General features: G+C 70.6%; 51 protein-coding genes (1 of these 51 only partly in view). 29 read left to right on the top strand and 22 right to left on the bottom strand.

The window, feature by feature from the left end; translation table 11 throughout:
* Positions 1–286 carry the 3' portion of an ATP-binding protein gene (locus MBA17_RS33715; RefSeq protein ID WP_238501269.1) on the top strand. The gene continues 128 nt to the left of window position 1, outside the view, so 286 of the gene's 414 nt are visible here — the last part of the coding sequence; its start codon lies off the left edge, out of view; it ends in the stop codon at positions 284–286.
* Between the two features lie 222 nt (positions 287–508).
* Here the strand turns inward: MBA17_RS33715 and MBA17_RS33710 are convergent, their stop codons facing one another.
* From MBA17_RS33710 to MBA17_RS33685, 6 genes are all read right to left on the bottom strand, one after another.
* Positions 509–964: a GNAT family N-acetyltransferase gene (locus tag MBA17_RS33710; protein ID WP_238501267.1), complete on the bottom strand. Its 456-nt coding sequence runs from the start codon at positions 962–964 to the stop codon at positions 509–511.
* A gap of 160 nt (positions 965–1,124) precedes the next feature.
* Entirely contained in the window at positions 1,125–2,282 is a 1,158-nt protein-coding gene (locus tag MBA17_RS33705; RefSeq protein ID WP_238501265.1) for an MFS transporter, read from the bottom strand.
* A gap of 398 nt (positions 2,283–2,680) precedes the next feature.
* Positions 2,681–2,983, bottom strand: a complete 303-nt coding sequence (locus MBA17_RS33700; RefSeq protein WP_238501263.1) for a hypothetical protein — start codon at positions 2,981–2,983, stop codon at positions 2,681–2,683.
* 7 nt (positions 2,984–2,990) lie between these two features.
* Positions 2,991–3,593, bottom strand: a complete 603-nt coding sequence (locus MBA17_RS33695) for a hypothetical protein (protein ID WP_238501261.1) — start codon at positions 3,591–3,593, stop codon at positions 2,991–2,993.
* Between the two features lie 2 nt (positions 3,594–3,595).
* On the bottom strand, positions 3,596–5,503 hold the full coding sequence (locus MBA17_RS33690) for a hypothetical protein (RefSeq protein WP_238501259.1): 1,908 nt from the start codon (positions 5,501–5,503) through the stop codon (positions 3,596–3,598).
* A gap of 519 nt (positions 5,504–6,022) precedes the next feature.
* Positions 6,023–6,826 carry a phytanoyl-CoA dioxygenase family protein gene (locus MBA17_RS33685; RefSeq protein ID WP_238501257.1) on the bottom strand — a complete coding sequence of 268 codons (804 nt, stop codon included), beginning with the start codon at positions 6,824–6,826 and terminating at the stop codon, positions 6,023–6,025.
* A 54-nt stretch (positions 6,827–6,880) separates the two neighbouring features.
* Between MBA17_RS33685 and MBA17_RS33680 the strand changes: the two genes are divergently transcribed.
* Positions 6,881–7,774, top strand: a complete 894-nt coding sequence (locus MBA17_RS33680) for a helix-turn-helix domain-containing protein (RefSeq protein WP_238501255.1) — start codon at positions 6,881–6,883, stop codon at positions 7,772–7,774.
* 138 nt (positions 7,775–7,912) lie between these two features.
* Entirely contained in the window at positions 7,913–8,197 is a 285-nt protein-coding gene (locus MBA17_RS33675; RefSeq protein WP_238501253.1) for a DUF2087 domain-containing protein, read from the top strand.
* Between the two features lie 130 nt (positions 8,198–8,327).
* Here MBA17_RS33675 and MBA17_RS33670 read toward each other — a convergent pair whose 3' ends face one another.
* On the bottom strand, positions 8,328–9,818 hold the full coding sequence (locus MBA17_RS33670; protein WP_238501251.1) for a protein kinase domain-containing protein: 1,491 nt from the start codon (positions 9,816–9,818) through the stop codon (positions 8,328–8,330).
* Between the two features lie 294 nt (positions 9,819–10,112).
* A complete protein-coding gene (locus MBA17_RS33665) occupies positions 10,113–12,608 on the bottom strand; it encodes a DEAD/DEAH box helicase (RefSeq protein ID WP_238501250.1) in 2,496 nt (831 codons plus the stop codon).
* A 218-nt stretch (positions 12,609–12,826) separates the two neighbouring features.
* Between MBA17_RS33665 and MBA17_RS33660 the strand changes: the two genes are divergently transcribed.
* From MBA17_RS33660 to MBA17_RS33640, 5 genes are all read left to right on the top strand, one after another.
* Positions 12,827–13,540: a coiled-coil domain-containing protein gene (locus MBA17_RS33660; RefSeq protein ID WP_238501247.1), complete on the top strand. Its 714-nt coding sequence runs from the start codon at positions 12,827–12,829 to the stop codon at positions 13,538–13,540.
* Between the two features lie 234 nt (positions 13,541–13,774).
* The gene (locus tag MBA17_RS33655) at positions 13,775–14,302 is read left to right on the top strand and encodes a PadR family transcriptional regulator (protein WP_238501245.1); all 528 of its coding nucleotides are present in this window, start codon (positions 13,775–13,777) and stop codon (positions 14,300–14,302) included.
* Entirely contained in the window at positions 14,299–14,991 is a 693-nt protein-coding gene (locus MBA17_RS33650) for an ABC transporter ATP-binding protein (protein WP_238501243.1), read from the top strand. The genes MBA17_RS33655 and MBA17_RS33650 overlap by 4 nt, the downstream gene beginning before the upstream one ends.
* Positions 14,988–17,207, top strand: a complete 2,220-nt coding sequence (locus MBA17_RS33645; RefSeq protein WP_238501241.1) for an FtsX-like permease family protein — start codon at positions 14,988–14,990, stop codon at positions 17,205–17,207. Before MBA17_RS33650 ends, MBA17_RS33645 begins: the two co-directional genes overlap by 4 nt.
* 7 nt (positions 17,208–17,214) lie before the next feature.
* Positions 17,215–19,536, top strand: coding sequence for a penicillin acylase family protein (locus tag MBA17_RS33640; RefSeq protein ID WP_238501240.1), 2,322 nt, complete (start codon positions 17,215–17,217; stop codon positions 19,534–19,536).
* A gap of 225 nt (positions 19,537–19,761) precedes the next feature.
* On the opposite strand, the gene MBA17_RS33635 is transcribed toward MBA17_RS33640, so the two are convergent.
* Positions 19,762–21,270, bottom strand: a complete 1,509-nt coding sequence (locus MBA17_RS33635) for a serine/threonine-protein kinase (RefSeq protein ID WP_238501238.1) — start codon at positions 21,268–21,270, stop codon at positions 19,762–19,764.
* Positions 21,271–21,314: 44 nt separating this feature from the next.
* Positions 21,315–21,755, bottom strand: a complete 441-nt coding sequence (locus tag MBA17_RS50650) for a zinc ribbon domain-containing protein (protein WP_455432910.1) — start codon at positions 21,753–21,755, stop codon at positions 21,315–21,317.
* 127 nt (positions 21,756–21,882) lie between these two features.
* Here MBA17_RS50650 and MBA17_RS33630 point away from each other — a divergent pair, with 127 nt between their 5' ends.
* Positions 21,883–22,893, top strand: a complete 1,011-nt coding sequence (locus tag MBA17_RS33630; protein WP_238501236.1) for a WD40 repeat domain-containing protein — start codon at positions 21,883–21,885, stop codon at positions 22,891–22,893.
* A gap of 117 nt (positions 22,894–23,010) precedes the next feature.
* On the opposite strand, the gene MBA17_RS33625 is transcribed toward MBA17_RS33630, so the two are convergent.
* On the bottom strand, positions 23,011–24,279 hold the full coding sequence (locus MBA17_RS33625; RefSeq protein ID WP_238501233.1) for an acyltransferase family protein: 1,269 nt from the start codon (positions 24,277–24,279) through the stop codon (positions 23,011–23,013).
* A 227-nt stretch (positions 24,280–24,506) separates the two neighbouring features.
* Here MBA17_RS33625 and MBA17_RS33620 point away from each other — a divergent pair, with 227 nt between their 5' ends.
* Positions 24,507–25,808: a sensor histidine kinase gene (locus MBA17_RS33620; protein WP_238501231.1), complete on the top strand. Its 1,302-nt coding sequence runs from the start codon at positions 24,507–24,509 to the stop codon at positions 25,806–25,808.
* Positions 25,747–26,394, top strand: coding sequence for a response regulator transcription factor (locus tag MBA17_RS33615; protein ID WP_238501229.1), 648 nt, complete (start codon positions 25,747–25,749; stop codon positions 26,392–26,394). The genes MBA17_RS33620 and MBA17_RS33615 overlap by 62 nt, the downstream gene beginning before the upstream one ends.
* Positions 26,395–26,404: 10 nt before the next feature.
* Here the strand turns inward: MBA17_RS33615 and mihF are convergent, their stop codons facing one another.
* Entirely contained in the window at positions 26,405–26,710 is a 306-nt protein-coding gene (gene mihF, locus MBA17_RS33610) for an integration host factor, actinobacterial type (protein WP_238501226.1), read from the bottom strand.
* A gap of 111 nt (positions 26,711–26,821) precedes the next feature.
* Positions 26,822–27,226 carry a GlcG/HbpS family heme-binding protein gene (locus MBA17_RS33605; RefSeq protein WP_238501224.1) on the bottom strand — a complete coding sequence of 135 codons (405 nt, stop codon included), beginning with the start codon at positions 27,224–27,226 and terminating at the stop codon, positions 26,822–26,824.
* A gap of 130 nt (positions 27,227–27,356) precedes the next feature.
* Between MBA17_RS33605 and MBA17_RS33600 the strand changes: the two genes are divergently transcribed.
* The 11 genes from MBA17_RS33600 (at position 27,357) to MBA17_RS33550 (ending at position 39,498) form a co-directional block, all read left to right on the top strand.
* On the top strand, positions 27,357–28,367 hold the full coding sequence (locus MBA17_RS33600; RefSeq protein ID WP_238501222.1) for a phosphotransferase enzyme family protein: 1,011 nt from the start codon (positions 27,357–27,359) through the stop codon (positions 28,365–28,367).
* Positions 28,368–28,585: 218 nt separating this feature from the next.
* Positions 28,586–29,617, top strand: a complete 1,032-nt coding sequence (locus tag MBA17_RS33595) for a LacI family DNA-binding transcriptional regulator (protein ID WP_238501219.1) — start codon at positions 28,586–28,588, stop codon at positions 29,615–29,617.
* Positions 29,614–30,546, top strand: a complete 933-nt coding sequence (locus tag MBA17_RS33590; RefSeq protein WP_238501217.1) for a carbohydrate ABC transporter permease — start codon at positions 29,614–29,616, stop codon at positions 30,544–30,546. The genes MBA17_RS33595 and MBA17_RS33590 overlap by 4 nt, the downstream gene beginning before the upstream one ends.
* A gap of 2 nt (positions 30,547–30,548) precedes the next feature.
* Complete coding sequence (locus tag MBA17_RS33585) at positions 30,549–31,376, top strand: carbohydrate ABC transporter permease (RefSeq protein ID WP_238501215.1); 828 nt, start codon at positions 30,549–30,551, stop codon at positions 31,374–31,376.
* 18 nt (positions 31,377–31,394) lie between these two features.
* A complete protein-coding gene (locus MBA17_RS33580) occupies positions 31,395–32,714 on the top strand; it encodes an ABC transporter substrate-binding protein (RefSeq protein ID WP_238501213.1) in 1,320 nt (439 codons plus the stop codon).
* 189 nt (positions 32,715–32,903) lie between these two features.
* Positions 32,904–33,965 (top strand): ADP-ribosylglycohydrolase family protein, encoded by a 1,062-nt coding sequence (locus tag MBA17_RS33575; RefSeq protein WP_238501211.1) that lies wholly within the window; start codon positions 32,904–32,906, stop codon positions 33,963–33,965.
* 6 nt (positions 33,966–33,971) lie between these two features.
* Complete coding sequence (locus MBA17_RS33570) at positions 33,972–34,970, top strand: ADP-ribosylglycohydrolase family protein (protein WP_238501206.1); 999 nt, start codon at positions 33,972–33,974, stop codon at positions 34,968–34,970.
* Positions 34,957–36,093: an ADP-ribosylglycohydrolase family protein gene (locus tag MBA17_RS33565; RefSeq protein WP_238501205.1), complete on the top strand. Its 1,137-nt coding sequence runs from the start codon at positions 34,957–34,959 to the stop codon at positions 36,091–36,093. Before MBA17_RS33570 ends, MBA17_RS33565 begins: the two co-directional genes overlap by 14 nt.
* Entirely contained in the window at positions 36,090–37,409 is a 1,320-nt protein-coding gene (locus MBA17_RS33560) for an ADP-ribosylglycohydrolase family protein (RefSeq protein ID WP_238501204.1), read from the top strand. Before MBA17_RS33565 ends, MBA17_RS33560 begins: the two co-directional genes overlap by 4 nt.
* The gene (locus MBA17_RS33555; protein ID WP_238501203.1) at positions 37,406–38,284 is read left to right on the top strand and encodes a ribokinase; all 879 of its coding nucleotides are present in this window, start codon (positions 37,406–37,408) and stop codon (positions 38,282–38,284) included. The genes MBA17_RS33560 and MBA17_RS33555 overlap by 4 nt, the downstream gene beginning before the upstream one ends.
* A 164-nt stretch (positions 38,285–38,448) precedes the next feature.
* Positions 38,449–39,498, top strand: coding sequence for an NAD(P)-binding domain-containing protein (locus MBA17_RS33550; protein ID WP_455432909.1), 1,050 nt, complete (start codon positions 38,449–38,451; stop codon positions 39,496–39,498).
* A 16-nt stretch (positions 39,499–39,514) separates the two neighbouring features.
* On the opposite strand, the gene MBA17_RS33545 is transcribed toward MBA17_RS33550, so the two are convergent.
* Positions 39,515–41,317, bottom strand: coding sequence for a tetratricopeptide repeat protein (locus MBA17_RS33545; RefSeq protein WP_238501201.1), 1,803 nt, complete (start codon positions 41,315–41,317; stop codon positions 39,515–39,517).
* A 300-nt stretch (positions 41,318–41,617) separates the two neighbouring features.
* Between MBA17_RS33545 and MBA17_RS33540 the strand changes: the two genes are divergently transcribed.
* Entirely contained in the window at positions 41,618–41,980 is a 363-nt protein-coding gene (locus MBA17_RS33540) for a DUF2203 domain-containing protein (protein WP_238501198.1), read from the top strand.
* A 92-nt stretch (positions 41,981–42,072) separates the two neighbouring features.
* Here MBA17_RS33540 and MBA17_RS33535 read toward each other — a convergent pair whose 3' ends face one another.
* Positions 42,073–44,025 (bottom strand): glycosyl hydrolase family 18 protein, encoded by a 1,953-nt coding sequence (locus tag MBA17_RS33535; RefSeq protein ID WP_238501196.1) that lies wholly within the window; start codon positions 44,023–44,025, stop codon positions 42,073–42,075.
* Positions 44,026–44,386: 361 nt separating this feature from the next.
* Between MBA17_RS33535 and MBA17_RS33530 the strand changes: the two genes are divergently transcribed.
* The 6 genes from MBA17_RS33530 to MBA17_RS33505 all read left to right on the top strand — a co-directional run bounded on the left by MBA17_RS33530 (position 44,387) and on the right by MBA17_RS33505 (position 50,797).
* A complete protein-coding gene (locus MBA17_RS33530) occupies positions 44,387–45,328 on the top strand; it encodes a formylglycine-generating enzyme family protein (protein WP_455432908.1) in 942 nt (313 codons plus the stop codon).
* Positions 45,329–45,392: 64 nt separating this feature from the next.
* Complete coding sequence (locus MBA17_RS33525; protein WP_238501193.1) at positions 45,393–46,394, top strand: LacI family DNA-binding transcriptional regulator; 1,002 nt, start codon at positions 45,393–45,395, stop codon at positions 46,392–46,394.
* A 24-nt stretch (positions 46,395–46,418) separates the two neighbouring features.
* Complete coding sequence (locus MBA17_RS33520; RefSeq protein WP_238501191.1) at positions 46,419–47,678, top strand: ABC transporter substrate-binding protein; 1,260 nt, start codon at positions 46,419–46,421, stop codon at positions 47,676–47,678.
* A 3-nt stretch (positions 47,679–47,681) separates the two neighbouring features.
* Positions 47,682–48,563, top strand: coding sequence for a carbohydrate ABC transporter permease (locus MBA17_RS33515; protein WP_238501189.1), 882 nt, complete (start codon positions 47,682–47,684; stop codon positions 48,561–48,563).
* 10 nt (positions 48,564–48,573) lie between these two features.
* A complete protein-coding gene (locus MBA17_RS33510; RefSeq protein ID WP_238501187.1) occupies positions 48,574–49,380 on the top strand; it encodes a carbohydrate ABC transporter permease in 807 nt (268 codons plus the stop codon).
* Positions 49,381–49,399: 19 nt separating this feature from the next.
* Positions 49,400–50,797, top strand: a complete 1,398-nt coding sequence (locus MBA17_RS33505) for a sulfatase family protein (protein WP_238501185.1) — start codon at positions 49,400–49,402, stop codon at positions 50,795–50,797.
* 65 nt (positions 50,798–50,862) lie between these two features.
* On the opposite strand, the gene MBA17_RS33500 is transcribed toward MBA17_RS33505, so the two are convergent.
* The 7 genes from MBA17_RS33500 to MBA17_RS33470 all read right to left on the bottom strand — a co-directional run bounded on the left by MBA17_RS33500 (position 50,863) and on the right by MBA17_RS33470 (position 56,786).
* Entirely contained in the window at positions 50,863–51,546 is a 684-nt protein-coding gene (locus MBA17_RS33500) for a nucleotidyltransferase domain-containing protein (RefSeq protein WP_238501182.1), read from the bottom strand.
* Positions 51,547–51,612: 66 nt separating this feature from the next.
* Positions 51,613–52,566 carry a hypothetical protein gene (locus tag MBA17_RS33495; protein WP_238501176.1) on the bottom strand — a complete coding sequence of 318 codons (954 nt, stop codon included), beginning with the start codon at positions 52,564–52,566 and terminating at the stop codon, positions 51,613–51,615.
* Positions 52,554–53,456, bottom strand: a complete 903-nt coding sequence (locus tag MBA17_RS33490) for an ABC transporter ATP-binding protein (RefSeq protein ID WP_238501175.1) — start codon at positions 53,454–53,456, stop codon at positions 52,554–52,556. Before MBA17_RS33490 ends, MBA17_RS33495 begins: the two co-directional genes overlap by 13 nt.
* Positions 53,453–53,845: a GntR family transcriptional regulator gene (locus MBA17_RS33485; RefSeq protein WP_238501174.1), complete on the bottom strand. Its 393-nt coding sequence runs from the start codon at positions 53,843–53,845 to the stop codon at positions 53,453–53,455. The genes MBA17_RS33490 and MBA17_RS33485 overlap by 4 nt, the downstream gene beginning before the upstream one ends.
* A gap of 58 nt (positions 53,846–53,903) precedes the next feature.
* On the bottom strand, positions 53,904–54,560 hold the full coding sequence (locus MBA17_RS33480) for a hypothetical protein (RefSeq protein WP_238501166.1): 657 nt from the start codon (positions 54,558–54,560) through the stop codon (positions 53,904–53,906).
* A gap of 83 nt (positions 54,561–54,643) precedes the next feature.
* Positions 54,644–56,317 (bottom strand): sulfatase-like hydrolase/transferase, encoded by a 1,674-nt coding sequence (locus MBA17_RS33475; protein ID WP_238501164.1) that lies wholly within the window; start codon positions 56,315–56,317, stop codon positions 54,644–54,646.
* Positions 56,318–56,531: 214 nt separating this feature from the next.
* Positions 56,532–56,786, bottom strand: a complete 255-nt coding sequence (locus MBA17_RS33470; RefSeq protein WP_238501162.1) for a DUF1876 domain-containing protein — start codon at positions 56,784–56,786, stop codon at positions 56,532–56,534.
* Positions 56,787–56,925: the final 139 nt, after the last annotated feature.

The raw sequence follows: 56,925 nt of genomic DNA, 5'->3' as shown, positions 1-56,925 counted from the left end.
GCTGGTCAGCGAGCTGTTCACGAACGCCGTACGCCACTCCGACTCGGGCCGCCGCCCCGGCGGCCAGGTGACCATCGCCGTCGCCGGCCTCGGCCCCACCCTGCACATCGACGTCATCGACGCCGGTTCCGCCGACCGCCTCCCCATGCTCTGCCCCCACGTGAACGTCGCGAGCAGCGGCGGACGTGGCCTCTGGCTCGTCGAAACCCTCGCCACCACCTGGGGCTGGTACGACACCCCCACCGGCCGCGTCGTCTGGTTCCAACTCCGGCACCCCGCCGCGTGAGCGGGGCAAGCCGGTCCGCCCTGGGCAGGCGAGATCATTCGCGCTCGCGTGGCGCTCGGTCCGGGCTCGCCACCGTCCTTGATCTTGGCGAATCGGGGGAGCGCGGGCCATGCGCGTGCGGGTGCCGACGGCCCAGCGTCGCGTGCCACGTGATCACGGCCAGTGCTCGCGCCGCCTGCGGCATGGGCGACGCGAGCAATCGTCAGAGCCGGGATCGAATCTTTAGAGTGCCCTCGTCATGAACGCGCTGTACGGGTCGGGCCGGTAGTCGGCGAACGGCTCGCAGTAGTCGAACCCGAACTTCTCGTACAGCTTCCTAGCGGGCAGGAAGAACTCGGTCGCGCCGGTTTCAAGGCTCAGCCGGGTGAATCCCATGCGCTTGGCCTCGGTGATGATGTGGTCCAGCAGCAGCGATGCGATCCCGCTCTGCTTGCGCTTTGCGGTGGTCCGCATGGCCTTCACCTCGGCGTGGTCCGCGTCCAGCCTTTTGATGGCACCGCAGCCCACCACGGTGTCATCATCCATGACGGACCAGAACGTGATCTCGGGTTTGCGGAGCCCGTCGAGATCGAGCGCGTGCTTGCTCTCCAGAGGAGTGGTGGACCGCATCTCCTGGACGTGCTCGTCGAGGAACTCGGCGATCTGCGGCCCGGAGAGGTCATCGACTACGATCTGCACTTTGCTCGCCTTTCTTCGGGACTTCTGGTCCCGTGGGTGCCACGTCACTCTACTTCGCCGGGACGTTCGACGAACTCCGCAGCCTGCTGGACCGCACCGGCCACTCCAGAGCGACGATGCGAACCTCCTGCTCAGCAAACCGGCCGCCGGCGTCGTTCACTCACCGGCGGACGAGGGAGTGTTCCGGGGCGGTTGTGACGGACCAGCGGGTACGGTTCACCGCTGCCGCCGCGGACAGCAGAGCGGGGACCGCCGCCAGCACGAAGCACACAGCCAGCGGAAGATTCCCGATCAGCAGACCGGCCGCCGCCGTCCCTCCGGAAGATCCGGCGTTGACCGCGGTGTTGACCCACGCACCGGCCTGGGTACGGGTGCCGGGGGCGGCGGACTCATCCGCGATCAGATAGGCGGTGGTCAGCGCGGGGGCGACGAACAACCCGGCGAGTCCGACCAGCGCGACGAGCACGTACAGATTCGGCGCAAACCCGGACGCGGTCAGAGACACCCCCAGGGCCGCGGCGAGCAAGCGCAGGCGCAACCGGTCGGAGACTCGCCATGAGATGGCGCCGTAGACCAGTCCGCCGAGCGCGCTGCCGGCGGAGAGGGCGGCGAGCACCCACGCCACCGCCTCAGGCTGGTGACGTTGTTCGGCGAAGGCCACCACGAGCAGGTCCAGTGACCCCAGACACAGGCCCACCCCGGCCGACACCACGATCGCCTGACGCAGACCGGCTCCCACTCGCAGACGCGTCCCGCGCGTTGGGACGGGCGTCGGATCCGTCGTGTCGGCTGAGGCCCGGAACGAGCCGCCCGCCGGGTGGACGGCCGGAGACGAGACGAGGGCCAATGTGCCGGTCATCACGAGCGCGGCGCTGACCGCCACGCCTGCGGCGGGTTCGGTGAACGTCACCAGCAGGCCCACCAGCAGCGGTCCGGTGACGAAGAGCAACTCCTCGGCGACGGCATCGAGACTGTAGGCGCGCTGGAGCAGTCGCCGGTCGGGGACCAGTCTGCTCCATAGTGTTCGCATCACGGGTCCGAGCGGCGGAGTGCAGGCCCCGGCCGTCACGGCCAGGACCGCCAGCAGGACCACTGAGGCGCTCCGTCCCCAGGTGGCCCAGGCCAGCGTCCCCAGCAGCACCGCGTAGGCGGCGGCCATCGGGGGCAGAATCCGGCGCGGGCCGTGCCGGTCGACCAGGGCCGCGCGGGCCGGCGAGAGAAAGACACTGGTCAACCCGAACAGGGCCATGACGGCACCCGCTGCGGCGTAGGACCCGGTGGCGTCCTTGACCGCCAGCATCACGGACAGAGAGATCATTCCGTACGAAAGCCGGCCCAGCAGGGCCGCACCGAACGTGCGAGAGGCGTGGCGAGTACGCAGGACAGAGAAATACGAGGAAGGTGGCGAAGGCATGAATATGTCCTCGAAAGGGCAGCGCGCGGACGTGCGGCGCTGCGGTGTGTGCATGGACACCGGAATGCCGCGCCTGTGGGCGCGGTCGACACGGGTCCTACGCACGGGGGAGGAACATGCTCGTCAAGATAGCAGGGCCGACCGTCATCCTGCGCCCGTCCGCCTACGGCCAGTCCCTACGGCCCCGGCGCGAGATCGCCCCCGTCGCACGTCACCGCTGATGGCACCCTCACCGCCACGCGCCGCGCGGTATCTGCTGCGACGTCGGAACGGCTGAGTGAACCCTGGCCGGCCTCACCCCGTCAGGCCAGGCCGTACCTGCGTATGATCATCTTGGCTTCTTCCTCGGTCACCTCACGCGGCGTCCGAGCCAGCGCTTGACGCAGTTCGGTGACGACTCTTTCCCCGGAGCCACGGACGAGCGTCCGATAGCGGGTGAACTGCCCCTCGAAGCGTTTGGCAGCGGGCCCCGTCCACACGTTTCCGGAGTAGAAGGCCTGGTAAGGCGCTTCGACACCTTTCTCGATCTGCTGAACCAACGGCTCTACCGACCGCAGGGCATCCCCTAATGCCGTGTAGAGGGGGTTGGGCACCATCTCGGCCATGCCGTGATCAGTCCTCCTTCGGGGAGGGGGACGCGGCTTTCGCGGATGGGGTCGCCGAGGGAGCACTGGCATCGGTGATCAGCTTCGGCGCAATCAACTTCATCAGCGCCAGCACATCGGCGGCGTTGTCCCGCCCCTTGACACCTATTTCCATTTGAATACTGAGTTCTGCTTTGCCTCGAACGAGTAATGCATATGCATCGTTGTCTTTGCTGTCTGTGGGCTTGAAGTAGTAGCCGATGGCACCCGGGACGATTCCATGCATCGGCAACCCGCCGTCTTCGAGCTCCTCTTCGACCGCACCCGGATAACCTCCCGGCGTAAGGTTAACCAGTAGTACCTTCAGGCGATCGCCGTCCCTTTGATAGATTCCGCAAGTCCCCGCGCCCAAGCCGCCGGAAAGCGTGAGGTCGAAGTTGCCGCGAACCAGTGGGTCGCGGACGCCGGTCATCAACTCCACTGCCTTAAGTGGGATGTGGTCGCAGATGTACGGTGGGGCGGCGACCGTTGGCAGCGCGGTGCGGTCGACTTCCACGCCGTTGCTTTGGCAAGCTGTCGATACCACCAGAGTGCAGGCAAGCGCCGTCGTCATGGCGAGCGGTGCCCTCATCATTATCCGTACTGGCCGAAGGCGTCGGAAAATCCCTGTCCCATGGGCCCCTCCACGTTCCGCCAGGGTTTTCCCGACGGTCCCTCATAAAGCCAACGCTCGTAGGCCTCGAGCCGCCGGAACTTGTCGGTGCTGTTGGTCGCCGTCTTGTCGATCATTTCGTCCATGGTCATCAACGTCCGACCATCCTTGAGGAAGTTGTTGGGATTGTCGCGGGGGTCGTCTCCCTTTTCCAGACCTTCCAGCGAGGCCCAGGGGTGGGTTTTTGAGGGAAGATCGGCCGAGCCGAACAGGCCGTGTTTGAGCATGGCCTGGGCAGTGAGGTCGTGTACAAGGCTCCGGCTCTGGTCGACGGCGGCATTGGCGTCGCTGCGGGCCTTGATCTCCGCGTCGCCCTTGGCGCTGTCTTCGATCACGCCCGTCCAGGCTCCCAAGACGCCAGCGCCAATCGGCCATCCTCCTTTTTGTGGGAAGGCGAGCACGGTGTTGGCCGCAGCCATAAGGAGCTTCATGTTGCGCTCATGTGTTTCATCCAACGCTTTGCCTTCCTCGATATTGGCCAGCTCCGCTGCATCGGTGATAATCCCGAACCCGGCCCCGATCTGTTGCCCATTGTTAATGAGGGCGTCGTCGCCACGTCCGGTGGCCATCTGGGCGGCGCCGTGATCGAGAAGTCGGCCGGTGAATGCCGTCTGAGCTGCCAATACGGGAGCGAATGCCTTGGAATTAGCGAACGCTTCCCTCATCACCTGACGCAGCTCCTTCTTGTTGAACTGGGCCCCCCAAGTCTCCTGCCCAGGAACGCTGGGATTGTCGGTTCCCTCGACTCCGGGCGCAGCAATGTTTCGACCTCTTTGAGCAACGCGGTTGATATCGCTGATGTAACCCGCCAAGATTCGGCCGGTGCTTCCGGGATGCACAAATGATTCCGAAGGGTAGCCCTTCTCGATGCGTCCGGCTTCCAGGTGGATGAACTCTGAGGCCAGCTTGGCTGACAGGTAGCCGCGTGATGGGTTCTCCGGTGAGCCGTCGCGGTCGCGGAAGGTGAGCATGACGGCCTCCAGGACTCCGCCGAGTGCCTTGCCGTCATCGGCCATGCGTCCTTCGGCCAGGTAGTACTTCATCGCGGTGTCGTCACCGGCGAAGAAGTCCTGTGCCGCTGAGGGGTCACGGCTGAGGGCCTTCATGAGGTCTCTGGCGACACCTGGTTCCACGGCGATGGGCTTGGCCATCTGGCGATACCACGAGTCCATTTTCTTGGCCGTCCCCAGCAAGAAGCCGCCGGCGAAGGTGCCGTGGCCGAGTGCCAGGGTGACCGCGTGGGCTTCCCGCCAGGAGAGGCCGATGTCAGCGGTCAACTCGTCGCGCCAGGCGTTGCTCAGCCGAGGGCTGGCTGTTCCGAGTGTCTTGCCGAGGGCGGCCTGCAGTCGCTCCACCTTCGGGTCCTTGTCGTTTACTCGGTCCTGGACGGTCCCGGCCATCACCTTGCGGAACTTCGTCGCGCCCATCGCGGCCATCATCGCGGCGGCGAAGGTCGCGTCTCCGGCGCGCTTCTCCAGTTCCTTGAGCGTCTTGGGGTCGACATCGCCGCTTTCGGCGGCTTTGGTCACCTGGACGATCGCGGCATAGAGATCGGGATCGTGGGCGGCTTTGCCGTACAGCGCCTCGTCGAAGGCGGCCAGGCCGCCGGGTGAATTGGGAGAGCTGCCCCATTCGGTCTGTTCTGTGCGGATTGTTTCGTTGCGGCGTCGCAGGTCGGGACGGCTGGTCCTGATCCAGCTTTGTACTTCCCGTAAGACCCCCAGCCCCGAGGTGTCCAAGTCGAGTTTCTCCAAGGTGCGGCGGATCTGTGGCTCGTTTTGGCCGAGTGTGTCCTCTGCCCGGCCGAGCCCCCGCTCGAAGTCGTCCATCAACGCGGGGTTGATCCCCGAATATTCACCGTTTACTCCCCGGGGCGGGGGAGTGGTCGGTTGAGGGTGCGGCGAAGGCGTGGATGTAGGCGCTGGGAGCGGGTCGGTGGGCTGCGGGGTGGGGGACGACTGCGGGCCGGGGGTGGGCGTGGCGGTGGCCGATGATTGCAACTCGCTGGTCTGCGGAGCATGCGGAGACGGCGTGGGCGACGGATGAGCCATAGGACGCTGAACCCCCCGATCGACGAAACGCGATGACCCCGGCGACCAGGTTATTTTCAATTTGACTGTGCGTAAAGATTTCCACCGCATCGATATCAATTATCTCGGCAGGGGCGTTTTTCCCTGATTTTCGCGCGCAAATCGGCCGGCCGCTTCTCCCGCCTGCTGGCGGCGTCCGACCTTGGGGAGGTGAGCTGATCGTGATGGAGACGTCAGACCTGGACGAGTCGCCGCACACGTCGTGTCGGCCGCCGCGCTCGTCTCCGTTGGTCCTCGCGGCGGCCGACAGACCGGGGTTCAGTGCGGGCCGACGGCCTCGGTGCCGCAGGGGCCGCCGCCGACGGCCGGCTCGAAGTGGATCTTCTCGCCGGCCATGGTCAGGGTCGGGTAGTAGGAGGAGATACGGGTGGTGGAGCGGGCGGCGTAGTGGCAGATGTAGCTGCGCCTGAACCGGTCGGACGTGGTGTTCGGCTCCGAACCGTGCACCAGGCTGCCGTTGAAGAACAGCACGTCTCCGGCGGCCATGTCGACGGGCACCCGGTCCAGGCCGGGCGGCGGCGGGACGTACTCCCGGGTGAAGTACAGCTCGGGATCGGCGTCCTCGGGGCAGAACAGATCCATCAGATGGGTGCCGGGGACCACCTCCAGGCCGCCGTTGGCCCGATCGACCTCGTCCAGCGCGATCCACGCCGCCACACAGGTGCCCGGCTCGACCCGCAGGTAGAAGTTGTCCTGGTGGAGCGCCTGCCCGCGTGCCCCCGGCGGCTTGAAGTAGAACATGCTCTGGGCCGCCACCGGCTCCTCACCGAGGATTCGGGCGACGACCGCGCCCAGCCTGGCGTCCAGCAGGTAGCGCAGGGCGGTCTCGTTCACCTGGTGCGGGTGCATGACCCGCGGATAGTCACGCAGCACGTCGTACGGCGTGCCGGGCTCCTGCGGCTGGGGAGTGAAATGGCCTGGTATCGGACCGGCCGCGTGCAGGGCCATGAACTCCTCCCGCAACGTGGCCACCTCCCCGTCGCCGAACAGGCCGCGCACGATCGCGAAGCCGTCCTCATGGAAGGCGTGGACGTCGAATCCCTGCACCTCGACGGTGTGCATACTCTCTCCCTGACTCGGTTTCCTTCACGCTAGGGAACGTGATCGGGGGAAGGTATGTCTGCGACGGCTGAGTACATGTCCGTTCCTGCTGCTGAACTGGTGATCGTCGGTCACTTCGACCGGACACCCGGGTACGCGGTGCGCCGGGCGGGAGGCGCGCCGAGCTGGCTGCTGCTGTGGACCGAGGCGGGGGCGGGGCGGGTCGAGCAGGGGGAGCGGGCCTTCATCACCGGTCCCGGCGACCTGGTGGTACTCGGCTCCCGCGCCGCGCACGCGTACCGGATCGCGCCGGATGCGACCCGGTGGCGGTTCTGGTGGGCGCACTTCCAGCCGCGTCCCGCCTGGCTCTCCTGGCTCGGCCCGTACGCCACGACCGCCCGCTGCCATCTGGTCCCCGGGGTGCCGCCCGCCGCCGGTGACCGGATCGGCCGGGTGTTCCGCAGGGCGAACGCGGACGCCAAGTGGAGCGGTCACGGGGTGCCGCCCGAGCCGTCGACGAGTCCTGACCGGCCGGCCGTCGCCGCCACCTCGGGGGCCCGCGAACTGGTGCTCGGCGCCCTGGAGGAGGTGCTGCTGCTGGCCACCGCCGCGTCCGGGCCCGCCGAGGCGGGCGATCCCCGCATCCGGCACGCCGAGGCGCTCATCGCCGCCGAGCCCGACGCGCCGCACACCGTGGCGTCGCTGGCGCGTTCCGTCGCTCTGTCGCCGTCCCGCTTCGCGCACCTCTTCGCCCTGCAGACCCGCCGCACCCCCATGCGCGCCGTACGGGAGGCGAGAGTACGGCACGCGGCGCGGTTGCTGGAGGTGACCGACATGGACGTCGGCCAGGTCGCCTCCGCCTCGGGCTTCGCCAGCCCGTTCCACTTCAGCCGGGCCTTCAGCCAGGAGTACGGCCTGCCGCCCAGGGAGTACCGCGCGCGGCTGCGCCGACCGGACCCGAAGGTGTGACCGAGCCAAGAAGGCCGGACCCGAAGGTGTGACCGAGCCAAGAAGGCCGGACCCGAAGGTGTGACCGAGCCAAGAAGGAAAGGGCGGCCCGTGAATATGCGTTGCGCGGTGCCCCGGGCGGCTGGGAGGCTTCCGGCCATGGCTGATGATCGATCCGGCGGTTCGCGGGAGGTGGCCGCGCTGTTCTCCAAGGGGCGGCTGACGACGATCCCACGCAGGGCGGCCCGTCGTGAGCAGTTGCTCGTGCACCTCGCGGAGACGATGTTCGCGCGAGACCGGGTCTACGACGAACGTGAGGTCAACGAGGCGCTGCTCACGGTGCACGAGGACTACTCGGCGCTGCGCCGCTACCTGGTCGAGGCGGGCCTGCTGGCGCGGACCAGGGACGGCGCCAGCTACCGGCGGCCCGGCGACGCGCGATAGCCGGTCCTCGCGGGGCCGGCCGCCGTGTACTGCGGGAGCCGCGTGTCGCGCCCTCGGCGAGGGCCGACGTGTGCGGACGATCCGGTAGGGGCCGACATGGGAGGGCTGGTCCCGGGTGGCGTGGTCATCGTCACTCCAGGGGGCAGACGGAGAAGTTGACCGTCCTGCTACTGGAGACCGGCGAGGTGAGCTGGAAGGTCACCGTGTGGTTGCCGGGCTTCAGCAGGTGTCCCTGAGAGGGGACGGTGCCGGTGTAGCCGTCGCCGGCGATGCCCGACGTTCCGCGAGCCACTCTCTTCCCGTCCAGGACCCACGCGTAGGAGAACGACAGGCTGGGCTTGTTCGCCTCCACCGTGGCGGCGAAAGCCAGAAACTCGTCGTAGCAGTCGGAGGTCGCCGTCTTCGGCCATCCCTGCACCTCGGCCGAGATGATTCTGAATGTTCCCTTGGTGGCGGGCTTCTTGGTGGTGCGGGCGGGAGTGGGGGTCGGCTGCTCGGTCGTGCGCCGCGGGGTGGGCGCGGGCTCCTGAGTCCGTGTCCGGGTGGGTTTCGGGGTCGGCTTCCGGGTCGGCTTCGGCGTCGACTTGGGAGGCTTTCTGGTCCGCCGAGGAGGGGGTGTCGCGACCTCGGCGGAGGTGACGGACCCGGGGGAGTTCGTCGCCGTGCCGGACGGAGCGGCCAGGAGTCCCGTTTGGGGCACGAGCCACACCACGCCCGCGACCAGGGCGACCACCCCCGCTACGGCGCCTCCGGCGACCAGCGGGACGTTGACGCGACCGGAGGAGGGGGCGCGTCTCCGTCCCGCCGCCCTCCCCGGCGCCGTGGCCTGCTGCTGCTCCTGCCCGCCGAGGAGGTGCAGGAGCACGTCCCGCATGGCCGGGCGCCGCAGTGGGTCCTTGTCCAGACACCGGTACACGATCGAGCGCAGCGCCTGCCCCGGCAGGTCGCCGAGTTGGGGCTCGTTGTTCAGGATGCGGTTGATGATCGCGGGGAGGGTGTCGTTGCCGAAGGGCGGCGTGCCCGTCGCCGCGAACACGATGACCGACGCCCACGCGAACACGTCGGCGGCCGGGCCGATCTGCTGCCCCCCGAGCTGCTCGGGAGCCATGTAGGCGGGGGTGCCGATGACCGCGCTGGTGACCGTGGCGGCGGCGTCGGTGGTGCGGGCGATGCCGAAGTCGATGACGCGCGGTCCACCGGGGCCGAGCAGGACGTTCGCCGGTTTGAAGTCCCGGTGCACCACACCGGCCTGGTGGATCGCGGCCAGCGCCGTCGCGGTGGCGACGGCGAGCCTTTGCAGGTCCGCCCCGGTGTGCCGGCCCGCCTGCTGCAGCGAGGGTCCCTCGACGTATTCGGTGACGATGTACGGCCTTCCTGTCACCGAGACGTCGAGCACCTGGGCGATGCAGAACGGTTCGACCCGGCGTGCGGCGGCGATCTCCTTCGCGAACCCCGCGTCGCCGGCCAGTCCGTCTTGCAGTACCTTGACCGCGACCAGCCTCCCGTCGGGAGCCTGCCCGAGGTAGACGACGCCCTGACCTCCAGCACCCAGCCGCCCGACGAACCGGTACGGGCCTACCCCCGCCGGGTCACCTGCGCGTAGTGGTTCGGCTTGCGGCATCGGGCGGTGACTCCTGAGGCGGATGGGAGCGGATCTTCTGCACCATAGCGGTATAAGTGGTGATTTGCCTGACGGTTTCCGCCATCCCCGCCCCTGAGATCATGAACTCTCCAGGGTGCCGGATGTCCTCCACACAGGAGATCGTCTGGCGGGACGAGTCGGTGCCGAGCCATGCCGTGATCCGGGCCGCTGATCCTTACCCGCCGCCCCGGCCCCGACTCCGCCCACTTGCTGCGCCGCGCCGCCGGCCCACCCAGAGGCGGGCCGGCGGTCAGCGTCTGACTGGGCCGGCGGTCAGAGGCGGTTCAGGCCGGTCACATGGAGTACGGCGCGGCCCTCCTCGTCGGAGGCGGCCAGATCGACCTGGGCGTCGATTCCCCAGTCGTGATCGTCGGCGGGGTCGTGGATGGTCTGCCTGACCCGCCAGAGCTCCTGCTCCTCCTGGATGCGGAGCAGGGCCGGGCCACGGGCGTCCGGGTCGGTGCGGATCTCCTCGTGGTCCTCGAAGTAGGCGTCCAGGGCCGCCCCCCAGTCGACGTCGGGCGCGAGCTCGGCCAGCGCCGCCTCGCGCTCCAGCGCGGCCAGTTCCACCATGCGGAACATCGCGTTGCGCACGAGCACGCGGAACGCGCGGGGATTGCCGGTGACCGGGCGCGGCTTGGTCTCGATCTCCTGCTCGGCGGCCAGGGCCGCCTCGGGGTTGGCCAGTTTCTCCCACTCGTCGATCAGGCTGGAGTCGACCTGGCGGACCAGCTCGCCGAGCCACTCGATCAGATCGACCAGGTCCTCGGTCTTGAGGTGCTCGGGGATGGTCCGGGACAGGGTCCGGTAGGCGTCCGCCAGGTAGCGCAGCACGGTGCCCTCGGAGCGGGCCAGGTCATAGTGCGCGACGTACTCGGTGAAGGTCATCGCGCGCTCGTACATGTCGCGGATCACCGACTTGGGGCTCACCGTGTAGTCGCCCACCCACGGGTGCCCGCGCCGGTACGTCTCGTACGCGCCGAGCAGCAGGTCGGCCAGCGGCATCGGATACATGACCTCGGCGAGCAGCTCCATCCGCTCCTCGTACTCGATCCCGTCGGCCTTCATCTCCGCGACCGCCTCGCCGCGCGCCTTGTTGAGCTGCGCGGACAGGATCTGGCGAGGATCGTCGAGAATGGACTCGACGATCGAGACCATGTCGAGCGCGTAGGCGGGGCTGTCCTGGGCGAGCAGCTCGAAGGACGCCAGCGCGAAGGTGGACAGCGCCTGGTTGAGCGCGAAGTCGTCCTGCAGGTCGATGGTGAGGCGGGCCATCCGGCCCTGGTCGTCGGGCTCGCGCAGCGTCTGGACCACGCCGCCGGCGAGCAGCGACCGGTAGATCGCGATGGCCTGGCTGATGTGCCGCCGCTGCCACTTGCGGTCCTCGTGGTTGTCGGTGAGCAGGTGCTTCATCGCGGCGAAGCAGTCGCCCGGCCGGTTGATCACCGCGAGCAGCATCGCGTTGCTCACCTTGAACCGGGAGTTCAGCGGCTCGGGCTCGGCGGTCTGCAGCTTCTCGAAGGTCTCCTCGCTCCAGCCGACGAAACCCTCTGGCGGCTTCTTCCTCGTGTAGCCGCGCCGCCGCTTCGGGTCGTCGCCGATCTTGGCCAGCGCCTTCTCGTTCTCCACGACGTGGTCGGGGGCCTGGCAGACGACGTAGCCGATGGTGTCGAAGCCCGCCCGCCCGGCCCGTCCGGCGATCTGGTGGAACTCCCTGGCCCGCAGCCTGCGCACCCGGGTGCCGTCGTACTTCGACAGGGCGGTGAACAGCACCGTGCGGATCGGCACGTTGACCCCGACGCCGAGCGTGTCGGTGCCGCAGATGACCTTCAGCAGCCCTGACTGCGCCAGCCGTTCCACCAGGCGGCGGTACTTGGGCAGCATCCCCGCGTGGTGGACTCCGATGCCGTGTCGTACCAGCCGGGAGAGGGCCTTGCCGAACTTGGTGGTGAACCGGAAGTGGCCGATCATGGCCGAGATCGCTTCCTTCTCGGCCTTGGTCGACATGTTGATGCTCATCAGCGCCTGGGCCCGTTCCATGGCGGCGGCCTGGGTGAAGTGCACCACGTAGACGGGGGCCTGGCCGGTGCTGAGCATCTCCTCCAGGGTCTCGTGCAGGGGGGTCAGCCGATAGGAGTAGATCAGCGGCACCGGCCGCTCGGCGTTCTTGATGACCGAGGTGGGGCGGCCGGTGCGCCGGGTCAGGTCCTCCTCGAACATGGCGACGTCGCCGAGCGTGGCCGACATCAGGATGAACTGCACATTCGGCAGCTCCAGCAGCGGGACCTGCCAGGCCCAGCCCCTGTCGGGCTCGGCGTAGAAGTGGAACTCGTCCATCACGACCTGGCCGATGTCGGCCGCCGCGCCGTCGCGCAGCGCGACGTTGGCAAGGATCTCCGCCGTGCAGCAGATGATGGGCGCGCCGGGGTTGACGCTGGCGTCGCCGGTCATCATGCCGACGTTCTCGGTGCCGAACACGGCGCACAGGTCGAAGAACTTCTCCGACACCAACGCTTTGATCGGCGCGCTGTAGAACGTGCGCACGTCCCTGGTCAGCGCTGTGAAATGAGCTCCCGCCGCCACCAGGCTCTTGCCCGACCCCGTCGGCGTGGACAGGATCACGTTGTTGCCCGAGACGACCTCGATCAGCGCCTCCTCCTGGTGCGGATAGAGGGTGAGCCCGCGCTCGGTGTTCCACGCCACGAAGGCGTCGAAGATCGAATCGGGGTCGGCGTCGATCTCGTCTGGTAGCTGCTCGATGAGGCTCACACTCACATCTTGCCGAAACCCGGGGAGTGGTCCATACCTGACGCGGCCAGTCAAGAATAAGTCGTACATGTCGGGTGGGCTCGGTGAGCGATCCTCATACCTGGGATGAGAACTGTCTCCCCAGGTGGAGGAGGGGTTCGCGGCGTTCTCGGGGAGTCGCCGCAGCCGTTACTGTGTGCTCTCGTTCGGTTACACACCCCCCGGAAGGAACTGCTACCGTGACCATCACCAGCTGTGCCATGGAGCCCCGTGTTCTCGTGCTCGAGGACGACATGAAGGCGGTGAAGGAGTTGGCCGGAATCGCCTACGGGCGCTACCTCGCGGCTACCGAGATGATCGGCTACGTCGGGACCGACGTCACCCGTCTTCGCAACGACGTCCTCAATCTCGCCACCGAGTTCACCGCCTTCAAGACCGAGGTGAAACTTGAGGCGGTTTACGTCAGGGGCGAGCTGTCCACCCTCAAGTCCAACGTTGTGACCCTCACGTCCGACGTGCAGGTCCTCAAGACCGACGTCGCGGGGCTCAAGTCGGACGTGTCTACTCTCAAGTCGGATGTGCAGGTCCTCAAGTCGGATGTCGCGGGGCTCAAGTCCGATGTGTCCGCCCTCACGTCCGACGTGCAGGTCCTCAAGACCGACGTCGCGGGGCTCAAGTCGGACGTGTCTACTCTCAAGTCGGATGTGCAGGTCCTCAAGTCGGATGTCGCGGGGCTCAAGTCCGATGTGTCCGCCCTCAAGACCGACGTGCAGATCCTCAAGACCGACGTGGAGACCCTCAAGTCGGATGTCGCGGAGTTGAAGGTCCGGATGGACAAGGTCGATGAGCGGCTGGATCGGATGGAGGGCCGGATGGAGGGACAGGATGTCGTCCTGAGGTCTCACGGCGAGATGCTCCAGGAGATCCTGCGCCGGTTGCCCGCAGCGGCCTAACACGACGAACGGGGAGTCCGCCGTAAAGGGCTCCCCGTTCACAATCGGTCAGAGGCGCGCCACCGTGGGGTTCATCCGCGTCGAGCCGGCCGCCGTCATGGGCGGATGATCTGCGGCGTGGAGTCCGACACGGCGAACACCCCCGCCTCCTCCACCGCGGCGAGCCGTGGGAAGCGCTCCTTCGGAAGCGGCCTTAGATCCGGCGTATATACTCCCGGTGTATAGTCGCCTCCCATGAGCGTCCCCCTCGCACTGCTCGGCCTGCTGGAACGGGAGCCGAGTCACGGATACGACCTGAAACGCGACTACGACACCTTCTTCGGCAGGGGCAAGCCCCTGCCCTTCGGCCAGGTCTATTCCACGCTCGGCCGGCTGGCCAGAGACGGCAAGGTCACCGCCGGGCAGAGCGAACCGGGCGACGGCCCCGACCGCAAGCGCTATGCCATCACCCCCGTGGGCAAGGACGAGGTCGAGGCGTGGCTGGCCGAGCCGGTCGCGGCCGAGCCGTACCTGCATACGGTGTTGTTCACCAAGGTCGTGCTGGCGCTGATGTTGGGCCGCGACGCGTCGGGTTATCTCGATGCCCAGCGTGCGACGCATATACGGCGCATGCGGGAACTGACCGAGATCAAGCGCTCCGGCAACCTGGTCGACGCGCTCCTGGCCGATCATGGCCTGTTCCGCCTTGAGGCCGACCTGCGGTGGATCGACGTCACCCAGGCCCGGCTGGGGGCGCTGGCGGCGGCGGTGCGCGACCGATGATCGTCAACGCTCTGCTGCGGGCCGAGGGGATCAGCCGCTCCTACGGCAACACGCCCGCGCTGCGGGAGGCCAGCCTGTCGGTGACCGCAGGCGAGGTCCTGGCCGTCATGGGACCCAGCGGTTCCGGCAAGTCAACGCTGTTGCACTGCCTGGCCGGGATCTTCACCCCGGACAGCGGCGAGGTGTGGTTCGACGGGCGGCGGCTGGACACGCTGAACGACGGCCGCCGCAGTGAGTTGCGGCGCGTCGCCTTCGGCTTCGTCTTCCAGTTCGGCCAGCTGGTGCCGGAGCTGACCGTGGCCGACAACGTGGCGTTGCCGCTGCTGCTCGGCCGTACCAGGCGCAAGCATGCCTATGCGCGGGCCGCCTCCTGGCTGGAGCGGCTGGAGCTGGCCGACCTGGGCGGCCGGCGTACCGGGGAGCTGTCCGGCGGGCAGGCGCAGCGGGTGGCCATCGCCAGGGCGCTGGTGACCGGGCCGCGGGTCGTCTTCGCCGACGAGCCGACCGGCGCGCTCGACTCGCTCACCGGTGAACTCGTGATGGAGCTGCTGGTGGGCCTGGCCCGCGAGGAGGGCACCACCGTGATCGTGGTGACCCACGACGCCCGGGTGGCCGCCTGCGCCGACCGGGAGGTCGTCGTGCGCGACGGCCGGGTCACCGACCCGTACGCGAGCGGGGTCGGCCGATGATCCTGCTGGGCCTGCGGCTGTCGCTGAGCGGTGGCCGGGAGGCGGCGGCCAGGCTGGCGCTGATCGTCGTCGGCGTGGCGGTCGGCGTCGCGGTGCTGCTGGCCACGCTGTCGCTCTTCAACGCCTTCCAGGCCACCGGCGACCGCCTGTGCTGGGAGTGCACGCGCGGCACGGCGCCCAGCGGCTGGGCACTCGATGCCACCAATGACGGTGCCTTGTGGAACCGCCACGAGGACTACTACGCGGGCCAGACGATCAAAAGGCTGGACGCCGCCGCGCTCGGCAGCCGGGCACCGGTCATCCCCGGCCTGTCCCGCATGCCCGGCCCAGGCCAGTACTACGCGTCGCCCGCGCTGGCCAGGTTGCTGGACTCGGCGCCGCGCGAGCAACTCGCCGACCGCTTCCCCGGTACTCGCGCCGGGTTGATCGGCCAGGCCGCGCTGTCCGGGCCCGACGACCTGGCCATCGTGGTGGGGCTGACGCTGCAGCAGGTCGCCGCGATGCCCGGTGCCCAGCAGGTCGACATGGTCGCCACCGAGCCCGCGGTCGACGGCAACGCCGACGTCTACCAGTTCGGATTCGTCGTCGCCGCCATCGGGCTGATCGTCCCGCTGCTGGTGCTGGTGGGCACCGCCACCCGGCTGGCGGCCGCGCGGCGCGAGATGCGCCTGGCGGCGATCCGGCTGGTGGGCGCCACCTCCCGGCAGGTCAACGTGCTCGCCGCGGTGGACGCCGCCCTCGGTGCGCTGCTCGGCGCGCTGGCCGGCCTCGCGCTCTTCCAGGTGGTACGGCCCGCGCTGGCCGGGGTGCGGATCACCGAGTTTCGCTTCTTCCCCGAGCTGATCGCCCCGCAGCCCTGGCAGTACGCGGCCGTGCTCGTCTGTGTGCCGGTCGTCGCGGCGTGCGCCGCGCTGTGGTCGCTGCGCCGGGTGCGGATCTCACCGCTCGGCGCGGCCAGGAAGGTCACGCCGCCCCCGCCGCGGGCGTGGCGGCTGATCCCGCTGCTGGCCGGGCTGGGACTGTTCGCGGGCCCGGTGTACCGGAACGGCAAGGAGCCCGACGCCTTGCTGGCCGGCGCGGGGCTCGCCCTGATCATGGGCGGGCTGGTCTTGGCCGGGCCCTGGCTGACGATGCGGGCCGCGCGCCAGGCCGCCCGGCTGACCCGGAGCGCGGCGACGCTGCTGGCCGCGCAGCGGATGGCCGCGGACCCCAAGGCCGCCTTCCGCGCGGTGAGCGGGCTCGTGCTGGCGGTGTTCATCGGCACGGCGATCGCGGGCATCGTCCCCGCGGTGCTCTCCGGCCAGCAGGCCGTGGCCGGCGGCGCGCTGAACCACGTGCTGCGCGCCCAGTTCGCCCGGCCCGGCGTCACGGGGCTGTCCCAGCAGGTGCAGGCGGACCTGCTCGCCCGCCTGCGCGGCTACCCGGGCGTGGAGGTGCTGCCGATCTACGCCAAGACGGACTCGGCGACCATCCCTCTGCCTGCTGACGGTTCACCGCCCGCGACGACCGTCGTCGAATGCGCGAGCCTGGCCCGCTTCCCCGTGCTCGGGCGGTGCCCGGCGTCCGCGCAGGCCGTGGCGGGCGCCTTCTACCGCGTGGTCAACGTCGACAACCCGCTCACCATCGACAAGATCCTCCCCCTCGCGGGACCCGCCAGCCAATCCGTCTCCACCACGACCGGCCTCGACCTGGAGTCGATCCTGATCTCCACGGCCGACACGGCGGCGGTGGAGCGGATCCGCACGCTGCTGGCGGAGCACACCGCTGACGCTCCGATGACCTTCGCCGAGGTCGCCCAGGTCAGAGCGACCCTGTACACCCGGGGCGAGAACATCGCGCTGGCCATGGTCGCGCTGACCCTGCTCGTCGGCGGCTGCAGCCTCGTGGTGGCGGTCGGCGGCGGGCTGGTGGAGCGCAGGCAGCCGTTCACCCTGCTGCGGCTGGCCGGCACCCCCACCCGCACCCTGGCCGGGGTGGTGCTGCTGGAGTCCGCGCTGCCGCTCGTGCTGGCCGCCGTGCTCGCCGCCGGCGCCGGGTTCGGCGTGGCCGAGCCGCTCATCGACCAGCTCGCGATGAAGGGCGCCTCCCTGGCGATGCCCGGACCTGTCTACTTCGCGACCGTCGGCGGCGGACTAGCCGCCTCCCTGCTGGTGATTCTCATGGGCCTGCCGCTGCTCAGGCGCATGACCGCGCCGGACAACGCCCGATTCGAATAGGAGCCCCATGACGCTCAGACCGCGACTGGCCGTGCTGATCGCGCTGGTCCTGCTCGCCTCCACCGTGGTGGTGGTGCGTGCGAACACGCCTGCCGTGGCCGGCGACGAGCGCCACTCCGCCACGATCCGGCGCACCGAGTACGGCATCCCGCACATCTCCGCCAAGGACTACGGCGGCCTCGGATTCGGGTACGGCTACGCCTTCGCGCAGGACAACCTCTGCGTGCTGGCCTCGTGGGTGGTGACGCTGCGGGGTGAGCGATCCCGGCACTTCGGCGCCACGGCCATGTCCGACGACCCGGTCAGCCCGGTCACCAACTTCGCCAGCGACGTCTACTACAAGAGCGTCACGGACTCGGGCGTCGTGCGGCGGCTGCTGGCCCGGCCCGCGCCGGTGGGGCCGAGTGACGAACTGCGCCGCCTGGTCGACGGCTACGTCGCGGGCTACAACGACTACCTCCAGGAAACCGGCGTGGCGAACCTGCCCGACCCCACCTGCCGGGGCAAAGCCTGGGCCGGCCCCATCACGGCCATGGACATGTGGAACAACCTGCTCGACCTCAACCGCATGGCCGGAAGCTCCCAGCTCAAGGAGGCCATCACCGGGGTCGCCGAGCCGCAGGCCGAAGGCCCGGTCAAGAGACAGGCTCCGGGCAGCAACGGCTGGGCGCTGGGCCGCCAGGCGACGCGCGACGGCCACGGCATGCTGCTGGCCGACCCGCACTTCCCATGGAACGGGATCCGCCGCTTCTACCAGGTGCAGCTCACCATCCCCGGCGTGCTCGACGTCTCCGGCGGCAGCCTGTACGGCACGCCGGTCGTCCAGATCGGCCACAACGCGAGCGTGGCCTGGACCCACACCGTCTCGCACGCCCAGCGCTTCACCGTCTACCAGTTGAAGCTCGCGGGCGACCGTACCAGCTACCTGGTGGACGGCCGGGCGGAGCCGCTGGGCCGCCAGGAGGTGGAGGTCACCCTGCAGGACGGCACCACCACGGGCCACACGCTCTACACCTCGCGCTACGGCCCGGTGCTCGCCGCCGGGCACACGGACAAGGTCGCCTACGCGCTGGCCGACGCCAACGCCGCCAATCTGCGCACGGCCGACGAGTGGCTGGCGATGGCCAGAGCGAGGAACCTCGCCCAGCTACGTGCGGCCCAGGTCACCCATCAGGGAATGGCGTTCGTCCACACGCTCGCCACCGACATCGGCGGGACCGCCCACTTCGCCGACGCCTCGGTCGTCCCCCACGTCACCGACGCCCAGGCCCGCCGCTGCGCCAAGCCCTCGCCCATTCCGGGGCTGGAGGCATACGTCTTGGACGGCTCGACCTCCGCGTGCCTGTGGGGGAAGGATCGCGACGCCGTCGTGCCCGGCATCTTCGGGCCGGGCAACCAACCCAAGCTGACCCGCGCCGACTACGTGGCCAACTCCAACAACACCTTCTGGATGACGAACCCGTCGGCGCCGCTGACCGGCTACCAGCGCGCGTGGGGCGAGCCGCGCACCGACGTGGAGCCGCGCCCCCGGGTCAGCCTGGACATGATCGCCCAGCGGCTGTCCGGGGCCGACGGGCTCGGCGCGCCCGGCTTCACCCTTGAAACGCTGCAGGAAACCGCGTACGCCAAGCGCAACTACAGCTTCGAGCTGATGCGCTCGGATCTGCTGAAGCTGTGCCGTACCCACCCCGAACCGACCGCGTCCGACGGCGAGCGGGTGAACGTGCGCGAGGCCTGCGGGACGCTGGAGAACTGGGACGGGCGCGCCACCCTGGACGGCCAGGGGGCCATCCTGTGGCGCGAGTTCTTCACCCGGATGAGGCGTCCCACCAAGCCGGGAGAGCCCGAATTCAGCCCTTGGCGGGTGCCGTTCGATTCCGCGCATCCGCTGACCACCCCGCGGGGGCTCAAGCGCGACGACCCGGCGGTACGGCAGGCACTGGCCGATGCCGTGCTCTTCTTCCAGGCCAACCGCATCCCCCTGACGCTCACCCCGGGCCAGGCGCAGCGCTACTCCTCGATCCCGGTTCCCGGCTGCACCGAGGGGGAGGGCTGCTTCGACAGGGTCCGCATGCGCGGCCCGCTCGGCCCCGACGGGCGCTACTCGGAGGTGGACACCGGCTCCAGCTTCATGATGGCCGTCGAACTCACCCCCGACGGCCCCCGCACTCGTACCATCCTCACCTACTCCCTCTCCGCCAACCCCGCCTCACCCCATCACACCGACCAGACGGTCCTGTTCTCGCGCGGCCAGTGGGTCACCGGGCGCTTCACCGAAGCCGAGATCGCCGCCGACCCGCATCTGCGGACCACCACAGTGCGCGGGTGACGTACACGACGTTGAGCGACCGGAGTTGACCGGCATCGACCGGTCAACTCCGATTACCGCTCGGCGCGCGAGACACCTGGTCGAACAACGCCACGACCTCATCCCGGACCGCCCACACCGGCGCGAACGACGTGGCGGACTGCGGCGCCGGGCAAAGTAACAGCAGGTCAAGCCCATCCGTTAACGGTTGAATGTGACCCGTCGTGCGAGGCCGCGCTTTGGTCGTCAGTCGAAGCCGGGGTCGCAGACCTTCACCGTGACGCTTCTCTGGACGCTGACAGGTGTGATCACACGGAGGACGACCCGGTACACGCCGCCCTTCGGGAAGTCTGGGGGCCCGAGGATGGCCTTGGCCGGAGTGGTGGCGACGACTCTGGGCTTGTCGGCCCCATTGATCACCCACCGGTAGCTGACCTCGGTGCCCTTGCGGGTGCCCGGGATGTGGCCGTACAGCGCCAGGTCGTGGCGCAGGCAGTCGCCCTGTGCGATGGCCTCCTTGGTTATGCTCACCGAACCCACACCGCCGGTCGCCGTGGTGGGTTCGTCGGTCTCCGTCGGCTTGGTGCTCGGGGTCGCCTTCGCGGTCTGCTTCGCCGGTGTGGAGGTGGGGTCTGCCGTCGGCTTCGTGGCGGTCTCGTCTGGTGTGCGAGTGGGTCGGTCGCGCGGTGGTTTCTCGGACTGCTTCGCCTTTTCCTTGGCGGGGGTGCGCTCCTTGCCGGGGGTGGGCTCCTTGGGAGTGAGCGAGCCCACGCCGGAAGGGAGGGCGACCGCGCTGCTGGTGCTGCTCGGCTGGGGCGTGTCCGCCGACCAGACGAGGACGGCCGTGGCGACGGCGGCCGACACACCCAGCGCCCCCGTGGCCGCGAGCACGGCATTGCGGCGGTTCCGGGGCGCGGTCTTCCGCCCGGTACGCGAAGGCGAAGGGGGTGGCGGCGGCGGAGGAGGAGGCGGTGCATGGCCGCCGATGAGTTGGAAGAGCACGTCCTGCATGGCCGGGCGGTGGGCGGGGTCCTTGGCCAGGCAACCGTGCACGATCGAGCGCAGCGGCTCCGGCAGGTCGGCCAGCGGCGGGTTCTCATACAGAACCCTGTTGATCACCGCCGGGATCGAGTCATTGCCGAAGGGCGGGGTGCCGGTCGCGGCGAACACGATGACCAGCGCCCAGGCGAAGACGTCGGTGGGGGGCCCGACGGTCTGTCCCAGGACCTGTTCGGGAGCCATGTAGGAGGGGGTGCCGACGACGCTGCTGGTGACGGTGACCGAGGCGCCGAGGGTGCGGGCGATGCCGAAGTCGATGACCCGCGGCCCGTCCCGGCCGAGCAACACGTTGTCGGGCTTGAAGTCGCGGTGCACGACACCCGCACGGTGGATGGCGGCCAGCGCCGTCGCGGTGGCGACGGCCAGCCGCTGCAGATCCGCCCCGAAGTGCCGGCCCGCCTGCTGCAGCGACGGCCCCTCGACGTACTCGGTCACGATGTACGGCCGGCCGCCGAGCGACGCGTCGAGCACCTGGGCGATGCAGAACGGCTCGACCCTGCGCGCGGCGGCGATCTCCTTGGCGAAGCGGTCGTCGCCGGTCACGTCCTCCCGCAGCACCTTGATCGCGACCGGCCTGCCGTCGGGGGCCTGCCCGAGGTAGACGACGCCTTGGCCGCCCGCGCCCAGCCGCCCGACGAACCGGTAGGGGCCTACCCCCGCCGGGTCACCCGCGCGTAATGGTTCGGCTTGCGGCATCGGGCGGTGACTCCTGAGGCGGATGGGAGTAGATCTTACGCACCTTAGCGGGATTTATGGTGTTTTGTTCGGCGGTTGGGTTCCACGGCTACCGCACCTATTCCTTGCCATGATCTCCCGGTAGGGGCCCATGCCCGGCCGGGAGTTGCCCGCCCGTGATGAGGGGCGCTGTCGAATTCACCCCCGACGCCACGCGTTGCCGGCGCAGAGCCGGGAGCGCCGGGTCTCACCGACCCGCCACTCCCAGCGCTCGGTCGGCCGGCTGCGCTCGCGTACGAACGCTCGCCAGACGGAGCGGGAACTCGCCGCGTGATATCCACATGCCCGCAGGCAGAGCGCTGCTGGAAGGTGTAAGCCGGATCCACCTGAACGAGCGCGATCCCGGCGCGGGCCGCCTTATAGAAGAACCGGCCTGACCAGGAAACCTTCGTCTGTACGTCATGTGGCTTCGCTGAGCACGCCGACGTCAACGCGGCCCGCGACATCGCCTCGCGCGGTGTGGCGGGCTGTGAGTCACGCTGCCGACGACGCGGTCTGAACCGTCGAATCCATCGACGGCGAGGAACTGCAAGCTCGGTCGTTACGGCCGAGAAGCTGACTAGCATGCTCCGCATGGCTGACAGTCGGTTGATCACGAGCAGCATGATTCCGTCCGAGGGGAATCTTTCCGACTTCGCCGTGGCCGATGTAAAGGGGCGGCCACTGGTGGTGTGCGCCGACGGCGGCGACGTGTGGACTTGGGACCTGCTCGGGGATGAGTGGCTGAAGCGACCGCTGACGGATTTCGATAACGGGTCGTACGGAATTCCCGTGTATCCGGACTTCTCACATGTGGCCGTAGACGTGGTCGATGGGCAGGTGCTGTTCGCTGCGGGCGGGGAGCACCAGGGGCCGGGCCTGTGGGATTTGATGAGCGGTGACCTGCTCAATGCCCCGCCGGAGTTTCGCAGCTGTGTTCACGCGATCGACCTGACTCGGGTGGATGGGCGCACGGTTCTCGTGGCGGGCGTGGCGATTCCCGAGGTCTATATATGGGATCCGTCGGATCCCGAAGTGGAAGCGTGGGGTCCTTCGGATGACGAGTTCGCGGAGGAGCAGGAGCCCCGGGAGCTTCCCGGGCATTCGGACGAGATGTGCGGTCTCGTAATAGGGCGGCTCGGTGGGCGGCCGGTCGTGGTGTCGGGCGGCGACAGCAGAGTCCTGATGTCGGATCTTGAATCTGGTGAGCCGGTCCACGAGTGGTCTGCCGGCGACCAGGTCAACGCTGTGGCGCTGTCCGAGGTCGGTGGCCGTCCAGTCGTGCTGGCGGTGGCCGACCCCGGCGAGCTACGAATCTGGGACGCGGTCGGCGGCGGGCTGATCGGGAACCTGCTCACCGGTCACGAGGACCGTGTTTCCACCTTGGCCGCCGCGGTGGTCGGAGCTCGGACACTCGCGGTGACCGGCGGCGACGATGGGACGGCGCGGGTCTGGGATCTTGCCGATGGCGGGCAGATCGGGGCCCCACTGGCCGGACACAGGGGCGAAATCTGGACCGTGGCGCTTACCCCGGTGGCTGGTCGCCACGTCGTACTGACGGCGGGACGAGACGGGATCGTACGTGTCTGGGACCCATCGACCTGATGGCATTGACCGCGTGATCGACATGCCCTCCTGTGGAGGCGTATCGGACCGGACGGAACGCGGCACCAGTCGACGTCGTTCGCGTCGGCGGTGGTGCGCATCGCGGACGGCAGGCCGTTACGCGCGTGCCGCGGGGGCGGTCAGTAGCAGGCCGCCCAGGATGGCGATCAGCGCGAGCACCGGCGCGAAACCGGGCGCGAAACCGGTGACGGTCAGGGTGAGCAGGCCGCCGCCGACCAGCGTTCCCGCGGCCAGCATGGCGGACCAGGACGCCGAGCCGTACGGCAGGGCGGGCGGCTCCTCGAAGCGGGCGAAGCACCGCAGCAGCGGATACATCACCAGGGCCAGCAGGCCCAGCCACAGCGGCCAGCCCGCGAACCACGCCAGGCTGCCGGGGGCGGGGGTGTCGATGCCCAGGCCGACGACGACCAGGCCGGTGACGACGAACAGCGCGGGCATGTGCCAGAGGTAGACGGTCATGATGCGCGGCCCGGCCCAGCCGATCACCTTCTGCCAGCGCAGCCGCATGATCAACGGCCGGAGCAGGACGGCCAGGCCGAGCTGCCCGGCGGCCACGGCCAGCATCGCCAGGGTGGGCGGCGCCATGTTCGAGATCTCCGCGCCGGGCAGGCCGATCATGCTTCCCGGGTACGGGCCGTAGGCCACCAGCAGAGCGGCGAGGCCGAAGCCGCCGACCGCGAGCGGGACCGGCCGGGTGAGGCGGCCCTGCGCGTAGAAGAAGCCGAGCTGGTGCACGGTCATCCAGACGAACACGATGTTGAGGTACCCGGCCCAGTCCAGCCCGCTGGTGAACCTGAGGACGTCGACCAGGACGGCCCCGGCGGCCAGTACGGCGGGCACGCGCAGGCCGTACCTCTCGTGGGCGCGCAGCATCAGCGGTGTGAGGGTGACGGCGATGACGTAGACGGCCAGGAACCACAGCAGCTGGCCGGTCAGCCGGGAGCCCACCTCGACGGGCTGGGCCGGCAGGCCGGCGGCGAGCAGCAGGTGGGGCAGCGGGATCCAGACCGCCGCCAGGGCCAGGACCGGCCAGGCGAGCCGGCGCAGCCGTACGGCCAGCCAGGCGGGAGCGCCGCCCGTGCTGCGGCCGAAGCTGATCGCGTTGGCGGCCCCGCCCGCGAAGAAGACGAGCGGCATCACCTGGCTGATCCAGGTGACGGTCCACACGCCGGGCGTCGCGAGGGCGTTGCCCGTGGTGATGCGGACGCCGTCGTAGGACAGCAGCGGGATGCTCCAGTGCTGGAGCACCACGAGGGCCATGCCGAACAGCCTGAGGACGTCGATGAACAGGTCCCGGCGCGCGGTGGGCGGGCGGTGCGGCGCGGGCGTGGCGCGTGGCGCTGGTCGTTCCAGGAGGACGGTCACGGCGAGCTCGATTCGTCAGCGGGGCGGGCTGGATCGAGCCTGTCCGCTGGACGTCGCGGGCACAGTGACGTGGCCTGGCCTCATCGCCGCAGAGTGCGCACCACCGTCCGCGGTAGGGCCCGCCCTACCGTCGGCGGGCGCTACCGGGGAAGGTAGGGCGGGCCCTACCGTGAGGATGCCTGCCTTCCTTGTCGAGCGAACCGGCGCCGGATCGTACGGTTGAGGCCATGCGCTCCCTCATGAAGCAGATCGGTGTCGACACGCGATACCTGCTGATCAGTTTCCCGCTGGCCCTCATCGGGTTCATCCTGATGGTCGTGGGGTTCTCCCTGGGTGTGGGGCTCACCGTGGTCTGGGTGGGGCTGCCGATCCTTGCGACGACGTTGCTGATCGCCCGGCTGTTCGCCGACGTGGAGCGCCGCTGGTTGCCCGAGGTGCTCGGCCGGCCGGTGGCCAGGCCCCGCTACTCGAAGGCGCCGGAGAAGGCCGGGACCCTCCGCCGGCTGGTCAATCCGATCACCAACGGCCAGTCGTGGCTGGACCTGCTGCACGGCGTGGTGGTGCTGCCCTTCGCGATCCTGGGCTTCGTGGTGACCGTGACGTGGTGGGCGGGCACGCTCACGGGGGTCCTCTATCCCCTGTACGGCTGGATCTTCTTCAACGTCCCGGACTACTCGGGCCTGGGGGAGTTGCTGGGCTTCGGCCGGAACTACGTCGCCGACGCCGCGATCAACTTCGGCATCGGCGCGATCTTCGCGATCACGCTGCCGCTGATGCTGCGCCTGGTCGCGATGTTCCAGGCGGGACTCGGCCGGGCGATGCTGACCGGGGTGGCCGAGCTGCACGAGCGGATCGACGACCTGGCGGAGGGCCGGGCGGCGGCGGTGTCGGCCGAGGCGGCGGCGCTGCGCCGGCTGGAGCGCGACATCCACGACGGGCCGCAGCAACGACTCGTCCACCTCGCGATGGAACTGTCCCGTGCGCAGCGGCAGATGACCAAGGACCCGCACGCCGCGGAGACCACGATCGCCGACGCCATCCTCGCCACCCGCGAGACCCTCGACGAGCTGCGCGCCCTCTCGCGCGGCATCGCCCCGCCGATCCTGGCCGACCGCGGGCTCGCCCCGGCGCTGGCCGCGGTGGCCAGCCGGTGCACCATCCCGGTGGAGATCGACGTCCAGACGGTGGAACGGTACCCCGCCGCGTTGGAGAACACGATTTATTTCGTGGTGGCCGAAACCCTCACCAACGTGGCGAAGCACAGCCACGCGACGATGTGCACGGTCTCCCTTTCCCGCACGGGTGACGTGCTGCTGCTGACCATCGGGGATGATGGTGTCGGCGGCGCTCACGTCGCCAAGGGACACGGCCTGGCCGGTCTGGCCGACCGGTTGCGCGCGGTCGACGGCGAACTCGTCGTCGAGTCGCCGACTGGGGGGCCGACGGTGATCGTCGCGGAGGTGCCGTGTGCGGGTAGTCGTGGCCGACGACGCAGTGCTGATCAGGGAGGGCTTGATCAGGCTCCTTGAGGAGTTCGGCTGCGAGGTCGTCGAAGCGGTCGGCGACGGAGACAGCCTGGTGAAGGCCGTGGCGAGGCATCGTCCCGACGTCTCCGTCGTCGATGTGCGGATGCCGCCGACCTTCAGCGACGAAGGGCTGCGCGCCGCGGTGGAGGCTCGCCGCCAGGTGCCGGGCGCCCCGGTGTTGATCCTGTCCCAGTATGTGGAGGTGTCGTATGCCGACGACCTTCTCGCCGACGCGCGCGGCGCGGTCGGTTACCTGCTCAAGGACCGGGTCGTCGACGTGGAGGAGTTCCTCGGCGGACTGCGCAGGGTCTCGGCGGGGGGAACGGTCTTCGACCCCGAAGTGGTGGCCCAGCTGATGGTACGGCGGCGCCGCGACGATCCACTCGCCTCTCTCACCCCCAGAGAGCGCGAGGTGCTCGGCCTGATGGCGGAGGGCAAGTCGAACCCTGCCATCGGCCGGCAACTCGTCATCAGCGACGGTGCGGTGGAGAAGCACATCCGCAGTATCTTCGCCAAGCTCGGACTGCACGCGGAGGACAGCGACCAGCACCGGCGAGTGCTGGCCGTGCTCACTTACCTCCGTTCGTAGGGCCGGCCGGTCAGGCCAGGGCGTCGACCAGCTTGCGGCGCTGCTGGGCGCCGAGGCCGCCGATCCGCCGGTTGACGTCGACACCCGCCTGCTCCATGAGGGCGGTCGCCTTGGCGGGGCCGACGCCCTTGACGGCGCGCAGCGCCTGGGAGACCTTGGTCTTCTTGGTGATGTCGTCCTCCCTGGTGAGCAGGTCGGAGAAGGAAAGCTCGCCGGTCTTTATCTTGGCGAGGAGCGCGGCACGCGCGGCTCGGGCCTCTGCGGCCTTCTCGAGCGCGGCCTGGCGCTGCTCGGGGGTCAGTGTGGGAAGTGCCATGAGTGTCTCCTCCTCGGGTCAGGAACCGGGTTTGTGTTACCCGTGATACCGAATCTAATCGTGGCGGACAGCAGTTTTCCGTGTTCAGGCCCCCATGGGAAGGGAATGTCGTCACGATGTCTCCCACAGGGCAGCCGCCGCCTCGGCGCAGGCGACGTCCTGGGAGACGGTACCGCCACTGACTCCGACCCCGCCGATCACCCTCCCCCCGGCGCCCTCCCCGTCCCACAGGGGCACGCCGCCGCCCACGCAGACGAACCGGTCACCGGCCAGGCCGTACAGCTCGCCGCCCGGCTGGACCATCGGCGCGAGATCGGCGGTGGCGACGCGGTGCGCCACCGCGGTGTGCGCCTTGGCGGGGGCGAGCACCGGACCGGCGATACCGGCTCCGTCCATCCGCTGGAAGGCGGTGAGGTGCCCGCCCGCGTCGACCACGGCCACCGACACGAGCGCGCCGGTGCGGGCCGCCTCCTTGATCGCCGCCTCGCACATCCGCAGGGCCAGCTCGCGATTCACGGCGTCAACCTCCTCGTGGGCCGCCCCGGTGGTGGTGCGGGACCGATTCGTTCGTATCCCGCCGGTCCCGCCGTCGCAAGATCAGACGGCGCGGGATAATGTCCCGATATTTCGTGGTTGGGAGGGTTGTATGCGGGTTCACGACCTGTCCGCGGGCGACGGGGTCATGGCCGGCGTGGCCGAGATCGCGCGCCGCGCCCTCGGCCGGTACGGCCTGCCGGACGAGACGACGGCGACGCTGATCAACGTGTCGGAGAACGCGACCTACCGGGTGGACGACCCGACGGGCGGGCAGCGGGCGATCCTCCGGGTCCACCGGCTCGGCTATCACTCCGCGCGGGCCATCGCCTCCGAACTCGACTGGCTGGAGGCGCTGCGCCGCGACGAGGGCGTCCGCACTCCCCGTGTGCTGCCCGCCGCCGACGGCAGCAGGGCGGTGACCGTCGCCGGCGCGGACGGCGGGCCAGGCCGTACCTGTGTGATGTTCGAGCATCTCCCCGGCGCGGAGCCCGCGGCGGACCGGCTGGTCGAGGCGTTCGAGCGGCTCGGCGCGCTCACCGCCCGCATGCACCGGCACGCCAGGGGCTGGCGGCGGCCCCCCGGGTTCACCCGCTTCCACTGGGACTACGACGCCGCCCTGGGCGAGGAGGCGCGCTGGGGCCGCTGGCAGGACGGCCAGGGGGTGCGCGGCGAGGCGCGGGCCGTACTGGACCGGCTGGACCACGAACTGAGGGTACGGCTGGCACGGCACGGCGGGGGCGCGGACCGTTACGGGCTGATCCATGCCGACCTGCGGCTGGCGAACCTGCTCGTGGACGGGCGGGACGCGCCCAGCGTGATCGACTTCGACGACTGCGGTTTCGGCTGGTACATCTACGACCTCGCGGCCGCGCTCAGCTTCATCGAGCACCACCCGCAGGCGCCCGAGATGATCGACTCCTGGACCCGCGGCTACCGGACGGTTCTCCCGCTGGATCCGGCCGAGGAGCGGGAGATCTGGACGTTCGTGATGTTCCGCCGCCTGCTGCTGGTCGCCTGGATCGGCACCCACACGGCCGTGGACATCGCTCGCGAACTGGGCGCCGGCTACACCGACGGGACCTGTGAGCTGGCCGAGCGCTATCTCGGCGGTGGTCTCTAGGCGCGGGAGGCCGGTTTCCATCGCCGGACGCGCGACCGGGAGCCGGCGTCGGAGCCTGGAGGGCCCCGGAGGAGTTTGGCGTTACGTGGTCGTGACTTGACGTGCACGTTACGCACAGGTTTCATATGGGACATCCGTAAACGTTTACCGATAGCTGTCGGCGATCCTTCGTAAACGTTTACCGTCGTATTCGACCAGGACGGGCAGGTGGCCGCATCGTGAGTGGAGGGCCGACGATCAACACGATCGCCGCTCGTGCGGGGGTGTCCATCGCCTCGGTGTCCCGGGTGCTCAACGGCCTGCCGACGCGCGAGGAGACCGTGCGCAAGGTGCTGGCGGCCGCCAACGAACTGGGTTATGTGCCCAACTCGGTGGCCAGGTCGCTGAAATCGCGGCGGACCAACCAGGTGGCCTTCGCCATGGCCGACATCGGCAACCCGGTCTACCTCGCGATGATCCGCGAGATCCAGCCGGTGCTGAAGGCCGCGGGCTACCGGCTCGTGCTGCACTCCACCGACGCGGACGTCGGCGACGAGATCGACGTGCTGCGCAGCCTCGGCGAGCGCTACGTGGACGGGCTCATCATGATCCCGCTGCGGGTGACCGCGGAACTGGTGACGGCGATCACCGTGGCACGGGCACCCGTCGTGGTCATCGGCTCGGTGCCGGAGGGAACCGCGGTCGACAACGTGCGGACCGACTCGCGCAGCGGCCTGCGGCTGGCCATGGAGCACCTGCACGCGCTCGGCCGGCGCCGTATCGGCTTCCTCAACGGCCCGCCGGACACCGTGCCGGGGGCGGCACGGGGCGCGGCCTACATCGCCACGCTGGCCGCGCTCGGCCTGCCGTACGACCCGCGGCTGGTGGAGGTCGGCGACTTCTACCGCCTGGAGGGCGCGCAGGCGGCGGAGCGGCTGCTCGCCAGACTGGCCGCGGACGGCGGGGCGCCGGGCCTGGACGCGCTGATGTGCGCGAACGACCTGATCGCGCTGGGCGCGCTCGACGTGCTCCGGCGGGCCGGCCTGCGGGTTCCTGAGGACGTGGCCGTGGCCGGCATGGACGACGTCGACCTGGCGGCCGCCGCCTGGCCGGCCGTGACCAGCGTCTCGCTCGGCTCGGCCGAGCGCGGCAAGGCCGCCGCCGAACTGCTGCTCGACCGGCTGGAGAACGGCGACCGCGCCCCCCGGGCCGTCACCTTCGAACCCCGGCTGGTGATCCGCGCCTCGACGGTCGGAGAGGAGACCCGATGACGGCCACCGACGTGCGACCGCCCAGGGCGGCGGGCCCGGGACGGCGGCGGAGACCCGCCCCCGCCGGGCGGCGCGAGATCCTCCTGCTCATGCTGCCCGCGCTGGTCCCGGTGCTGGTGTTCAGCGTGGGCCCGCTGCTCTACGGCGTCTTCCTCGCCTTCACCGACGCCGAGGCCGGATTCAACCACGAGACCGAACTCAACGGGCTGGCGAACTTCGGGCAGTTGCTCACCGACGACGACTTCTGGTCCTCCTTCAGGATCGGCATGATCTGGGCGGTCTCCGTCACGGTCCTGCAGTTCGTCGCGTCCCTCGGACTGGCCCTGCTGCTCAACCAGAACCTGCGGTTCCGCGGCCTGGCCCGGGTGCTGTCGGTGGTGCCGTGGGCGATGCCGCCGGTGGTCATCGGGCTGATGTGGCGGCTCGTCTACCACCCCAACGCGGGCATCCTGAACGCGACCCTGCAGGACGTCGGGCTGATCGGCCAGAACATCGACTGGCTGAACGACTTCTCGATCGCGTTGCCCGCGATCATCGTGGTCGGGGTCTGGACCGGGATGCCGCAGACGACCGTCGTGCTGCTGGCCGGGTTGCAGAGCGTGCCGAAGGAACTGCACGAGGCCGCGCAGATGGACGGCGCGGGAGTGTGGCGGCGGTTCTGGAGCGTCACCCTTCCGCAGCTCCGGCCGGTGATCGTGGCGATCACCTCGCTCGACTTCGTGTGGAACATCAACCAGTTCGGCCTGGTCTATGTGCTCACCCAGGGTGGGCCCGGCGGCCAGACCCGGCTGCCGATGCTGTTCGCCTACGAAGAGGCGTTCCGTTACGGCTTCTTCGGGTACGCCGCGATGCTCGGGGTCGCCTTCGCGATCGTCGTGCTGGCCGTGCTCGGCATCTATCTCTGGCGCCAGATGCGGGAGGCGAGCTGACAATGAGAGCTCTGGGACGCGCCGGGCAGTACGTCGCCCTGGTGGCATATGTGGTCTTCCTCGGGTTCCCGCTGGTCTGGCTGTTCTCCACGGCGCTGAAGACGCCGCGGGAGATGGGCAACCTGAATCCGTCGTGGGTGCCCGCCGACCCGACGCTGGCCAACTTCGCCGCCGCGTTCGGCGAGCAGGACCTGGTGGGCTCCGCCGTACGCAGCCTGGTCGTGGCGCTGGCGACCTCGGTGATCACGGTGGTGATCTCGCTGCCCGCGGCCTACGCGATGGCGCGCCACCGTTCGGCGCTCAACCGGGCCGCGACCGGGTGGGTGCTGGTCAGCCAGGTCTTCCCGTTCATCCTGATCATCATTCCGCTGTTCATGGTGCTGCGCGCCCTCGATCTGGTGAGCACGCTGACCGGGCTGGTGCTGGTACACGTCACGTTCGTGCTGCCGTTCGCGCTGTGGATGCTGCAGGGATATGTCAGGGCGGTGCCGCGCGAGCTGGAGGAGGCCGCCTCGGTGGACGGCGCGGGACGGCTGCGGGCGCTGGCCAGCGTGGTGGCGCCGCTGCTCGCGCCCGGGGTGGTCGCCACGTTGCTGTTCGCGTTCATCTCTTCGTGGAACGAGTTTCTCTTCGCCCTGGTCGTGCTCAAGGACCCGGACGTGGCCACGCTCCCGCTCACGCTGGTGAAGTTCACCGGTCCCGAGGGGGTCTCACGGCTCGGCCCGCTCGCCGCCGCCTCGCTGCTGGCGACGATCCCGAGCCTCGTTTTCTTCGCAATCATCCAGCGGCGGCTGAGGTCCGGCCTGATGGCCGGGGCCGTCAAGGGTTAGTCCCGATAGGAGAGTCTCATGCGTGTACGTAGCGTGCTGGCGGCAGGGGCGGCCGCGCTGGTCACCCTGACCGCGGCGGCGTGCGGGTCGGGCGACGCCGGCGGTGGCGAGGCCACCTCCGCCGGGCCCGTCAAACTGCAGTTCCTCAGCCTCGCCTGGCAGAAGGAGTCGATCGCCGCCAACAAGGAGCTGGTCGAGACCTGGAACAAGGCGAACCCCACGATCCAGGTCGAGTACGTCCAGGGCAGCTGGGACAACGTCAACGACCAGCTCGTGACCTCCTTCGAGGGCGGCGAGGCGCCCGACGTCATCCACGACGACTCGCCCGCGCTGTCCGGCTTCGCCTCCCGGGGCTACCTGCTCGACCTGAAGGACAAACTGCCCGCCGAGCTCAAGGGCGACATCCCGCAGGCCGCCTGGGACACCGTGACCTTCAGCGACGGCAAGGACGGCCAGGGCGTGTACGGCGTGCCGTTCCTGCAGGAGTCGCAGGTCATCATCGCCAACAAGAAGCTGCTCGACGAGGCCGACGTCCGGGTGCCGACCGCGGAGGAGCCGTGGACGTGGGACGAGTTCGCCGAGATCACAAGGAAGCTCACCAAGCCGGGTAAGCGGTTCGGCGTGGCGTGGCCGATGAAGTCGCCGGTGAACAAGGTGCTCAACCTGAGCCTCAACTTCGGCGGCACCTTCTTCCAGACGGACGCCGCCGGCAAGTCGACCGTCAAGGTCGGCCCCGAGGAGCGCCAGGTGCTCCAGCGCATCCACGACCAGCTGCACAAGGACAAGTCGGCCGACCCCTCCGCGCTCGGCATGGGCACCGCCGACCCGCTGCCCGGTTTCTTCGACGGGAAGTACGCCCTGCTGCCCGCCGGGGTCTTCCTCCGCCAGCAGGTCGTGGAGCAGGCCCCCGAGGGCTTCGAGTGGGTCACGATCCCGCCGCTCAAGGGCACCTCCGCCGAGCAGGGCGCCGTCTCGCAGACGCTGAGCGTCGCGGCTCAGAGCAAGCACCCGGACGAGGCCGTCAAGTTCATCTCCTTCTTCCTCAACGGCCCCAACCAGGTCAAGCTCGCCAAGGGCGACTGGCTGCTCCCCACCAGCACGTCCGCCGCCAAGGACTCGTCGATCAACGCCGAGAAGGACGGCTGGGACGTGGCCACCGCCTCCGCCAAGAACCTCGTCGTCGCCCCCTTCCTGAAGGTCAACGGCTACGACGAATGGCGGACCAAGGTCGCCACCCCGGCCCTCCAGCAGTACTTCGCCAACAAGATCACCCTGGACGCCGCCGCCAAGACCCTCGTCGAAGAGGGCAACAAGGTCCTGGAACGCTACTCCTCATGACCACCCAAGCGAGCCAAGGTTCTCGCCCGGACGCGCCGACGCCTGGACTGAGGAGCGAAGAGGAAAGGCGAAGCGGGCAACAAGGTCCTGGAACGCCACTCCTCAAGAACACTCAAGCGAGCCAGGGTCCTCGCCCGGGCGCGCCGGTGCCTGGACTGAGGAGCGAAGGAGCGACGAAGGAGCGGATGAGTGACGAGGGAAGGCACCGGGTGTGAGCGCCCGGGCCGCGACGCGCAGCGTCGCATCAGACAGGTGAGCGCCCGGGCCGCGACGCGCAGCGTCGCATTAGATAGAGCCAGGGGGTGTCTGCTCGGTCTCGCGGCCGGGGACGCCCTCGGGCGCCCCGCGGAGAACCTGGAACCCGCCGAGATCGAGCGCAGGTGGGGACGGCTGACGGAGATCGAGCCGGGCAAGGGCGGCACCGACGACACCGAGTACTCCATCTTCGCGGCCATCCTGCTGTGCCGTCACGGCTCGGCGCTGACCAGTGAGATCGTCGCCGCCGCCTATCGCGAGGAGGTCATGCCGTCGATCGACGGGCCGATGCGCGGGGCCGGCTTCTCCGAGCTGGGCGCGATGGAGGCGCTGCGCGGGGGACTCCAGCCGCCGCTGACCGGGCTGTGGCATCAGCACGGCTGGTCCGACGGGCTGGCCATGCGGGCCGCGCCGTACGGGATCTACGCGGCGGGTGAGCCGGCGGAGGCCGCGCGGCTGGTCGCGGTGGACGGTGCGGTCAGCAACGCGGGCGAGGGGATCCTCGGCGGGCAGGCGGTCGCGGCGGCGGTGGCCGTCGCGATGACCGGGGCCGAGCCGGGCGAGGTCGTTGCGGCTGGGCTGCGGGCCGTACCGGAGGATTCCTGGACGGCCCGTTCGCTGCGGGCGGCCGTCGAGGTGGTGCGCGGTGCCGGTGGCGCGGTGGACCTGCACGACGCGGTGGTCGTCAGGGACTATCCGTGGACCGACCTGGCGCCCGAGGCGGTGGCGCTGGCCATGGCCGCCTATCTGATCGGCGGCGGCGACGTGGAGGAGTCGGTGGTGGCCGCGGCGAACCTCGGCAGGGACGCCGACACCACCGCCGCCATCGCCGGCGCGCTCGCCGGGGCGGGACGGGGCGAGGACGGGGTCCCCGCCCGCTGGGCCGCCGAGATCGGGCCGGTCAAGGGGACCTGCCTGCCGGTCGTGGCGGGGCGGCACGTGCTCGACGTCGCCGGTGAACTGGTGGCGTCGCGGGAAAGAGCGGAAAGGATCTAGGGGAAGATGGCATCGGGGGACAGGATTCGCGGCGCCTTCATCGGGCTGGCCGTCGGCGACGCCGTGGGGTGGCCCGCGCAGCGGCACCGCTCGGGGCTGCTGGCGCCGTGGAGCAGGCGGCTCGGCCGCGAACTCGACACGTTCGCGGAGGAGCGGAGGATCACCACGTTGCCCGTGCCGTTCGCCCTGAATCAGCAGGTCGGGCCGTTGCGGGTGGGCCCGTCCGACGACGCGGAGTGGCTGGCGTGGACCGCGCGCACGATCGGCGAGGACCGGGTCACCGCGTACGGCGAGCTGGCCGCGCGGGATGACCTGCGGGTCCGGATCTCGGTCAGGGTGGCGCTCGGCAACCTCGCCCGCGGCAAGCCGCCGCCGGTGAGCGGCCATGACAATCCGCACCACTTCGACGACGCCGCCGCCGTCCGAGCGGTCGCCTTCGGCGCGGCCGGGCTCGACCCGCGCCCGGACGCGGTGGTCACCAACTCGGGGGACGGGGTGCTCGCCGCGAGCGCGATGGCCGCGGCGGTCGCCGTGGCCGTGGCGGGCGGCGACGTGCGCGACGTGGTCGCCGCGGCGCTGGCCGAGCTGCCCGCGGACACCGCGATCGGGGCCGCGGCCAGGATCGCGCTGGAGGTGGCGGACCGGGCGGACGACGCGTTCGCCGCCGTGCCGGAGCTGGACGCCGCGTTGATCGACCACGTCTACAGCTACGGCGTCGCCGCCGCGCAGACCGTGCCGGTCGCGCTCGCGCTGACCGTCGCCTCGGGCGGGCGGCTGAGCGCCGCCGTGCCCGCCGCCGCGTGCCTGCCCTCGCTCGCCGACTCGGCGCCCGCGCTGACCGGTGCGCTGACCGGGGCGCTCACCGGGTACGCCGCGCTGCCGGGGCGGTGGTGCGAGGCGGCGCGGACCCTGGCCGGGTGCGCGCTGCCCGGCCTGGCCGGGACCGACCTGCTGGACATCGCAACAGAACTGATCACGAAGGGGGAGCAGCATGACGCCGCTTGAGGACAAGGCCGCCGGTTGTCTGACCGGGGCCGCGGTGGGGGACGCACTCGGCGGGGCCACGGAGGGCTGGACACCCGAGCAGATCGAGCAGCGGTACGGCGGGCGGGTCGAGGGCATCGTCCCTCCCTTCAACGAGGATTGGCGGAACGCCCGCCCGATCGCGCCGTACCACAAGGGCGACGGGCACGTCACCGACGACACCCTGATGACGCACGCCCTGGTCAGGGTGTACGAGCGGGCGGGCGGTCATCTCGACGCCTACGCGGTCGCCGAGCACCTGGTGCCGGAGATGATGGGCGAGAAGCGCTGGATCCCCGAACTGGAGGCGGAGGCGCTGCCGCTGCACCGGGTGTTCCTGGCCGAGAAGTGGCTGGTCCTGCGCCTGCACTACGGCCACATCGACCCGCGTGAGGCGGGCGTGGGCAACATCGTCAACTGCGGCGCGGCGATGTACATGGCCCCGGTCGGTGTGGTGAACGCCGGTGACCCCGACGCCGCCTACGCCGAGGCCATCGACGTCGCCGGCGCGCACCAGTCGAGCTATGGCAGGGAGGCCGCCGGCGTACTGGCCGCCGCGGTGGCCGAGGCTATGCGCCCCGGCGCGACGCCCGACTCGGTGGTGGAGACGTCCCTGCGTCTGGCCCACGACGGGACGAGGGCCGCGATCGAGGCGGTCTGCGACAAGGCTCGCGGATTCGAGCACTGGGAGGGGTCCTTCGCCGGGCTCCGTGCCGCCATGGCCCCCTACGACACGGTCGCCGACACCTACCGCGACCAGGGGCTCGGGGCTCGCCGTGCGAGCAGGATCCACAGCATCGAGGAGTTGCCGCTGGCGCTGGCCTTCCTGGTGATCGCCAAGGGCGACTACCGCGACACCGTGCTCGGCGGCGTGAACTACGGCCGCGATGCCGACTCCATCGCCAGCATGGGCGGCGCCATCGCGGGCGCGCTCGGCGGCCTCGCCTCGGTCCCCGCGCGCTGGCGCGACGAGATCTCCACCGCGAGCCGTCTCGACCTCGTCGCCCCCGCGCTGGCGCTCGCCGCGGTGGCGACCCGGGTGCACGAGGACGACGTGGCGCGCAGGAGGGCCGGCGAGCAGGCGTTCCGGGAGCTGCTGTCGTGATCAGGCTGACCTGGGTCCAGCCCGAGGATCTGGTGGGCCACGAGCTCCGTCAGGCCGCCGAGGACGGCCGGGACGTGTCGGCGATCGCCGATCGCTGGCGGGCGGCGGGCGGCCACGCCGCGCCGCCGCGCGCGGGTGCCTCGCCCGAGCCGGGGGACCGCGCGCTCGCCGGGGAGATCCTCGCCGAACTGGCCGCGCTGGAATCCCCCTACGACGAGCCGTCGGGGATCGAGGAGATCGTCGCGGCCTGTCCCGCCTGGCCGGTGGCCACCCGGGTGCGGGCCGACCCCGACCGGATGCTCGGCGCCTGGCGCGGCCGGGCGGCGGGATGCGTGCTCGGCAAGCCGGTGGAGAAGATCCCGCGCGCGGGGATCAGGGAGATCGCCGAGGCCACCGGCAACTGGCCGATCCGCGGCTGGTTCACCGCCGAGGGCCTGCCCGCCGAGGTCGCCGGACGGTGGCCGTGGAACCGGCGCAGCGCCGGCAACTCCCTGGCCGAGAACATCGGCGGCGTGCCCGAGGACGACGACCTCAACTTCCCGCTGCTCGCCCTGGCCCTGCTCGAGCGGCACGGCCGGGACTTCGGCACCGAGCACGTCGCCAAGCTGTGGCTCGACGAGCTGCCCGGCGGCCGGGTGTTCACCGCCGAGCGGATCGCCTACCGCAACCTGCTCGCCGGGCTGGAGCCGCCCGCCACCGCGACCTTCCAGAACCCCTTCAGGGAGTGGATCGGCGCACTGATCAGGGCCGACGTGTACGGCTGGGCCAACCCGGGCGATGTGGGCGCGGCCGCCACGATGGCCTGGCGCGACGCCCGGCTCAGCCACACCGCCAACGGGATCTACGGCTCGATGTTCGCCGCCGCGATGTGCGCCTCCTCGCTGGTCGCCTCCTCGGCGGCCGAGGTCGTGGCGGCGGGGCTGTCGGTGGTCCCGCCCGCCTCCCGGCTCGCCTCCGCCGTACGGCACGCCGTGCGCGTCGCCTCGGCCGAGCCGGACTTCGAGCGGGTGATCGACGCCCTGCACGAGCGGCACGGCGAGCTGCACTGGGTGCACACGATCAACAACGCCGCCCTGATCGCCGCCACGCTGGTGCACGGGGACGGCGACTTCACGGCGGTGATCGCCGGGGCCGTCGCCGGCGGCTGGGACACCGACTCCGCCGGGGCGACGGCGGGTTCGGTGGCCGGCGCGCTGCTCGGGGCCGCCGGGCTGCCCACCTCGTGGTCCATGGAGAATCGGCTGGCCAGTAGCATCACGGGGTTCGACGGGATCGGGTTGGACGCGTTGGCCCGCCGTACGATGGAGATTTCATGATCAGTGTTTACGGCAGCGCGAACATGGACCTCGTCGCTTACGTGGAGAAGGCACCGGGTCTCGGTGAGACCGTCGCGGGGCGGGCGTTCCGCACCATCCCCGGCGGGAAGGGGGCCAACCAGGCCGTGGCCGCCGCCCGGGCGGGCGCGCCGGTGCTCTTCGTGGGCGCGGTCGGCGACGACGCGTTCGGGCCCGAGATGCGCGCCACCCTGGCCGGCGCCGGAGTGGATGTCGGGCGGCTGCGCACGGTCCCCGGCGCCTCGGGCATCGCGCACATCGTCGTCGACGACGACGGCGGCAACTCGATCATCGTGGTGCCCGGCGCGAACGGCACCCTCACCGGCCCCACCGACGACGACGCGGCCGCCATCGGCCGGTCCGACGCGCTGCTGCTCCAGCTCGAACTCCCGATGGAGGCGGTCGTCGCCGCGGCCCGCAGCTCCACCGTCCCGGTGATCCTCACCCCCGCGCCGGTCGTCCCGCTCCCCGCCGAGTTGCTCGCCGCCGTGGACCTGATCGTCCCGAACGAGCACGAGGCCGCCGCGATCACCGGCTGCCGGGAGCCGGCGGAGGCGCTGGCCGCCCTGCTGGAGCTGGTCCCCGAGGCCGTCGTCACCCTGGGCGGAGCCGGAGCCCTGTACGGCTCGCGCGGCACGACGCCGGTGCACGTGCCCGCTTTCCAGGTCGAGGCCGTCGACACCACGGCGGCCGGCGACACCTTCGTCGGCGCGCTCGCGGTCGCCCGCACCGAGGGCCTGCCCCCCGAGGCGGCCCTCCGCTTCGCCTCCGCCGCCGCCGCCCTGTCCGTCCAGCGGGAGGGCGCGAGCACCTCCATGCCGTCCCGCGCCGCCATCGACGCGTTCCTCGCCCCGTGACGTCCGGCCCGCCGCGCCAGCCGGGCCGGAACGGGCGGAATCCGGCTCGGTAACCCGCGGGATAGCCGGTGGAGTACGGGGTCTGGATCCCCCGGAAGTACACCCACATGCCGTTGTAGGCGGGCTCTGGAATCACGCGCGTCGCGGAGTGGTTGGGGCTCGGTGTGGACGATGTGGACGTGGTGGTCGCGGGCGCCGGGCAGGCCGGTCTGTCCAGTGCCTACTTCCTGCGCAGGGCCGGGCTGGGATTCGTGGTGCTCGACCGGGGCGAGGGGCCCGGCGGGGCGTGGCGGCACCGGTGGCCGTCGCTGACGCTGGGTGCGGTGCACGGCATTCATGACCTGCCGGGGATGCGGCTGGACGACGCCGAGCCCACCCGCCCCGCGTCCGAGGTGGTCGCGCGTTACTTCGGCGGGTACGAGAGCCGGTTCGAGCTGCCGGTGTTGCGGCCGGTCGAGGTCCGGGCGGTGCGCGGGCTGCCCGACGGGCGGCTCCGGGTCGAGACCACGGCGGGGGAGTGGACGGCGCGGGCCCTGATCAACGCCACCGGCACCTGGGACCGCCCCTTCTGGCCGCGCTACCCCGGGCAGGAGACCTTCCGCGGCCGTCAGCTGCACACAGCCGGTTACACCGGGCGCGAGGAGTTCGCCGGGCAGCGCGTGGTGGTGGTCGGCGGTGGCGCCTCCGGGGTCCAGCTCCTCATGGAGATCTCCGAGGTGGCCGAGACGACCTGGGTCACCCGTCACCCGCCCCGCTTCGTCGAGGGCCCCTTCGACCGGGAGGCCGGCCGCGCCGCCGTCGCCGAGATCGCCGACAGGGTACGCCGGGGGCTGCCGCCGGGAAGCATCGTCAGCGCGACCGGGTATCCGGTGACCCCCGAGGTACGGCGGGCCATGGACGCCGGGGTGCTGGCGCGGCTCCCGATGTTCGACAGGATCACTCCGGACGGGGTGGCCTGGGACGACGGGCGCGAGATCGCCGCCGACGTGATCCTCTGGTGCACCGGCTTCCGGCCCGTCGTCAACCACCTGGCACCCCTCGGCCTGCGCGAACCGGGCGGCGGCATCCGCGTCGAGGGTACCCACGCCGCCCGCGATCCCCGCGTCCACCTCGTCGGCTACGGCCCCTCCGCCAGCACCATCGGCGCGACCAGGGCCGCCCGCACCGCCGTACGCGACCTCCGTGCCCTCCTCGCCGGCCACGCGGCCGCCTGACCCCGCGCAGCACCGGTCAGAGGGTCAGGGCTTGGCGGATCTCGTCGTCCTGGGGGGCCAGTTCGAGGGCGCGGTGGAGGTCGGCGGCAGCCTGGCGGGGGTGGCCGGTGGCGCGGAGGGCGAGGGCGCGGTTGTAGAGGAGGGCGGGATCCTCGCCGAGGGAGAGCGCCCGGGTGAGGTCGGCGACGGCGGACTCGGGGTCGCCCGTCTCGTGCGCGAGGATGCCCCGGTTCGCCCAGGCGGCGGCCAGCGCGGGGTCCGCCGCCAGGGCGTCGTCGAAGGCGGCGCGGGCCTCGGCGGGACGTCCTCCGGCGAGCTCCACCTGGCCCAGCGCGCACAGCAGGTAGGGGTTGGCCGGGTCGAGCGCCAGGCCGGCCTCGGCGTCGGCGCGCGCCTCGCCGTACCTGCCGAGGGACGCGAGCAGGCCCGCGCGGTTGGCGAGGCCGTCGACGAACTCGGGGTCGAGGGCGAGGGCGTGGTCCAGGTCGGCGAGCGCGCCCTGGTGGTCTCCGGCGGCGAACCTGGCCTCGGCCCGGTTGTAGTAGGGCTCGGGGAACGGCGGCCCGGCGCGCATCGCGCTCTCGTAGTCGGCGACCGCGTCGGCGGGCCGGCCCAGCCGGTAGAGCAGGTTGCCCCGGTCGATGTAGTAGTCGGGGTATCCCGGGTCGGCGGCGATGACCGCGTCGAGGTCGGCGAGGGCGGCGGCGGGGTCGGCGGCGATCCGGGCCCGGTTCGCGAGCAGGACCAGCCGGTGGACGGGGTGCGCGCCGGGTTCGAGGTCGCGGTCGGCGAGGTCGATGGCCTCCTGGACGAGCCGCCGCGCCTCGCCCGTACGGCCGAGCCGGGTCTCGACGAGGGCCTTGCCGTTGAGGTCGAAGCCCAGTTTGAAGGCCCTCGTCGACCGGTCGGGCAGCAGCGTGGAGATCGCGATCGCCTCGTTGACCCAGCCGAGCGCCGCCTGCGGGTCCCGGCGCGCGGGGTCGTGGTGGCGTACGGCGAGCATGGCCGTGGAGTAGGCGGCGGCGGCGTGCGCGGCGGGCTCGGTGCTGCCCCTGCGCGCCACGTCGAAGAGGCCGGCCGCCTCCTCCTCGCGGCCGAGGGCGCCGAGCGCGGTGGCGGTCCGGTGGATGAGACGCCACCAGTCCTCGTGGCCGGTGACGGGATCGGCCAGCGGCAGCGCGCGGGCGCCGAGTTCGGCGACGGCGTGGTGGCAGCCCTCCTCGAAGCACCATTCCACCGCGTACGTGAACGCGTCGAGGGCGCGGGCCGGGTCGCCCGCCCGCTCGCGGTGGTGCGGGACCGCGCCCAGCTTCGGTCCGATCGTGCCCAGGGCTTCCAGTTCGTCGGCCCGCCGCGCGTGCCCGGCGGGGCTCAGTTCCCACTCGCCCGGAGGAGCAGCCGTCTCGGTGAGGTGGAGCAGCCCGGGGTCGACCCGGCGGCGCAGCACGGCGAGGAACTCGTGGTCGGTCGGATCGGCGTGCCGGAGGTTCGCGACGGCGATCGTGCGGTCGCCGGTCGCCGCCAGGTGGTCGCGGACGAACTCCGCCAGCCCGTTGGAGATCCGCAGCGTGCGGCGGGGCGCGTGGACCAGGATGCGTTCGGCCCTGGGTAGGTCGGCGGCGATGGAGACGCGCCGGGCGGGGACGAGGTGCCGCAGGTCGGGCGCCGCCGTACGGATCTCGATGTCGTGGGCCGTGACCAGTTCGGGCCGGTGTTCCAGGGCCTCGGGCACGAGTTCCGCCAGGATGGCGCTCGCCGCGGTGTACGGCCCGCACCGCCTGCGGTCGGCGTCGACCAGCAGGGGGGACACCGCTGCCATCCGTTGTCCGCCTTCGCCGCTCGTGGGCCGTGGCGGGCCGGTGTCACCCGCGCGGGACACCGGCCCTCCGGCGATCAACCCTCGTGCTTGGCGCTCGCGGCGCCCTTGAGCGTCACCGGGCCGGGCCTGTGAACGATGATCTTCTTCATGGCTCTCCTGCTCGGGCCTGCGTTCGGTCATTCAGTATCAGGTGATCTTGATCGTCTTGACAAGATCTCCTGACGTTATGGCCGGATCCGGACACACCGCCACATCCCAGGCGGTGCGCGTGCCGTACGGAAGAGGCGATAGCGTGCCGGTGTGGAACGGACCTTCACCCTTGACGAGGCACGTGCGCTGATGCCGGAGGTCCTCGAACAGGCGAGGGACTTCGTGGCGATCCGTGCGGACATGGCCGAGCTGGCGTACGACCTCAGGCGAGGTGCGGGCTCGCGGCTCGGCGGGCTGGCCGAGGCCAAGGCGCACGAGGCCAGGATGGACGAGATCCTCGGCTGGTTCGCCGAGCGCGAGATCGAGGTCAAGGGGGTCGCGCCGCTGCTCGTCGACTTCCCCGCCGAGCTCGACGGCGTCTCCGTACGGCTGTGCTGGCTCGAAGGCGACCCCGACCTCGGCTGGTACCACCGCAGCGACCTCGGCTTCCCGGGACGCCGGCCGCTGGCCTAGCCGGGCGGCCCCTGACCTGAGGAAACGGGCTCGTCGCGCGACCCCCGGCATGACGGAGCCGGGGAGGCGAAACTCCCCGGCTCCGTCCGCGGTCAGCCCAGACCGTTCTTCATGGCGCCGATGAGCTCGCCGTTGGTGGTGTCACCGCTGAGCTCCCAGAAGAAGGAGCCGCCGAGGCCCTGGTTCTTCGAGTAGCTCATCTTGCCGGTGATGGTGCTCGGAGTGTCGTAGCTCCACCACTGGTTGCCGCAGAAGGCGTAGGCGGTGCCCGCCACGGTCCCGGTGGACGGGCAGCGGGTCTTGAGCACCTTGTAGTCCTCGATGCCCTGTTCGTACTGACCCGGCGCGGGGCCGGTGGCGCTGCCGCCGGGAGCCGCCTGGGTGACGCCGGTCCAGCCTCTGCCGTAGAAGCCGATGCCGAGCAGCAGCTTGCTCGCCGGGATTCCCTTGCTCTTCAGTTTCTGGATGGCGGTGTCGGAGTCGAATCCCGCGGTGGGCTGCCCGGTGTAGGAGTTGAGCGGCGAGTGCGGGGCGGTCGGACCCTGGGCGGCCCAGGCGCCGAAGAAGTCGTAGGTCATCACGTTGTACCAGTCGACGTACGGCGCGGCGCCGCCGTAGTCGGCCGCGTCGATCTTGCCGCCCGAGGTGCCGTCGGCCGTGATGGCCGCGGTGACGAGGTAGTTCGAGCCGAAGCGGGTGCGCAGCGCGGACATCACGTTCTTGAACGCCGCCGGGCCGCTGGTGTCGCAGGTGAGCCCGCAGGCGTTGGGGTACTCCCAGTCGATGTCGATGCCGTCGAAGACGTCGGCCCAGCGCGGGTCCTCGACCAGCGCGTGGCAGGACTCGGCGAAGGCCGCGGGGTTGGCCGCCGCCTGGCCGAAGCCGCCGGACCAGGTCCAGCCGCCGAAGGAGAAGAGCACCTTCAGGTTCGGGTGCTTCGCCTTGAGCTTGCGCAGCTGGTTGAAGTTGCCGCGCAGCGCGCCCGCGTCCCAGGTGTCGGCCACGCCGTCGACGCTCTCGCCGGCCGCGTAGAACCGGTCGTAGTCGGCGTAGGTGTCACCGAGGGTGCACCTGCCGCCCTGCACGTTGCCGAAGGCGTAGTTGATGTGGGTCAGCTTCGCGGCCGAGCCGCTGGTGTCGATGTTCTTGACGTGGTAGCCGCGCTGGTAGACGCCCCACTGGACGAAGTAGCCCAGCAGCTTGTTGCCCCCGCCGCCTCCGCCGCCGGTGGTGGTGGCGCTGATCTGGTTGCTGGCGGCGGAGCGGTTGCCGGCGGCGTCGCGGGCTCTGACCGTGTAGGTGTAGGTGGTCTGGGCGGTCAGGCCGGTGTCGGTGTAGGTGGTGCCGGTGCCGTTGGTGGTGGTGACCAGGGTGGTGCCGCGGTAGACCTCGTAGCCGGTGACGGCGACGTTGTCGGTGGAGGCGTTCCAGGCGAGGGTGACCGTGGTGGTGCCGGTGGCGGTGCTGCGCAGGTTCGCGGGCACGCTGGGCGCGGTGGTGTCGCCGCCTCCGCCGCCGGTGGTGGTGGCGCTGATCTGGTTGCTGGCGGCGGAGCGGTTGCCGGCGGCGTCGCGGGCTCTGACCGTGTAGGTGTAGGTGGTCTGGGCGGTCAGGCCGGTGTCGGTGTAGGTGGTGCCGGTGCCGTTGGTGGTGGTGACCAGGGTGGTGCCGCGGTAGACCTCGTAGCCGGTGACGGCGACGTTGTCGGTGGAGGCGTTCCAGGCGAGGGTGACCGTGGTGGCGGCGGTGGCGGTGCTGCGCAGGTTCGCCGGCACGCTGGGCGCGGTGGTGTCGGTGCCGCCGCCCTCGGCGACCTTCCACAGGGCGGCCACGTTGGGGGGTTCCCAGCCGGGCTGGGAGGTGTGGCTCTGACGGCATTCGTACTCGACGCCGTTGTAGCTCACCCGGGCCCCGGTGGCGTAGGCGGTCCACGGAGCCCAGGCGGGGGCGGCCGCGAGTGTGCCGCCGACCTGGGCGGTGGGTGCGGCCGACGCACCCGGCGCCAGCACGATCGCCGTGCCGAACGGGATGAGCAGAGCTCCCACCGCTGCTAGAAGTCTCGAAACGATCCTGTGTCTCATCTACTGCTCCACGTCCGATGTGCGGATGCGAAATGGGATCGAGGTCTGGTGTGGTGAGCTCCGGGGCCCACGCTTGGTCCCCCACGCGGTTGAGTGGTCAGGTACGGCAGGCGGTGCACGTGGCATGTCTCTCATCAGGAGGTTCGAAAGAAACTATTAGGAAGCTTTCTTGTTTAATTGCTGTGAAGGTACCCGGATGGACAGGCGCGGTCAATGACCTGAGGGGCCCAATGGCTTGTCCTTGCCGCCGCCCCGCCCCTGACCTGCGAAGTCGCTTCGGCATAATCGACGGGAAGCCGGCCCTGCGATCCCGAAGTTGTGAGCGATGCCTGACGAGAACCGCCCCTCCTGCTGTGCGCCCGCCAGAGGCGAGAGCGCCACGACCACCGCCCCGCCGGTCACGCCGGCCGGTGTCACCGTGGGCGCGGACGGCATGGTCGCACTGCCCGGCGGGACCTTCCTGATGGGCAACGAGGAGGGCGGCTTTCCCGCCGACGGCGAGGGGCCGGTGCGCGAGGTCCGGGTGCGGCCGTTCCGGATCGACGCGCACGCCGTGAGCAACGCCAGGTTCGCGGTCTTCGTCGAGGCGACCGGATTCGTCACCGAGGCCGAGCGGTTCGGGTGGTCGCACGTGTTCGCCGGGTTCCTGCCGGGGCCGCTGCGCCGCGACTCCCCGCGGGTGGCGGAGACCCCCTGGTGGTGTGCGGTTTCCGGGGCCGACTGGCGGCACCCCGAAGGGCCGGGCTCCACCGTCGAGGAGCGCTGGGACCACCCGGCGGTGCACGTCTCCTGGAACGACGCCGCCGCCTTCTGCCGCTGGTCGGGGCTGCGGCTGCCGACCGAGGCCGAGTGGGAGTACGCCGCCCGCGGTGGCCTCTCGCAGCGGCGCTACCCGTGGGGCGACGAACTCACCCCCGGCGGCCGGCACATGTGCAACATCTGGCAGGGCAGCTTCCCCACCAGGAACACCGGCGAGGACGGCTACCGCGGCACCGCCCCCGTCACCGCCTTCGACCCCAACGGCTACGGCCTGCACAACGTGTCGGGCAACGTCTGGGAGTGGTGTGCCGACTGGTGGAGCCCGGACTACCACCGCACCGCCTCCCGCGCCGACCCGGCGGGCCCGCCCAGGGGCGACGCGCGGGTGATGCGCGGCGGCTCCTACCTCTGCCACGACTCCTACTGCACCCGCTACCGGGTCGCCGCCCGGATGGGCAACACCCCGGACAGCTCCTCGGGACACGCCGGCTTCCGCTGCGCCGGTTAATCGATAAACCTCTTCCGCCACGACAGCCTTCCGTTCACTGTGGAGGCTGTGTTATACGTTTAACATGACAAGGCCGACGGCGCGGGATGTGGCTGGGCTGGCGGGAGTGTCGGTCGCGACGGTGTCGTACGTCCTCAGCGGCCGGGACCGGCCGGTCGGCGCGGAGACCAGGCGCAAGGTGCTCGAAGCGGCGGAACAGCTCGGCTACACGCCGAACCAGGCCGCCAGGAGCCTGCGCAGGCGGCGCACCCAGCGGGTGTGCCTGGTGCAGGGCACGGTCGGCGGGGTGCCCACCGACGAGCGGGTCGCCCGCGACCTGCACGAGATGGCCGACGCGCTCGGCTTCTCCGTCATCTCGCTCGCCGTCTACTCCGCGGCCCGCGCCCGTGCCGCACAGGACCTGCTGCTCGGCCGGATCGCGGACGGCGCGCTGGTCAACGTGAGCGGCGAGCACCTGACCTACGACATGCTCACCGCGCTGACCCGCAGCGGCCTGCCGATGGTCGTGATGCGCAACGAGCCCGTGCCCGAGGGCTGCGACGTGGTGCGGGTGCCCGCCACCGACGCGTGCCGGGAAGCGGTCGAGGATCTGCTGCTGCGCGGCCGCCGCCGTGTCGCGTTCATCGCGCACCGGTCCGAGCTCTACCGCGAGGAGCCCTCCGACCGGATGCGCGGCTACCTCCAGGCGCTCAACCGGCACGGGGCCGAGCCGATCGTGGTGCCGGGAGCCGACGACCGCATCTCGGGCTACCGGGCCACCGCCGACCTGCTGACCCGGCCGGACCGGCCGGACGCCATCTTCGCCGCCTCCGACCGGGCGGCGATCAGCGCCATCTGGGCCGTTCGGGACGCCGGGCTCCGGGTGCCCGAGGACGTCGCCGTGGTCGGCGTCGGCAACATCGACGAAGGACTCATCACCAAACCGCCGCTCAGCACCGTCGGCCCCGTCACGTACGACTTCACCGAGGTCGTACGGCTCCTCTTCGACCGCCTCCAGGCCGAGGACCCCCCGCCCGTCCGCGAGATCGTCCGGCCCTGGACGTTCCTGCGGCGGGGAACCTCCTAAACAGCACAGGAATGGACGCTGGAGATGTCCTTCACCCGCCGTGACACCCTCCGCCTCGCCGGAGCCGCCTCGATCGCCCCGCTGCTCGCCGCCTGCGCGGGTGCGCCCCCGCCCGCCACCGAGTCCGGCACGTTCACGATCTACTGGAACGCCGGGCACGACTACAAGGCGTACCGCGAGGTCATCGCCGAGTTCGAGAAGGCCCACCAGGTCAAGGTCAACCTGCAGAAGTACCAGTGGCCCGACCTGCGCACCCGGCTGCTCGCCGACTTCTCCTCCGGGACCGTTCCCGACCTGGTGGAGGAGCCGGGAAGCTGGGTCCAGGAGTTCGCCCTCTCCGGCAACGCCCGCTCCCTGCAGGACTTCGTCGACAAGGACGGCCAGGCGATGGGATTCCCCGCCGACTGGCTCCCCGCCACCGTGGAGCGCAACTCTTACAAGGGCGAGGTGTACGGCGTGCAGCTCCACCTGACCTGCCAGCTCCTCTTCTACAACAAGAAGATGTTCACGGGCGCCGGGCTGGAGCCGCCCACCACCTGGGCCGAGCTGCTCACCGTGGCGAAGGCGCTGACCGGGGACGACGTCCACGGCATCGCGCTGAACCAGGACTACACCTACCTGTGGCCGTGGCTGCTCCAGGCCGGGGTCCGCGCCTACGACGCGGAGACCGGCAAGGTCATGGTCCCCAGGGAGGCTGCTGCCGAGGCCCTGCGTTTCCAGGCCGGGCTGGTGCACGAGCACCGGGTCTCGCCGGTGCCGGTCTCCAGCACCGACTACTCCGGGCCGCAGAAGCTGTTCGCCGCCGGCCGGGCCGCGATGATCATCACGGGTCCCTGGGACATCGCCCCCATCAAGCAGACGAGCCCCGACCTCGAACTCGGCATCGCGCCCCTGCCCAGCCACCGGGAGCGGGCCACGCAGCTCGCCGGGACCAGCGTGTTCGTCCCGCTCAAGGCCCGCAGGCCCGACCTGTCCTGGGACTTCGTCAAGCGCATCACGACCGCGCGGGTCGAGCAGGCCGTCACCGAGGAGGTGGGCATGACCATGCCGCGCACGTCGTGGGCGAAGCTTCCCGAAGTACGGCAGAACGCGGAGCTCAAGGCGTTCGCCGACGCCTTCCCGCACGCCGAGGACCCCGGTTCGGACGTACGGCTGACCGGCCACTACGGCGAGTACACCGACCTGCTGAAGACCATGTACCAGAACATCGTGATCAGGAACCGCCCCGCCGAGCAGGAGTTGCAACGGTTCGCCGAGGCCGCCGAGAAGGCCATCCGGGGATAGCGCGTGCTCTCCCACCGCAAACCCACCCTGTCCGGACGGTACGCCCGTACCGCCTACCTCTTCCTCGCGCCCGCCATCCTGTTCTTCGGCGTCTTCTTCTTCCTGCCGATCGGCAACGTGCTGTCCACCAGCACCCGCACCGGGCCGCAGGCCGACCGGTTCACCGGCCTCGGCAACTACGCCAGGGCCGCCGCCGATCCGGCCGTCCACCACGCCTTCCTGGTGACCCTGGTCTTCTCGCTGGCCGTGGTGGCCGGCTCCATCGTGCTGGGGCTGGCGCTCGCGCTGGCGCTCAACCAGCCGCTGAGGGGCAGGGTCGCGTTCCGCGTGGCGCTGCTCGTGCCGTACCTGACCTCGGTCGCGATCGTCGGCCTGCTCTGGCGCAACATCCTGGACCCGCAGCTCGGCGTGCTCAACCGGGTGCTCGGCGAGCTCGGTCTGCCGCCGCAGGAGTGGTTGAACACTCATCCGCTCGCCACGATCGTCGCGGTGACCCTGTGGCAGGGCGTCGGCTACACGATGGTGCTCTTCCTGGCCGGGCTGCAGGGCATCCCGGAGGTCTACCACGAGGCCGCGCGGGTGGACGGGGCGAGCGGCTGGCTGCGGTTCTGGCGGATCACGCTGCCGCTGCTCGCGCCGACCACGCTGTTCGTGTCGGTGATGGCGGTGATCTCCGGGCTGCAGGCGTTCGGCCAGGCGTACATCATCACCAACGGCGGTCCCGGCGACGCGACCGACCTGTTCGTCTTCCACATCTTCCAGGTCGCCTTCGACTCGCGCGACTTCGGCTACTCGTCGGCGCAGTCGGTGCTGCTGCTGCTCGTGATCGTGGCGTTCACGGTCGTGCAGCTGCGGGCCGGCCGGCGCGGCGAGATCCAGTACTGAGGAGGCAGCGGTGCGCCGTGCTCTCACCTACGCCGTCCTGACCGTCTCCGCCCTGATCACCGTGGTGCCGCTGCTCTACATGGTCTCGCTGGCGCTGCAGACCGAGGCGGAGACGCTGTCGGCCGATCCCGTCCTGTGGCCGGCGTCGCCGCAGTTCGGCAACTTCGCCGAGTTGTTCGAGCGGGCGCCGTTCGGCGACTTCATCGTCAACAGCCTGATCGTCGCCGGTGTGATCACGTTGTCGCACCTGATCTTCGACCCGCTGGTCGGCTACGTCTTCGCGAAGTTCCGCTTCCCGCTGCGCAACACGCTGTTCGTGCTGCTGCTGGCCACCCTGATGGTGCCGTTCTTCGTGCGGATGATCCCGCTGTACGTGATGATGGCCGGGCTCGGCTGGCTGGACAGCTACCAGGCGCTGATCACGCCGTTCCTGATGGACGCGTTCGGCATCTTCCTGATGCGCCAGTTCATCCAGCCGATCCCCGACGACCTGATCAGCGCCGCCCGCATCGACGGGGCCTCTGAGATGGCCATCTACCGCAAGATCATTCTGCCGCAGACCAGGCCGGCGCTGGCCGTGCTCGGGCTGTTCACCTTCGTCTTCCAGTGGAACGAGTTCCTGTGGCCGTTGATCGCCACCACCACGCCCGAGATGCGGACCATCCCGGTCGGCCTCACGCTCTTCAACCAGGAGTACTTCACGCTCTGGCACCTGACCGCCGCCGGGTCGGTGATCCTTTTCGTGCCCACCGCGGTGCTGTTCCTGGTCAGCCAGCGGTACTTCGTGAAGGGCATCACGCTGACCGGTCTCCGCTGACCGCCACCGGAAGGAACCCATGACCCCGCCCGCCCAGCAGCCCGTCCCGCAGTCCCGTCGGCCACCCCGCCGGCCGAACGTCATCGTCGTGCTCACCGACCAGCAGCGGTGGGACACCACCGGCAACCCGCTCGACCTGACGCCGAACTTCGACCGGATGGCCAGGCTCGGCACGCACGCCCTGGCGGCGTTCACCCCGCAGCCGGTGTGCGCCCCGGCCCGCGCCGCGCTGCAGACGGGCCGCTACCCGACCGCCACCGGGGTCTACCGCAACGACATCCCGCTGCCGCCGGACGCCAGGACCCTGGCGCACCACTTCGGGGAGGCGGGCTACGCCACCGGCTACATCGGCAAGTGGCACCTGGCGGACAAGGACCCCGTGCCGCCGGAGCAACGCGGCGGGTACGACTTCTGGCTGGGCGCGAACCTGCTGGAGTTCACCTCCGACGCCTACCGGACCATCGTCTACGACGAGGCGGGCGACGCGGTCGCGCTGCCCGGCTACCGTTCGGACGCGCTCACCGACGCCGCCATCCGCTTCGTCACCGACCACCACGACCGGCCCTTCTACCTCTTCCTCTCCTTCCTGGAGCCGCACCACCAGAACGAGGTGGACGACTACCCGGCCCCGGAGGGCTACGAGGAGCGCTACCAGGGCCGCTGGCTGCCGCCCGACCTGGCCGCCCTGGGGGGTACGGCGCAGCGGCACCTCGGCGGCTACCTCGGCCAGGTCAAGCGCCTCGACGAAGGGCTCGGCAGGCTGCTCGACGCTCTGCGCAGCCTGGAGATCGCCCAGGACACGATCGTCGCCTACACCGCCGACCACGGCTGCCACTTCAAGACCCGCAACGACGAGTACAAGCGCTCCTGCCACGACGCCTCCCTCCGGGTGCCGCTCGCCCTGCGGGGGCCGGGTTTCGACGGCGGCGGGGCGATCACGCGGCCGGTCAGCACCCTGGACCTGCCGCCGACCCTGCTCGAAGCGGCCGGGATTCCCGTTCCCGACGCCGTCCAGGGCCGCTCGCTGCGGTCCTCCTCCCTGCCGGACGAGGTGTTCTTCCAGGTCAGCGAGTCTGAGGTGGGGCGCGGCATTCGGACGGACCGGTGGAAGTACTACGCGGTGGCCGAGGAGGCGGATCCCTGGCACACCGCGAGCGCGGACCGTTACCGCGAGCAGGCGCTCTACGACCTGGCCTCCGACCCGCACGAGCTGGTCAACCTGGCCGGCATGCCGTCCCATCGCGAGATCGCCGACGGCCTGGCCGCCCGCCTGGCCCGCCGCATGTCCGAGGCGGGCGAGCGGACGCCGGTCATCGACCCCGCCGACCCGCCTCCGGGCCGGCACCGCGTCGCCACCGACCCGCTCGTCCGGATCTCCCCGCCGCCCGTCACCAGATACGGTCACCAGCCCCGCTGAGCGATCCTCCGCCGCCCGTCACCGGATACGGTCACCAGGCCAGCTGAGCGGTCTACCGCAGGACGTCACCAGATGTGGCCGCCGGTCCCACTGAGCGACTCCCTCCGTACCGAGACGAGGAACTCCTCCACCGCCGCACGGTCGGGACGCTCGGGGAGGCGGCTGGCGGGCAGCGCGGCGTCGATGCGCGCGTCCAGCTCGCCGCGCCACGCCTCGACCTCCGCCCACGTGACCTCCCCCCGCCGTACGGCGAGCAGCCGGTCCCGGTGGACCCCCACCCGCACCAGCGGCTCGCCGTGCTCGACCAGGTGCAGGCCGCCGAGCAGCAGGCGCAGCATGTGCATGGCCCGTTTCCAGTTGGGCTGTGCGGGATCCAGCCGGCGGAGCTGCGCGGTGGCGTAGCCGGTGAAGCTCTGGTGGGCCCGCTGGGACAGGAACGCGCTCCGCAGCGACAGCAGCCGTTCGCCGACCGGCGTCATCTGCTCGACGATCGGCGACCAAAGGCATTCGAGCGCCGTCGGGTTGGCCTCCAGCGCCAGCACGCAGAACCGCTCAACCTCCCAGGAGAACTGCTCGGGCTGCGGCCCCTCCAGGTGCGTGGGCGGTTTCTGCAGTCGCCAGAACAGCGGCGTCGGTATCACGAACACCCCACGCCGGTCCACATCGGACTCCTCGGTCTCCAGCCCGTAGGCCCGCGACCCGACCACGACCGAGAGCACCGAGTGCTCCACGACGAGCGCCTCCTTCATGATCTCGACTCTATCGGCCTTGTCACCCGATATAAGCCTTTGTTATCTGAAGAGGGCTGTAACTGGTCAGTTGCGGCGGCGGAGCGTGCGGATCACCGTCAGACCGCCCAGCGGAAGCGCCCCGGCCAGCAGGATGCCGGCCTCGGTCCACTGGAACCGCCAGAAGCGGCTGGTCGGATGGTGATAGAACACTCGCTGGTAGCCCTTCTCGAACAGGCAGGTCTCCTGTTCGATCGCGCCGCGCTGGGTGTTCGGCATCGAGCAGACGTCGAACGGGGGCAGCGCGCTCTCCACCCCCGAGGGCGAGAGCCAGGTGAGCTCCTTCATCATGGCCCCCCGGTCGAGCGCCGTCTCGTAGTGGGTGGTGACCAGCCGTACCGGCTCCGCGTAGGTGTCGCGCAGGTTGAACAGCACGAAGGTGACCGTGACGACGCCGAGGACCGCGACGGCCATCGCCGGCAGCACCCGGCGCACGACCGTGCCCGACGCCGCGCCGAACAGGAAGGCGAACAGCCACCAGACGGCGGGCGAGACCCCCACCATGCTGAACACGCCCGCGTTGGCGAAGGAGGTGTCGCCCTTCGCCTCGCGGAAGCCGGGCAGCCAGGCGCTGACCATCGCCGACATCACCAGCCCGCTCACGGTGACGGCCGTCGCGAGCAGCGCCAGCTTGACGGTCAGCCAGCGGCGCAGCGAGGCGGCCTGGGTCCAGGCGAGCTTGTTGGTGCCCTGCTCGTACTCCCTGGCCAGCAGGGGAGCGCCCCAGAAGGCGCCGACCAGCACGGGCGCGGCGAGGGGCAGCATGCCGACGAACAGATAGACCGCGTCGTACCGGTCCGCGAGGCCGGCGTTGACCTCGCCGCACACGTCCTGCTGCCCGGGACAGCCCGGCGGGGCGTGGGCCGCGGCGTAGCCCTGGGCCTCCAGGCCGGAGAACAGCAGCAGCGCGCCCGCGCCGAGCAGCAGCACGAGCATCGCGAGCAGTTGCATCCTGTGCTGGCGCAGAGTCAGCCAGACCATGGCCGGTCGTCCTTTCCGAGGGCGGCGAGGGCAGGGCGGGGGAGGGCGGAGCTGCCGGGGTCGCGCAGGTAGGCCAGCACCATCTGCTCCAGGTCGACCCGGTGCTCGTGCCATCTCGGGTCGGGCACCGGCTGGGCGGACCGCACCAGCAGGGTGGCCTGGCGGTCGGTCCGCTCGTGCGCGATGACCGGCAGCCGGTCCGCGATGGCGTCCGCCGCCTCGACCGGCCCGCGGAGGACCCGGTGACCGGCGACCAGTTCGTCGATGTCGCCGCTGACCTGGAGTCGTCCCCGGTTGAGCACGACCAGCCAGTCGCAGGTGTCCTTGAGGTCGGCGACCACGTGGGAGGAGAACACCACGGTCATCCCGCTCTCCGCCACCGTCGACATGAGCGCGCGCAGCACGTCCTGCCTGGCCAGCGGGTCGAGGTCGGCCAGCGGCTCGTCGAGCACGAGCAGCCGGGGACGTTTGGCGACGGCCAGCGTCAGCGCGACCTGGGTCTGCTGCCCGCCGGACAGCCTGCCGACCTTGCGCCGCAGCGGGATCTCCAGTTCCGCCAGCCGGTTCCTGGCCAGATCGTCGTCCCAGCCCGGATTGAGGGTCCTGCCGAAGCGGAGCATCTCGGCCACGGTGAACCCGTCGTACAGCGGCTTGTCCTGGGCCATGAACGCCACGCCCGCCTGCCGTACGGGCTCGCCGAACGCGCGGACCGTGCCGTGCGTGGGGTCGAGCAGGCCCACGGCGAGGTGCAGGAGCGTGCTCTTGCCCGCGCCGTTCGGGCCGACGAGCGCGACCACCCGGCCCTCGGGTACGGCGAGCGACAGGTCGCGCAGCGCCCAGCCGCCCCGGTAGCGCTTGCCGAGCCCGGTGGCCTCCAGCGCGGGCGTCATGCGATCTCCTCCCGGTAGGTGTCGCCGAGCACGGAGGCGAACAGCGCCTCCAGATCCTCCTGGTCCAGGCCGGCCTCGCGGGCGTCCAGCGCCAGTCGCGACAGATCGGCGTGCAGCCGGGCGCGCGCGGCGGGGGAGGCGCCGCCGAGCGTGCGCTCCACGAACGTGCCCATCCCCGGCCGGCCGACGACCAGCCCCTCACGCTCCAGCTCGCGGTACGCCTTCAGCACGGTGTTGGGGTTGATGGCGAGCCTGGCCACGACGTCCTTGGCCGTGGGCAGCCGGTCTCCCGGCCGGAGCAGGCCGAGTCGCAGGGCGTGTTTGACCTGGTGGACGAGTTGTAAGTAGGTCGCCACCCCCGACGCCCTGTCCAGGTGAAAGTCGATCAAGAGCCAACACCCTTTCACTAATCGAATAGTGAAAGGGTGTTGGATGCGGGGCGGAGTGTCAAATCAGCGCGGGGCTCCTGTCCGCGGGTTCCTTGATCAGCGCCGCGCACTCGTCGATCGCGTCGGTGAGCATGGCGCGCAGCAGCGCGTCGGGATCGGTGACGCACGCCTGGGCGACACCACGCGCCGCGAGCTGCACCGTGTTCGGCGCGGCGAAGCGGCGGAACCCCCTGGTGGACACGCGGATGCCGCGCCTGAGCCGGCGCGCCCCCGCAACGGCCCGAGGCGCCTGCGCGAGCGCCTCCCTGCTGCGCTCGCTGAGCGTGCCCGGCTCCCGGCCGTCGAGGTCCGCCAGCACCTGCTCGGCCGCCAGGATCGAGACGGCCATGGCGAGTTGCAGGTCGGCGGACACGACGGGCAGCGCCGTGGTCGCGCAGCGCAACGCGATCCGCGCGTCGATCCGCGGGTCGTCACCGGCGAGGCCGATCACCGAAGGGATCAGCGCCGCCAGCTTCGGGCGTCCGGCGTCGGAGCTGAAGTCGTTGACCAGACGTGCCAGGCCCGCGAGGAGCGGGTGCGTGCACGCGGGATGGTCGCTCCAGCGCTCCCCAGCGAGATAGGACGCCAATTCCATGAAACACGCGCCCTTGCGGGGGTTCCGGTGCCTGCCGCGAGACAGTACGGGAACCAGCGCAGGCATCTGCTGACTGTCCACTGCACACTCCTTTTGGCCGGTAGTGTCACCTTCCAGTCTGCGATTTCGGCCGCCGGAACGCCATCCCCCCGCTACGGATCGCTTCAGACCGCCGCGCCGTGGACCACCGTGAGCTTCCGGCGCGACCGGAACCGCACCCGGCGGCCGCTCGCGTCGAACCGTGCCCTCGCCAGCAGGGTCCTGGTGAGCGAGGTACGGCCGGCGGGCGCGGTGACCGTGAAGGTCGTGGTGATCGAGTCGCCCGGCATCAGCACCGCTCGCCGCCCGTCGCCCGTCGCCCGCCAGCCCGGCGGCACGTCGAGCGAGAGATGGACGTCGTTCCACGACACCGCCGAGCCGTTGTGCAGCCTGACGACCATCTCGTGCGGCTCACCGCGCAGCCCGGTACGCGCCGCCGTCACCCGCAGCCCGTACGGCGTGCGCGGATCGGGGCCGACGGAGGCGTCCATCAGCGCGTTCAGCTCGGCGGCGATCTCGGGCCTGGTCGCGGTCAGGTTGCGGCGCTCGCCCAGGTCGGTGCGCAGATCGTACAGCTCGAACCGCCCGGAGGCGCCCGCCCCGGCGATCCCCGGCGCGAAGCGGACCGCCTTCCACCTGCCCCGCCGTACGGCCTGCGCCTTCCGCGGGCGGTTCCAGAACAGGTAGTCGTGACCCGTGTGCCCGGAGCCGGTGAGCAGGCCGCTGAAGGAGCGGCCGTCGAGATGGTCGGGCAGGGGCAGACCGGCGAGGTCGGCCAGGGTGGGCAGCACGTCCCAAGACGCGACCTGCTCCTCGACGACCTCGCCCCGGCGCGGCAGCGACGGCGACCACGCGATCATCGGGACCCGGATGCCGCCCTCGTAGAGGTCGCGCTTGTCGGCGCGGAAGGGGCCGTTGGAGTCGAACAGGCCCGGGGTGACGCCCTTCTCGCGGTGCGGGCCGTTGTCGCCGGCGAACAGCAGCACCGTGGAGTCGGCGACGCCCGCCTCGCGTAACGTGCGAATGATCTCCGCGACGTGCGTGTCCAGTCTGGTGACCTGGGCGGCGTGGCCCCGGTTGGCCCGCGTCCACGGCCGGTCCGCGTATTCACCGGTGCCGCCGGGGACCTGGCTGGGGGCGTGCGGCAGCGTGGTCGGGAAGTACAGCAGGAACGGCTCGTCGGCCGATTCGCGGATGAACTCCTTGGCCCGCTGGAGGAACAGGTCCGGCGCGTACGAGCGGCGGCCGAGGTGGACCCGCTCCTGGTTGTGCCAGAGATAGTCGGGCCAGTACTGGTGGGCGTGCTTGTGCCCGATGAAACCGAAGAACTCGTCGAACCCCCGGGAGTTCGGGTGCGAGGGCTGGGCGGGCGTCTCCGGCCCGAAGCCCCACTTGCCGAAGCAGGCGGTCCGGTAGCCCGCCAGTTTGAGCAGGTTCGCGAAGGTCAGGTCGGAGCTGGTCAGTGAGTGCTGCGTACCGCCCTCCGGGTTCTCCCGCACGGTCGCGTGGCCGGTGTGCAGCCCGGTCAGCAACGCGGCCCGGGACGGCGCGCACAACGGTGCGCCCGAGTAGGCGCTGGTGAAGCGGAGGCCCTCGGCGGCGAGGCGGTCGAGCGTCGGCGTCTTGATCTTGTCCTGGCCGTAGCAGCCGAGCTGCCCCCAGCCTAGGTCATCCGCCAGGACGAGGACGATGTTGGGCCTGTCGGGCAGTCCGGCCTGGCCGGCGCCGACGAGGGCCGTGGTGACGAGGCCGCCCGTCCCTGCGATGAACGCACGGCGGCTGGGGGAGTGGGTGCTCATGGTCTCCGCTTCGATCGAGATTCGGGCGGAGTGTAGCGAGTGATCGTTAACCTTGGGCAGATATTTGTGGTGCCAGGTATGTACCACTTGAAAAGACGGCGGAGAGCGCGCGAGCGAACGCTCTCCGGGGCACTGCCGGGCGTGGCTCAGCGATGGCGACGGGGCACTGCTGGGTGTGGTTCAGCGATGGCGACGGGGCGATGCCGGGTGTGGCTCAGTGATGGCGACCGGCCAGCATCGCGACGTCCCTGGCGGCCACGTCGAGGAGCCTGTCGGCCAGGTCGATCAGCGCGCGGCCGACGGCGAGCTCGTCGCCGATCTCGGGAGCGGGCTGGTCCATGGGATTACGGCGGGCGTGACCCGTCCCGACGACCTCGGTGCCGCCCGTCAGGGTGAGCACTGCCCGGGCGGACGTGGTGTCGAGGTCCTCGGCGATGGAGATCTGCACGTTCAGCTGCTTCTCGGTCATGACCTGCACCTCCTGCCTACCATGACCACGTACCCGCGGTGAGCAGGCGAAACCTGGCATGCGGTAAAGAAACGTGGCGGGGCCGGGGCACCCGGCGCGGCCCGGTTGGTCCACTCACGAGACCCCCGGGCGCGAGCCC

The sequence above is a fragment of the Dolomitihabitans soli genome, assembly GCF_022213955.1.
Lineage (GTDB): Bacteria > Actinomycetota > Actinomycetes > Streptosporangiales > Streptosporangiaceae > Streptosporangium_A > Streptosporangium_A soli.
This window is presented reverse-complemented; position numbering and strand designations above follow the sequence as displayed.

Coding starts and splice junctions, on each gene's coding strand:
- MBA17_RS33705 (WP_238501265.1), bottom strand. CDS start 2,282: ATGATCTCTCTGTCCGTGATGCTGGCGGTCAAGGACGCCACCGGGTCC.
- MBA17_RS33700 (WP_238501263.1), bottom strand. CDS start 2,983: ATGGCCGAGATGGTGCCCAACCCCCTCTACACGGCATTAGGGGATGCC.
- MBA17_RS33695 (WP_238501261.1), bottom strand. CDS start 3,593: ATGAGGGCACCGCTCGCCATGACGACGGCGCTTGCCTGCACTCTGGTG.
- MBA17_RS33690 (WP_238501259.1), bottom strand. CDS start 5,503: ATGGACGACTTCGAGCGGGGGCTCGGCCGGGCAGAGGACACACTCGGC.
- MBA17_RS33685 (WP_238501257.1), bottom strand. CDS start 6,826: ATGCACACCGTCGAGGTGCAGGGATTCGACGTCCACGCCTTCCATGAG.
- MBA17_RS33680 (WP_238501255.1), top strand. CDS start 6,881: ATGTCTGCGACGGCTGAGTACATGTCCGTTCCTGCTGCTGAACTGGTG.
- MBA17_RS33675 (WP_238501253.1), top strand. CDS start 7,913: ATGGCTGATGATCGATCCGGCGGTTCGCGGGAGGTGGCCGCGCTGTTC.
- MBA17_RS33670 (WP_238501251.1), bottom strand. CDS start 9,818: ATGCCGCAAGCCGAACCACTACGCGCAGGTGACCCGGCGGGGGTAGGC.
- MBA17_RS33655 (WP_238501245.1), top strand. CDS start 13,775: ATGAGCGTCCCCCTCGCACTGCTCGGCCTGCTGGAACGGGAGCCGAGT.
- MBA17_RS33650 (WP_238501243.1), top strand. CDS start 14,299: ATGATCGTCAACGCTCTGCTGCGGGCCGAGGGGATCAGCCGCTCCTAC.
- MBA17_RS33645 (WP_238501241.1), top strand. CDS start 14,988: ATGATCCTGCTGGGCCTGCGGCTGTCGCTGAGCGGTGGCCGGGAGGCG.
- MBA17_RS33640 (WP_238501240.1), top strand. CDS start 17,215: ATGACGCTCAGACCGCGACTGGCCGTGCTGATCGCGCTGGTCCTGCTC.
- MBA17_RS33635 (WP_238501238.1), bottom strand. CDS start 21,270: ATGCCGCAAGCCGAACCATTACGCGCGGGTGACCCGGCGGGGGTAGGC.
- MBA17_RS50650 (WP_455432910.1), bottom strand. CDS start 21,755: ATGTCGCGGGCCGCGTTGACGTCGGCGTGCTCAGCGAAGCCACATGAC.
- MBA17_RS33630 (WP_238501236.1), top strand. CDS start 21,883: ATGGCTGACAGTCGGTTGATCACGAGCAGCATGATTCCGTCCGAGGGG.
- MBA17_RS33620 (WP_238501231.1), top strand. CDS start 24,507: ATGCGCTCCCTCATGAAGCAGATCGGTGTCGACACGCGATACCTGCTG.
- mihF (WP_238501226.1), bottom strand. CDS start 26,710: ATGGCACTTCCCACACTGACCCCCGAGCAGCGCCAGGCCGCGCTCGAG.
- MBA17_RS33600 (WP_238501222.1), top strand. CDS start 27,357: ATGCGGGTTCACGACCTGTCCGCGGGCGACGGGGTCATGGCCGGCGTG.
- MBA17_RS33590 (WP_238501217.1), top strand. CDS start 29,614: ATGACGGCCACCGACGTGCGACCGCCCAGGGCGGCGGGCCCGGGACGG.
- MBA17_RS33585 (WP_238501215.1), top strand. CDS start 30,549: ATGAGAGCTCTGGGACGCGCCGGGCAGTACGTCGCCCTGGTGGCATAT.
- MBA17_RS33580 (WP_238501213.1), top strand. CDS start 31,395: ATGCGTGTACGTAGCGTGCTGGCGGCAGGGGCGGCCGCGCTGGTCACC.
- MBA17_RS33570 (WP_238501206.1), top strand. CDS start 33,972: ATGGCATCGGGGGACAGGATTCGCGGCGCCTTCATCGGGCTGGCCGTC.
- MBA17_RS33565 (WP_238501205.1), top strand. CDS start 34,957: ATGACGCCGCTTGAGGACAAGGCCGCCGGTTGTCTGACCGGGGCCGCG.
- MBA17_RS33555 (WP_238501203.1), top strand. CDS start 37,406: ATGATCAGTGTTTACGGCAGCGCGAACATGGACCTCGTCGCTTACGTG.
- MBA17_RS33545 (WP_238501201.1), bottom strand. CDS start 41,317: ATGGCAGCGGTGTCCCCCCTGCTGGTCGACGCCGACCGCAGGCGGTGC.
- MBA17_RS33530 (WP_455432908.1), top strand. CDS start 44,387: ATGCCTGACGAGAACCGCCCCTCCTGCTGTGCGCCCGCCAGAGGCGAG.
- MBA17_RS33525 (WP_238501193.1), top strand. CDS start 45,393: ATGACAAGGCCGACGGCGCGGGATGTGGCTGGGCTGGCGGGAGTGTCG.
- MBA17_RS33520 (WP_238501191.1), top strand. CDS start 46,419: ATGTCCTTCACCCGCCGTGACACCCTCCGCCTCGCCGGAGCCGCCTCG.
- MBA17_RS33505 (WP_238501185.1), top strand. CDS start 49,400: ATGACCCCGCCCGCCCAGCAGCCCGTCCCGCAGTCCCGTCGGCCACCC.
- MBA17_RS33500 (WP_238501182.1), bottom strand. CDS start 51,546: ATGAAGGAGGCGCTCGTCGTGGAGCACTCGGTGCTCTCGGTCGTGGTC.
- MBA17_RS33495 (WP_238501176.1), bottom strand. CDS start 52,566: ATGGTCTGGCTGACTCTGCGCCAGCACAGGATGCAACTGCTCGCGATG.
- MBA17_RS33490 (WP_238501175.1), bottom strand. CDS start 53,456: ATGACGCCCGCGCTGGAGGCCACCGGGCTCGGCAAGCGCTACCGGGGC.
- MBA17_RS33475 (WP_238501164.1), bottom strand. CDS start 56,317: ATGAGCACCCACTCCCCCAGCCGCCGTGCGTTCATCGCAGGGACGGGC.
- MBA17_RS33470 (WP_238501162.1), bottom strand. CDS start 56,786: ATGACCGAGAAGCAGCTGAACGTGCAGATCTCCATCGCCGAGGACCTC.